General features: G+C 68.8%; 50 protein-coding genes (2 of these 50 running past the window's edge). 39 read left to right on the top strand and 11 right to left on the bottom strand.

The annotated features are described in order from the left end of the window. The 8 genes from mltG to nusB all read left to right on the top strand — a co-directional run. On the top strand, window positions 1-791 hold the 3' end of the coding sequence (gene mltG, locus ACTWQD_RS08305) for an endolytic transglycosylase MltG (RefSeq protein WP_443195679.1). The gene continues 931 nt to the left of window position 1, outside the view; the window shows 791 of its 1,722 coding nt (coding positions 932-1,722); its start codon lies off the left edge, out of view; the stop codon is at window positions 789-791. Next, on the top strand, window positions 788-1,705 hold the full coding sequence (locus ACTWQD_RS08300) for a shikimate dehydrogenase (RefSeq protein WP_443195878.1): 918 nt from the start codon (window positions 788-790) through the stop codon (window positions 1,703-1,705). Before mltG ends, ACTWQD_RS08300 begins: the two co-directional genes overlap by 4 nt. A 26-nt stretch (window positions 1,706-1,731) precedes the next feature. Then, a complete protein-coding gene (gene aroC / locus ACTWQD_RS08295; RefSeq protein ID WP_443195678.1) occupies window positions 1,732-2,931 on the top strand; it encodes a chorismate synthase in 1,200 nt (399 codons plus the stop codon). Between the two features lie 11 nt (window positions 2,932-2,942). Then, entirely contained in the window at window positions 2,943-3,536 is a 594-nt protein-coding gene (locus ACTWQD_RS08290) for a shikimate kinase (protein ID WP_443195677.1), read from the top strand. Further along, the gene (gene aroB, locus ACTWQD_RS08285; RefSeq protein ID WP_443195676.1) at window positions 3,533-4,624 is read left to right on the top strand and encodes a 3-dehydroquinate synthase; all 1,092 of its coding nucleotides are present in this window, start codon (window positions 3,533-3,535) and stop codon (window positions 4,622-4,624) included. The genes ACTWQD_RS08290 and aroB overlap by 4 nt, the downstream gene beginning before the upstream one ends. Beyond that, window positions 4,624-5,139, top strand: coding sequence for a tetratricopeptide repeat protein (locus tag ACTWQD_RS08280; protein ID WP_443195675.1), 516 nt, complete (start codon window positions 4,624-4,626; stop codon window positions 5,137-5,139). The genes aroB and ACTWQD_RS08280 overlap by 1 nt, the downstream gene beginning before the upstream one ends. 178 nt (window positions 5,140-5,317) lie before the next feature. Then, window positions 5,318-5,881 carry an elongation factor P gene (gene efp / locus ACTWQD_RS08275; RefSeq protein ID WP_443195674.1) on the top strand — a complete coding sequence of 188 codons (564 nt, stop codon included), beginning with the start codon at window positions 5,318-5,320 and terminating at the stop codon, window positions 5,879-5,881. Continuing rightward, entirely contained in the window at window positions 5,881-6,291 is a 411-nt protein-coding gene (nusB, locus tag ACTWQD_RS08270; RefSeq protein ID WP_066437703.1) for a transcription antitermination factor NusB, read from the top strand. Before efp ends, nusB begins: the two co-directional genes overlap by 1 nt. A 107-nt stretch (window positions 6,292-6,398) precedes the next feature. Here the strand turns inward: nusB and ACTWQD_RS08265 are convergent, their stop codons facing one another. Further along, window positions 6,399-7,661 (bottom strand): PrsW family intramembrane metalloprotease, encoded by a 1,263-nt coding sequence (locus ACTWQD_RS08265; RefSeq protein WP_443195673.1) that lies wholly within the window; start codon window positions 7,659-7,661, stop codon window positions 6,399-6,401. Between the two features lie 136 nt (window positions 7,662-7,797). Between ACTWQD_RS08265 and pyrR the strand changes: the two genes are divergently transcribed. From pyrR to ACTWQD_RS08200, 13 genes are all read left to right on the top strand, one after another. Continuing rightward, complete coding sequence (gene pyrR, locus ACTWQD_RS08260) at window positions 7,798-8,412, top strand: bifunctional pyr operon transcriptional regulator/uracil phosphoribosyltransferase PyrR (RefSeq protein WP_443195672.1); 615 nt, start codon at window positions 7,798-7,800, stop codon at window positions 8,410-8,412. Next, a complete protein-coding gene (locus ACTWQD_RS08255) occupies window positions 8,409-9,446 on the top strand; it encodes an aspartate carbamoyltransferase catalytic subunit (protein WP_443195671.1) in 1,038 nt (345 codons plus the stop codon). The genes pyrR and ACTWQD_RS08255 overlap by 4 nt, the downstream gene beginning before the upstream one ends. Then, a complete protein-coding gene (locus ACTWQD_RS08250; protein WP_443195670.1) occupies window positions 9,446-10,837 on the top strand; it encodes a dihydroorotase in 1,392 nt (463 codons plus the stop codon). Before ACTWQD_RS08255 ends, ACTWQD_RS08250 begins: the two co-directional genes overlap by 1 nt. Continuing rightward, window positions 10,837-11,355 (top strand): PH-like domain-containing protein, encoded by a 519-nt coding sequence (locus ACTWQD_RS08245; RefSeq protein ID WP_443195669.1) that lies wholly within the window; start codon window positions 10,837-10,839, stop codon window positions 11,353-11,355. Before ACTWQD_RS08250 ends, ACTWQD_RS08245 begins: the two co-directional genes overlap by 1 nt. Next, the gene (carA, locus tag ACTWQD_RS08240) at window positions 11,336-12,616 is read left to right on the top strand and encodes a glutamine-hydrolyzing carbamoyl-phosphate synthase small subunit (RefSeq protein ID WP_443195668.1); all 1,281 of its coding nucleotides are present in this window, start codon (window positions 11,336-11,338) and stop codon (window positions 12,614-12,616) included. Before ACTWQD_RS08245 ends, carA begins: the two co-directional genes overlap by 20 nt. Beyond that, on the top strand, window positions 12,616-15,960 hold the full coding sequence (gene carB / locus ACTWQD_RS08235) for a carbamoyl-phosphate synthase large subunit (protein WP_443195667.1): 3,345 nt from the start codon (window positions 12,616-12,618) through the stop codon (window positions 15,958-15,960). Before carA ends, carB begins: the two co-directional genes overlap by 1 nt. After that, window positions 15,953-16,834, top strand: a complete 882-nt coding sequence (pyrF, locus tag ACTWQD_RS08230) for an orotidine-5'-phosphate decarboxylase (protein WP_443195666.1) — start codon at window positions 15,953-15,955, stop codon at window positions 16,832-16,834. The genes carB and pyrF overlap by 8 nt, the downstream gene beginning before the upstream one ends. Before the next feature lie 154 nt (window positions 16,835-16,988). Next, on the top strand, window positions 16,989-17,324 hold the full coding sequence (gene mihF, locus ACTWQD_RS08225; RefSeq protein ID WP_443195665.1) for an integration host factor, actinobacterial type: 336 nt from the start codon (window positions 16,989-16,991) through the stop codon (window positions 17,322-17,324). A 24-nt stretch (window positions 17,325-17,348) separates the two neighbouring features. Continuing rightward, window positions 17,349-17,921, top strand: coding sequence for a guanylate kinase (gene gmk, locus ACTWQD_RS08220; RefSeq protein WP_443195664.1), 573 nt, complete (start codon window positions 17,349-17,351; stop codon window positions 17,919-17,921). A gap of 39 nt (window positions 17,922-17,960) precedes the next feature. After that, a complete protein-coding gene (rpoZ, locus tag ACTWQD_RS08215; RefSeq protein WP_011692102.1) occupies window positions 17,961-18,221 on the top strand; it encodes a DNA-directed RNA polymerase subunit omega in 261 nt (86 codons plus the stop codon). Between the two features lie 25 nt (window positions 18,222-18,246). Further along, window positions 18,247-19,533: a bifunctional phosphopantothenoylcysteine decarboxylase/phosphopantothenate synthase gene (locus ACTWQD_RS08210; RefSeq protein ID WP_443195663.1), complete on the top strand. Its 1,287-nt coding sequence runs from the start codon at window positions 18,247-18,249 to the stop codon at window positions 19,531-19,533. Between the two features lie 78 nt (window positions 19,534-19,611). Beyond that, window positions 19,612-20,847 carry a methionine adenosyltransferase gene (gene metK, locus ACTWQD_RS08205; protein ID WP_443195662.1) on the top strand — a complete coding sequence of 412 codons (1,236 nt, stop codon included), beginning with the start codon at window positions 19,612-19,614 and terminating at the stop codon, window positions 20,845-20,847. A gap of 217 nt (window positions 20,848-21,064) precedes the next feature. Continuing rightward, window positions 21,065-23,224, top strand: coding sequence for a primosomal protein N' (locus ACTWQD_RS08200; RefSeq protein WP_443195661.1), 2,160 nt, complete (start codon window positions 21,065-21,067; stop codon window positions 23,222-23,224). Window positions 23,225-23,276: 52 nt separating this feature from the next. Here ACTWQD_RS08200 and ACTWQD_RS08195 read toward each other — a convergent pair whose 3' ends face one another. From ACTWQD_RS08195 to ACTWQD_RS08180, 4 genes are read right to left on the bottom strand one after another with little or no spacing between them, the layout of a single operon-like run. Beyond that, window positions 23,277-24,380 carry a glycosyltransferase family 4 protein gene (locus ACTWQD_RS08195; RefSeq protein WP_443195660.1) on the bottom strand — a complete coding sequence of 368 codons (1,104 nt, stop codon included), beginning with the start codon at window positions 24,378-24,380 and terminating at the stop codon, window positions 23,277-23,279. Further along, window positions 24,377-25,303, bottom strand: coding sequence for an alpha/beta fold hydrolase (locus tag ACTWQD_RS08190; RefSeq protein WP_443195659.1), 927 nt, complete (start codon window positions 25,301-25,303; stop codon window positions 24,377-24,379). Before ACTWQD_RS08190 ends, ACTWQD_RS08195 begins: the two co-directional genes overlap by 4 nt. A 46-nt stretch (window positions 25,304-25,349) precedes the next feature. Next, complete coding sequence (locus ACTWQD_RS08185) at window positions 25,350-26,228, bottom strand: aldo/keto reductase (protein ID WP_443195658.1); 879 nt, start codon at window positions 26,226-26,228, stop codon at window positions 25,350-25,352. 48 nt (window positions 26,229-26,276) lie between these two features. After that, complete coding sequence (locus tag ACTWQD_RS08180; protein ID WP_443195657.1) at window positions 26,277-27,239, bottom strand: sugar-binding transcriptional regulator; 963 nt, start codon at window positions 27,237-27,239, stop codon at window positions 26,277-26,279. Window positions 27,240-27,365: 126 nt separating this feature from the next. Here ACTWQD_RS08180 and ACTWQD_RS08175 point away from each other — a divergent pair, with 126 nt between their 5' ends. From ACTWQD_RS08175 to holA, 8 genes are all read left to right on the top strand, one after another. Next, the gene (locus tag ACTWQD_RS08175) at window positions 27,366-29,177 is read left to right on the top strand and encodes a glycerol-3-phosphate dehydrogenase/oxidase (RefSeq protein WP_443195656.1); all 1,812 of its coding nucleotides are present in this window, start codon (window positions 27,366-27,368) and stop codon (window positions 29,175-29,177) included. A gap of 159 nt (window positions 29,178-29,336) precedes the next feature. Continuing rightward, complete coding sequence (locus ACTWQD_RS08170) at window positions 29,337-30,086, top strand: MIP/aquaporin family protein (protein ID WP_443195655.1); 750 nt, start codon at window positions 29,337-29,339, stop codon at window positions 30,084-30,086. A 52-nt stretch (window positions 30,087-30,138) separates the two neighbouring features. Continuing rightward, on the top strand, window positions 30,139-31,653 hold the full coding sequence (gene glpK, locus ACTWQD_RS08165; protein WP_443195654.1) for a glycerol kinase GlpK: 1,515 nt from the start codon (window positions 30,139-30,141) through the stop codon (window positions 31,651-31,653). Between the two features lie 356 nt (window positions 31,654-32,009). Beyond that, window positions 32,010-34,547, top strand: a complete 2,538-nt coding sequence (leuS, locus tag ACTWQD_RS08160) for a leucine--tRNA ligase (RefSeq protein WP_443195653.1) — start codon at window positions 32,010-32,012, stop codon at window positions 34,545-34,547. An 86-nt stretch (window positions 34,548-34,633) separates the two neighbouring features. Beyond that, window positions 34,634-35,632 (top strand): DegV family protein, encoded by a 999-nt coding sequence (locus ACTWQD_RS08155; protein ID WP_443195652.1) that lies wholly within the window; start codon window positions 34,634-34,636, stop codon window positions 35,630-35,632. Window positions 35,633-35,792: 160 nt separating this feature from the next. Continuing rightward, window positions 35,793-36,671, top strand: coding sequence for a ComEA family DNA-binding protein (locus tag ACTWQD_RS08150; protein WP_443195651.1), 879 nt, complete (start codon window positions 35,793-35,795; stop codon window positions 36,669-36,671). Between the two features lie 550 nt (window positions 36,672-37,221). Further along, window positions 37,222-38,802, top strand: a complete 1,581-nt coding sequence (locus tag ACTWQD_RS08145) for a ComEC/Rec2 family competence protein (RefSeq protein ID WP_443195650.1) — start codon at window positions 37,222-37,224, stop codon at window positions 38,800-38,802. After that, window positions 38,730-39,749: a DNA polymerase III subunit delta gene (holA, locus tag ACTWQD_RS08140; protein WP_443195649.1), complete on the top strand. Its 1,020-nt coding sequence runs from the start codon at window positions 38,730-38,732 to the stop codon at window positions 39,747-39,749. Before ACTWQD_RS08145 ends, holA begins: the two co-directional genes overlap by 73 nt. 89 nt (window positions 39,750-39,838) lie before the next feature. Here the strand turns inward: holA and rpsT are convergent, their stop codons facing one another. Both rpsT and ACTWQD_RS08130 read right to left on the bottom strand, forming a co-directional pair. Then, window positions 39,839-40,099 carry a 30S ribosomal protein S20 gene (gene rpsT, locus ACTWQD_RS08135; RefSeq protein WP_066437767.1) on the bottom strand — a complete coding sequence of 87 codons (261 nt, stop codon included), beginning with the start codon at window positions 40,097-40,099 and terminating at the stop codon, window positions 39,839-39,841. Window positions 40,100-40,296: 197 nt separating this feature from the next. Continuing rightward, complete coding sequence (locus ACTWQD_RS08130) at window positions 40,297-40,878, bottom strand: type II toxin-antitoxin system PemK/MazF family toxin (protein ID WP_443195648.1); 582 nt, start codon at window positions 40,876-40,878, stop codon at window positions 40,297-40,299. Window positions 40,879-41,150: 272 nt separating this feature from the next. On the opposite strand from ACTWQD_RS08130, the gene lepA reads away from it, so the two are divergent. Both lepA and hemW read left to right on the top strand, forming a co-directional pair. After that, the gene (lepA, locus tag ACTWQD_RS08125; protein ID WP_443195647.1) at window positions 41,151-43,004 is read left to right on the top strand and encodes a translation elongation factor 4; all 1,854 of its coding nucleotides are present in this window, start codon (window positions 41,151-41,153) and stop codon (window positions 43,002-43,004) included. Between the two features lie 42 nt (window positions 43,005-43,046). Further along, window positions 43,047-44,285 (top strand): radical SAM family heme chaperone HemW, encoded by a 1,239-nt coding sequence (hemW, locus tag ACTWQD_RS08120; RefSeq protein ID WP_443195646.1) that lies wholly within the window; start codon window positions 43,047-43,049, stop codon window positions 44,283-44,285. 164 nt (window positions 44,286-44,449) lie between these two features. Here hemW and ACTWQD_RS08115 read toward each other — a convergent pair whose 3' ends face one another. Then, on the bottom strand, window positions 44,450-44,869 hold the full coding sequence (locus ACTWQD_RS08115; RefSeq protein ID WP_443195645.1) for a DUF4870 domain-containing protein: 420 nt from the start codon (window positions 44,867-44,869) through the stop codon (window positions 44,450-44,452). 157 nt (window positions 44,870-45,026) lie between these two features. After that, complete coding sequence (locus ACTWQD_RS08110) at window positions 45,027-45,872, bottom strand: DUF3097 domain-containing protein (RefSeq protein WP_443195644.1); 846 nt, start codon at window positions 45,870-45,872, stop codon at window positions 45,027-45,029. Between the two features lie 276 nt (window positions 45,873-46,148). Here ACTWQD_RS08110 and hrcA point away from each other — a divergent pair, with 276 nt between their 5' ends. The 3 genes from hrcA (at window position 46,149) to ACTWQD_RS08095 (ending at window position 49,174) form a co-directional block, all read left to right on the top strand. After that, window positions 46,149-47,162 carry a heat-inducible transcriptional repressor HrcA gene (gene hrcA / locus ACTWQD_RS08105; protein WP_443195643.1) on the top strand — a complete coding sequence of 338 codons (1,014 nt, stop codon included), beginning with the start codon at window positions 46,149-46,151 and terminating at the stop codon, window positions 47,160-47,162. Window positions 47,163-47,261: 99 nt separating this feature from the next. Continuing rightward, window positions 47,262-48,392 carry a molecular chaperone DnaJ gene (gene dnaJ, locus ACTWQD_RS08100; protein ID WP_443195642.1) on the top strand — a complete coding sequence of 377 codons (1,131 nt, stop codon included), beginning with the start codon at window positions 47,262-47,264 and terminating at the stop codon, window positions 48,390-48,392. Window positions 48,393-48,394: 2 nt separating this feature from the next. Further along, window positions 48,395-49,174 carry a 16S rRNA (uracil(1498)-N(3))-methyltransferase gene (locus ACTWQD_RS08095; protein ID WP_443195641.1) on the top strand — a complete coding sequence of 260 codons (780 nt, stop codon included), beginning with the start codon at window positions 48,395-48,397 and terminating at the stop codon, window positions 49,172-49,174. A 36-nt stretch (window positions 49,175-49,210) separates the two neighbouring features. On the opposite strand, the gene ACTWQD_RS08090 is transcribed toward ACTWQD_RS08095, so the two are convergent. Continuing rightward, window positions 49,211-50,092 carry a GerMN domain-containing protein gene (locus ACTWQD_RS08090; protein WP_443195877.1) on the bottom strand — a complete coding sequence of 294 codons (882 nt, stop codon included), beginning with the start codon at window positions 50,090-50,092 and terminating at the stop codon, window positions 49,211-49,213. Between the two features lie 517 nt (window positions 50,093-50,609). Here ACTWQD_RS08090 and ACTWQD_RS08085 point away from each other — a divergent pair. From ACTWQD_RS08085 to ACTWQD_RS08065, 5 genes are all read left to right on the top strand, one after another. Beyond that, complete coding sequence (locus ACTWQD_RS08085; protein ID WP_443195640.1) at window positions 50,610-51,698, top strand: PhoH family protein; 1,089 nt, start codon at window positions 50,610-50,612, stop codon at window positions 51,696-51,698. Continuing rightward, window positions 51,695-52,168: an rRNA maturation RNase YbeY gene (gene ybeY / locus ACTWQD_RS08080; protein ID WP_443195639.1), complete on the top strand. Its 474-nt coding sequence runs from the start codon at window positions 51,695-51,697 to the stop codon at window positions 52,166-52,168. The genes ACTWQD_RS08085 and ybeY overlap by 4 nt, the downstream gene beginning before the upstream one ends. Then, window positions 52,165-53,496, top strand: coding sequence for a hemolysin family protein (locus tag ACTWQD_RS08075; protein WP_443195638.1), 1,332 nt, complete (start codon window positions 52,165-52,167; stop codon window positions 53,494-53,496). Before ybeY ends, ACTWQD_RS08075 begins: the two co-directional genes overlap by 4 nt. Beyond that, window positions 53,480-54,457, top strand: a complete 978-nt coding sequence (gene era, locus ACTWQD_RS08070; protein WP_443195637.1) for a GTPase Era — start codon at window positions 53,480-53,482, stop codon at window positions 54,455-54,457. The genes ACTWQD_RS08075 and era overlap by 17 nt, the downstream gene beginning before the upstream one ends. A 115-nt stretch (window positions 54,458-54,572) precedes the next feature. Beyond that, window positions 54,573-56,147: an LCP family protein gene (locus ACTWQD_RS08065; protein WP_443195636.1), complete on the top strand. Its 1,575-nt coding sequence runs from the start codon at window positions 54,573-54,575 to the stop codon at window positions 56,145-56,147. Between the two features lie 82 nt (window positions 56,148-56,229). On the opposite strand, the gene ACTWQD_RS08060 is transcribed toward ACTWQD_RS08065, so the two are convergent. After that, on the bottom strand, window positions 56,230-57,671 hold the 3' portion of the coding sequence (locus ACTWQD_RS08060) for a M13 family metallopeptidase (protein WP_443195635.1). It continues 511 nt past the right edge of the window; the window shows 1,442 of its 1,953 coding nt (coding positions 512-1,953); its start codon lies beyond the right edge, outside the window; its stop codon occupies window positions 56,230-56,232.

Genomic DNA, 57,671 nt, shown 5'->3' with positions numbered 1-57,671 from the left:
TGGCTCCCGGTGACTTCACCATGCGCAATGAGATGAAGAACTCCGATGCAGTGGCCGCGCTGCTCAACAAGGACCAGGGCAAGGTCATGTACTTCGCCCTGAGCGCCGGGCTCCGGATCGGGGAATCCCTTGAGGCCATCTCCGAAGGCACCGGCGTCCCGGTCGCCCAGCTCAAGGAACTCAGTGACTCGCCCGCCCAGTTCGGCGTACCGTCCAGGGCCAGGAACCTTGAAGGGTTCCTCGCCCCCGGCGAGCACCGCTTCCCGCTCGGCACTCCGGCCAAGGAGGTGCTGCAGAAGCTCGTCTCCACCACGCTGGACGAGCTGGTGTCCCAGGGCGTCACGGATCCCGAGAAGCAGTACGACGTCGTCACGGTCGCCAGCATCGTTCAGGCCGAAGGCGGCCAGGCCGAGTACGGCGATGTGGCGGGTGCCATCTACAACCGCCTCAAGCCGGACAACACAGAAACGAACGGTCTGATCCAGTCCGACGCCACGGTGACCTACGGGCTGGGCATCAAGAGCTTCCACATCGACGAGGAACAGAAAGCGGACGCGTCCAACCCGTACAACACCTACGCGAACAAGGGGCTCCCGGTGGGGCCGATCGGCTCGCCAGGGAAGACGGCCATCGACGCGGCGGCCAAGCCGAAGACCAACGACTACATGTACTGGGTGACAATCAACCTGGACACCAAGGAGACGCTGTTCGCCAAGACCCTGGCGGAGCACAACACCTACGTCGCCCGTTACAACGCCTGGTGCAACGAGAACCCCGGACGCTGCGTATGACGCTGCGGGCCGCCGTGCTCGGGCACCCCATCAGCCACTCCAAGTCACCGGCGCTGCACCGTGCCGCCTACGCTCGCCTGGGTGTGACGATGGAATACACAGCCATTGACGTGACCGAGGATGCGCTGCCGGCCTTTATGGCCGGGGTCCGGGAGGACGTGCGGCAGGGCGGCAGCTGGCGGGGCCTGTCGGTCACCATGCCGCTGAAAACCGGCATGCTGAAAGAAGTGGATGAGGTCCGCGGCGTTGCCCGGGCCCTGGGCGTGGTGAACACCGTCGCCGTCGAGCCCGCGATGCCGGGGGACAGCACCGGCGCCAGCCGGCTGGTGGGCTACAACACCGACGTCGCCGGGATCGTCAATGCCCTGCGCCATGCCGGTGCCGCGTCCGCGCCCACGGCCGCCGTGCTGGGCGGCGGCGGCACCTCCGCAGCTGCCCTCGCGGCGCTGAAGGAACTGGACGCACCGGCGGCGGACATCTTCGTCCGCGATGTCAGCCGCGCCGCGGAGGCGCGGGCTGCCGCTGCCGCCGTCGGACTCCCGGTCCGGATTCTTCCCTTGGGCGGCGCGGCGGCCGCCGTCGCCGGGGCCGACGTCGTCATCTCCACCCTGCCGCCGCGGGCCGCGGACCCGCTGGCCGGGGACCTCGAGCAGCTGTTCAGGCAGCGCGGGTCCGGATCCTCCCTTGAAGCGGGCCGGCCCGGCGTGCTGCTGGACGTCGCCTACGATCCCTGGCCCAGCCGGATCGCCGCCGCGTGGCAGGAAGCCGGCGGCACGGTGGTCCCGGGACTGGAGATGCTCATCTACCAGGCCGTGGAGCAGGTCCGCCACTTCACCGGCCTGGGGGACGCCATGCCGGACGAAGTCATAGATGTGATGTGTGACGCAGTCGGGGCGCCCCGACGGGTGTTCTAACCGCCTTACATGGCAGGATGGATTTTATGTTGCGTTGGTTGACTGCCGGTGAATCCCATGGCCCGGCACTGGTCGGAATTATCGAAGGCGTGCCCGCCGGTGTTGAGCTCACCAGCGCGCAGATCGCCGATTCACTGGCCCGCCGCCGCCTCGGCTACGGCCGCGGCGCGCGGATGAAGTTCGAGCAGGACGTGGTGACCATCCTCGGCGGCGTCCGCCACGGCATCACCCAGGGCGGCCCGGTCGCCATCCAGGTCGGCAACACCGAATGGCCCAAGTGGGAGCAGATCATGTCCGCCGACCCGGTGGACCCCGAGGAACTGGCCAACCAGGCCCGCAACGCCCCGCTGACCCGCCCGCGTCCCGGCCACGCCGATTTCACCGGCATGCAGAAATACGGTTTCGACGAGGCCCGGCCCGTCCTGGAGCGCGCCAGCGCCCGCGAAACGGCGACCCGCGTGGCCCTCGGCACTGTAGCCTCCGCATTCCTCAAGCAGCTCGGCATCGAGCTGGTCTCCCACACGGTTTCGATCGCCAGCACCGCCGTTCCGGAAGGCCGGCCGCTGCCTGTCCCGGGCAACGTCCTGGCCCTCGACGCCGATCCGTTGCGCTGCTTCGACCGGGAAACCTCCGACGCCATGGTCGCCGAGGTCGACGTCGCCCACAAGGAAGGCGAAACCCTCGGCGGCGTGGTGGAGGTCCTCGCCTACGGACTCCCGCCGGGACTCGGCAGCTACGTCCACTGGGACCGCCGCCTCGACGCACGGCTGGCCGCCGCCCTGATGGGCATCCAGGCCATCAAGGGCGTCGAGGTCGGGGACGGGTTCCTCACCGCATCCCGCCGCGGCTCGGCCGCCCACGACGAGATCGTCAAGGACGCCGACGGGACCATCATCCGCACCTCCAACCGCGCCGGCGGCATCGAAGGGGGCATGAGCATCGGCGATGTGCTGCGCGTGCGCGCCGCCATGAAGCCGATCGCCACCGTGCCGCGCGCGCTCAAAACCGTTGACGTCAGCACCGGGGAGGCCGCCAAGGCCCACCACCAGCGCTCCGACGTCTGTGCCGTCCCCGCGGCCGGGGTGGTGGCCGAGGCCATGGTGGCGCTGGTCCTGGCCGAGGCCGTCATGGAAAAGTTCGGCGGCGACTCCGTGCAGGAAACCGCCCGCAACATCAAGGGTTATCTGGACAACATTCCGGCGTCCCTGGACTCGATCGGCCAGTAGTGGCGGGCGCCATGCCGGCAGTGCCGGCGCCGGACGCTGTCCGGCCCATCGTCCTGATCGGACCGATGGCCGTGGGCAAATCCGCCATCGGACACCAGCTTGCCCAGCACCTGGGGGCGGGCTATGTGGACACCGATGCTGTGGTGGTGGCCGGCCACGGGTCCATCGCGGAGATCTTCGCCAGCCGCGGCGAACATGCCTTCCGGGAACTCGAGGCCCGGGCCGTCGCGCGGGCCATCGAGGACGCGCAGGGCACCAGCACCGTCATCTCCCTGGGCGGCGGCGCCGTGCTGGACTCCGGCACGCAGCAGCTGCTCCAGCAGTGTACGGTGGTCTACCTCGAATGCGACGCGGACACCGTGGCGGAGCGGATCGCCAGGAATTCAGGCCGGCCGCTGCTGGCCGGAGACGCCATGGCACGATGGAAGACGCTGTTCGCCACCCGGCGGCCGGTCTACGAACGGCTGGCCGACCTGGTGCTGGACGTACGGACCGGATCGGTCCCGGACCTCACGCTCCGGCTCGAAGAAGCGCTGCGCGGACACGCGGCCGGCACAACCGCGGCCGTACCCACGGCAGCGCGGACTAAGGAAGTTGAAAAGTGATCACCGAATCAACCGTCATCAAGGTCACCGGTCAGACGCCCGGCGAGAACTACGACGTCGTGGTGGGCCGCGGCCTGCTGGCCGGCCTGCCGGCGCTCCTGGGCGAGCGCGTCCGGCGCGTCCTGGTCATCCACCCCCGGGCCCTGCGCCTCACCGGTGACACCGTCCGGGAAGAACTCACCGCCGCCGGCTTCACCGCACTGACCGCCGAAATTCCGGACGCCGAAGAAGGCAAGCACATCGAGGTGGCCTCGTTCTGCTGGCAGGTGCTGGGACAGAACGACTTCACCCGCTCGGACGCCATCGTCGCTGTCGGCGGCGGGGCCGTGACCGACCTGGCCGGCTTCGTCGCTGCGACCTGGCTGCGCGGGGTCAAGGTCATCCACATGCCCACGAGCCTGCTCGGCATGGTGGACGCCGCCGTCGGGGGCAAAACCGGGATCAACACCGCCGAAGGCAAGAACCTCGTCGGCGCGTTCCACCCGCCGGCCGGGGTCCTCGCCGACCTCGACACCCTGGACACCCTGCCCAAAAACGAGGTCATCTCCGGCATGGCCGAGGTCATCAAGTGCGGCTTCATCGCCGACCCGGCCATCCTGGACCTGATCGAACAGGACCCGGCGGCCGTCGCGGACCCGCGCTCGGACGCCGTCCGCGAACTCATCGAACGTGCCATCACCGTGAAGGCGAAGGTGGTCTCCGAGGACCTCAAGGAAACCGGGCAGCGCGAATTCCTCAACTACGGCCACACCCTGGGCCACGCGATCGAGCTCGCCGAGCGCTACTCCTGGCGGCACGGCGCCGCCGTCTCCGTCGGAATGATGTTCGCCGCGGAGCTGGCACGCAGCGTCGGGCGCCTCAGCGACGCCGACGCCGACCGGCACCGCAGCATCCTGGAGAGCCTGGGGCTTCCCACCACCTACCGGCGCGACCGCTGGCAGGCTCTGCTCGACGGCATGCGGCGGGACAAGAAGTCGCGCGGGGACCTGTTGCGCTTCGTGGTGCTCGACGGCGTCGGCCGGCCTGGCATCCTCGACGTCCCGGACACCTCCCTGCTGTTCGCCGCGTACCAGGAGATTGCCTCCTGATGGCATTTCCCAGCGGCACCAGTGACTGGCCGGACGCGGGCTTCCCGGGGATCAAGATCAACCCGGACAGCCTGGTCGCGGAGGTCGTCAACGAGGAGGTCTGCGCCGCGGCGCTGGCCGCCTCGACCGACCCCGGCGACGTGATCTTCGTCCGCCTGGTCGAGGGGCACGCCGCCGAGGCCGCCGAGCTGCTCGCCGAGGCCCGGTACTCCGATCCCGGCTCGCTGCGCCTGAGGATTTTCGAAGCGGACATCCTCCGCGTCTCCAACCGCCTGGACCGGGCCGTGGACCTGTTCCGCCAACTCCTCGCCGAGACCCATGGGACGCCGGACGAGGCCGCCATCCGCCAGCACCTGGGGCGCGCCTACTTCGCCAGCGGCAACATTTCCGCCGCCGTCGAATCCTTCACAAAAGCACTGGACCTCCGCGTCACCGGGTCCGCCGACGCGGCCCTGATCTACGCCTCCACGGTGGCGCTGCGGCGCGCCCGGGACGTGGCGGATCTCGCCTCCTGACCGCGCTGCCGCAGCCCCCTGCGCGGGCGCCGCACGGGCCCGTAAGGCAGGCCGTGGACAAAACCGGTAGAATGGTTCTTGGATTTTTGATAAATACGCGCTGGCAGCCATTCGGCCTGCTTGCCTGGCATAACCGGCTGGCAGCTGAAAGCGGCTAGACACGAACCCAAAGGATACTGTGGCAACCACTAACGACATCAAGAACGGAACCGTCCTTAAGCTTGAGGGCCAGCTCTGGAACGTCATCGAGTTCCAGCACGTCAAGCCAGGCAAGGGCGGCGCGTTTGTGCGCACCAAGATGCGCAACGTGATGTCCGGCAAGGTGGTCGACAAGACCTTCAACGCCGGGCTCAAGATCGAGACCGCCACGGTCGACCGCCGCGACTACCAGTACCTGTACCAGGACGGCGCGGACTTCGTGTTCATGGACACGAGCGACTTCGACCAGCTCACCGTTCCGGGTGCAACCGTCGGTGACGCCACCAACTTCATGCTCGAGAACCAGATGGTGAACATCGCCATCCACGAGGGCAACCCGCTCTACATCGAGCTGCCCCCGAGCGTTGTGCTCGAGATCACCTACACGGAGCCGGGCCTGCAGGGCGACCGCTCCTCGGCCGGCACCAAGCCCGCCACCCTCGAAACCGGCTACGAGATCCAGGTGCCCCTGTTCGTCGAGAACAACACCAAGGTCAAGGTCGACACCCGCGACGGCAGCTACCTCGGCCGGGTCAACGACTAGTGAGCGCACGCGGCAAGGCCCGTAACAGGGCACTGGATGTTCTCTTCGAGGCGGAGCAGCGCTCCGTATCGGCGTTTGATGTGCTGAAGGCCCGCCGGGAGCGGACGGACCAGATCGTCAATCCGTACACCCTCGAAATCGTCGAGGGCGTGATCTCCCACCAGAGCGCCATCGACGAGTTCCTGGAAACCTACTCGCAGGGCTGGACGCTGGAGCGGATGCCGTCCGTAGACCGCATCATCCTGCGGATCGGCACCTGGGAGCTGCTTTACAACGACGATGTGCCCGACGGCGTCGCCGTCAGCGAAGCCGTGGCGCTGGCCAAGACCCTCTCCACGGACGAGTCGCCGTCATTCATCAACGGCCTGCTGGGCCGCCTGCAGCAGCTGAAGCCTTCGCTGCTGGCGTGACGCCGGCGTAGGCGCTGTGCGACAAAGAACCCCGCCCGGGTCACCCGGGCGGGGTTTCTTTTGGCCTCCCAGTCTTTGTCCCTGTCTCTTTTGTCCCTGTCGGGGAATTAGCCCACGACGGCGACGCGGAGCGCGGCGATCTCGGCGAGCTGCTGCCGCTCATCGAGCTGGTGCGCCGGGACGTCCCTGCCGCTGAGGATCCGCTGCCGGGTGAAGGCGAGCTGGGTGGCGGCATGGACCAGCGCCTTCATCTGCGGGCCCCGGCCGATGGAACCGGCCCAGCGCACGGCGGAACGGCGGCCGGCGCCGGTGGCCAGCATCTCCACCTCCGCCGCGGTGAACCAGCCGGCCGCCGCATACTCCTTGAGGCGCTGGCGGGTCAGGCGGCGCTCGGCGACCTGCAACAGCACGATCACCAGTACCGCCAGGAGGAAGATCGGCACCTGTACCAGGATGTACGTCGCCAGGAAGTTCGCACCCATGCTGTTCCACGCACTGTGCAGCAGCATGGCCGGGACCAGGCCGACGCCGAACGCCAGCACGGACAGGCCGTTGTGCCAGCGCCGCGCGGCGAAGCCCATGATCAGGCCGGTAGTGCCGGTGAAGATGGCGTGGGCGAACGGCGACATGACCCCGCGGAGGAAGAACACCACGGCCAGCTCCGTGCCGGGATCGCTGGATTCGGCGATCGCCCGGCCGAAGTAGAGGATGTTCTCGGTGAACGCGAATCCGGCCGCGATGGTGAACGCAAACACCACGCCGTCCACCGGGCCGTCGAAGTGCTTCCGGGCGAAGAGCAGGAGCAGCAGCAGGCCCAGGGACTTGGCGAATTCCTCCACCACCGGGGCCTGCACGGTCACTGCGAACGTCGTGTAGTCCAGCCCCGAGGCCGGCCCGGCCACGGCCGAAAAGTAGGGCTGCAGGATCATGGTCACGGCAATCGAGACCACGGCTCCCCACACGAACGCGAACAAGAGCAACGGCCGGGGCTCGGGCTCCCAGCGGTCAATGAAGCGCACCGTCAGCAGCACGGTCCCCAGGGGAATGAGCGAGGCGATGAAGCCGATCACGAAGCCGGGGATCCCGGTGCTGCCCAGGAGGAACGGCAGGACCAGGAAGAGGCTGAAGAACCCCAGGAACACGCCCGCCACCAGGAGGCCGGACACGGAGCCCCGGCGGGCACGGGCGGCCGGCGGGGCGGGCGGGAGCGCCGGGCCGGGCCGGCCGGAGCTGTTGGCCGGCGCCGGCCGGTAATACTCCGGCTGCACATGCCCCAGCCAGGTCGGGTTCGCCTGCTGCGGCAGCGGCCGCTGGTGGCCGGGGGAGTAGCCGGGGTGCCCTGGCCCCGGACGCGGATCGTTCATCGTCATGGTCCCGAGCCTATGTCCGTGTGAGCTTAAACGCATGCCCGCGCCGCCGGGGCGCCATCCGCGCTGTGGTAATTTTGAAAGGCAAACAATCCTTTTTTAATTCCGTCCCGTGAGGCGGGGAAAGGGGAGACGAGCGTTGACTTCTGTTCCAGAAGCACCGGTTCCGGCCAAGGTTGTTCTTAACCGAGTGGTACTCAGCCAGGCGGACATCGACCGTGCACTCACTCGTATCGCCCATGAGATTCTCGAGTCCAACAAGGGCTCCCAGGACCTGGTCCTGCTGGGCATCCCGCGGAGGGGCTACCCCCTCGCCGTCCGGCTCGCCGCCAAGATTGCCGCCGCCGATCCCACCGTGGACCCCGCCGCGATCGTCGGCCAGCTGGATGTGACCATGTTCCGCGACGATCTCTCCCACCAGGGCACCCGCCCGGTGTACCCCACCCAGCTGCCGCGCACCGGCATCGACAACAAAGTCGTGGTCCTGATCGACGACGTCCTCTACTCCGGCCGCACCATCCGGGCCGCCCTGGACGCCCTGATCGACCTCGGCCGTCCGCGGATCGTCCGCCTCGCGGTCCTGATCGACCGCGGCCACCGCGAACTGCCCATCCGCGCGGACCACGTCGGCAAGAACCTCCCCACCTCCTCGGCCGAGAAAGTCCGGGTACGGCTCGAGGAAACCGATTCCGCCAGCGGCGGGGAAACAGGCGGCTCCCCCGTGAACGAAGTGGTCATCGAGGCCACCGCATGAGGCACCTGCTGTCCACTGAAGACCTGAGCCTGGCCAACGCCGTCCGCATCCTCGATACCGCCGAGGAAATGGCGGCCGTGGGGGAGCGCGAAGTCAAAAAGCTCCCCGCGCTCCGCGGCCGGACGGTGGTCAACCTGTTCTTCGAGGACTCCACCCGCACCCGGATCTCCTTCGAGGCCGCCGCCAAGCGGCTCTCCGCCGACGTCATCAACTTCGCCGCGAAAGGCTCCTCCGTCTCCAAGGGCGAATCCCTCAAGGACACGGCCCAGACGCTCTCCGCGATGGGCGCCGACGCCGTCGTGATCCGGCACTGGGCCTCCGGCGCCCCGCACCGGCTCGCCGCCACGGACTGGATCGACGCCGCAGTGATCAACGCCGGCGACGGCACCCATGAACACCCCACGCAGGCCCTCCTGGACGCCTTCACCATGCGCCGCCACTGGGCGCGGCTTGCCGGCACCCCGTCCGCGGGGGCCGACCTCACCGGCATGCGGGTCGCGATCGCCGGGGACGTGCTGCACTCCCGCGTGGCACGATCCAACGTCTGGCTCCTGCGCACACTCGGCGCCGACGTGACCCTGGTGGCCCCGCCGACGCTGCTCCCGATCGGCGTCGAAAAGTGGCCCTGCAAGGTCAGCTACGACCTGGACCAGACCCTGGCCGGCGGCGTCGACGCGATGATGATGCTGCGCGTGCAAGGCGAGCGGATGAACGCCTCCTTCTTCCCCACCACCCGCGAATACTCGCGCCGCTGGGGCTTCGACGACAACCGTCTCCGCGCCCTGGACCGCCTGGGCTGCAAGGACACCATCATCATGCACCCCGGGCCGATGAACCGCGGCCTGGAAATCTCCTCCGCCGCTGCCGATTCGCCCCGGTCCACGGTGCTGGCGCAGGTCCGCAACGGCGTGTCCATCCGCATGGCGGCCCTGTACCTGCTGCTGTCCGGGGACACCCGCGAACCGGCGCACCACCCCGCTTCCACTCTTTCCGCAGCGAACAACCCGGCCCACGCCACCAAGGAGAGCCACTAATGGCATCACAGCAGCACGACGCCGGCGCCGGCGCCTACCTGATCCGCGGCGCCGCCATTCTCGGCGGGGCCCCCGAAGACCTCCTGATCCGCGACGGGATCATCGCTGAACGCGGCCGGGACCTGTCCGCGGACGGCGCGGGGATGGGAAACGTAACAGTCATTGACGCCGCCGGGCTCGTCGCCCTGCCCGGCATGGTCGACATCCACACGCACCTGCGCGAACCGGGCCGCGAGGACGCCGAAACGGTGGAGACCGGCACCCGCGCCGCCGCCCTGGGCGGCTACACCGCCGTGCACGCCATGGCGAACAGCACCCCGGTGGCTGACACGGCCGGCGTCGTCGAGCAGGTCCTCACCCTGGGCCGCACCGCCGGCTGGGTGGACGTCCGCCCGGTGGGCGCCGTAACGGTGGGCCTCGCGGGGGAGCAGCTCGCCGAACTCGGCGCCATGGCCGATTCCCGCGCGCACGTCCGGGTCTTCTCCGACGACGGCATCTGCGTCCACGATCCCGTCCTGATGCGCCGCGCGCTGGAATACGTCAAGGCGTTCGACGGCGTTGTGGCCCAGCATGCGCAGGAGCCGCGCCTCACCGCCGGCGCGCAGATGAACGAGGGCGAGGTCTCCGCCGTCCTGGGCCTCACCGGCTGGCCGGCCGTCGCCGAGGAAAGCATCATCGCCCGCGACGTCCTGCTGGCCCAGCACGTCGGCTCCCGGCTGCACGTCTGCCACGTCTCCACCGCCGGCTCCGTCGAGATCATCCGGTGGGCCAAGTCCCGCGGCGTCAACGTCACCGCCGAGGTCACGCCGCACCACCTCTGGCTCACCGACGAACTCGCCCGCAGCTACGACCCCGTCTACAAGGTCAACCCGCCGCTGCGCACCGACGCCGACGTCCAGGCCCTGCGCGCCGCGCTGGCCGACGGCACCATCGACGTCGTCGGCACCGACCACGCCCCGCACCCAAGCGAGCACAAGGAATGCGAGTGGGCCCAGGCGGCCATGGGCATGACCGGGCTGGAAACCGCGCTGTCCGTGGTGCAGCACACCATGATCGAAACTGGCCTGATGGGCTGGGCCGACTTCGCCCGCGTCACATCCACCGCCCCCGCCGCGATCGGCCGGCTGGCCGACCAGGGCCGCCCGCTCGACGTCGGCGAACCCGCCAACGTCACACTCGTGGACCCGGCTGCGCGCTGGACCGTGGACCCTTCTAAGATGGCAACCATGGGCCGCAACTCTCCGTTTGCCGGCCGGGAACTCCCCGGCAAGGTGGTGGCAACGTTCTTCAAGGGCCATCCCACCGTCCTCGACGGCAAACTCAACACCCCGTATAGGTGGCTTGCCGAAACACCGGAGCTGCCCGGCACCGCAGCGGCAGGCAGCTTCTGATGGTCAAAGAACTCTCCCTCCTCCTCACCCTGGTACTCATCGCCGTCGCGCTGGCCCTCATCTGGCTCGGCTGGCGGAACCGGCTGCGCCGCCAGTCCGACGTCGAGCCCCTGCCGGAGATGCCCGCGGCGCTCGGTGCCGCCCTGGCCGTGGCGGACGGCCAGTACGTGGCCACCACCACCGCCGGCGACTGGCTGGACCGCATTGCCGTGCACAACCTCGGAATCCGGACCAACGCCGAACTCAGCGTCCACCCGGAGGGTGTGCTGTTCGACCGGTCCGGCGCAGGGCCGGTGTTCATCCCGGCCGCCAGCCTGACCGGGGTGCGGCAGGAAAGCGGCATGGCCGGAAAGTTCGTCGAAAAGGACGGGCTCCTGGTGCTCAGCTGGATGCTGGGCAGCCGTGAACTGGACTCCGGGTTCCGCACCCGGCACGCCGGCGACAAAGCCACCCTCCTCAACGCCCTGCAAGATTTGATCCCCGCGGCCCCCCAGGCCAATGCCGATAGTGGAAAGTAACGACGTGACGGACCCGAACCACATGACATCAACAGCAGCAACAGCCTCCGCAGCACCGGAAGCAGCCGTCCTCGTCCTCGAGGACGGCCGGATCTTCCGCGGGACCAGCTACGGCGCCACCGGCACCGCCCTCGGCGAGGCCGTATTCGCGACCGGCATGACCGGCTACCAGGAGACCATCACGGACCCCTCCTACGCCCGGCAGCTTGTGGTGCAGACCGCGCCGCACATCGGCAACACCGGTGTGAACAAGGACGACGCCGAGTCCCGGCGGATCTGGGTGGCCGGCTACATCGTCCGCGAGGCCGCCCGGCGCCCCTCCAACTGGCGCTCCGAACGTTCCTTGGACGAGGAGCTGGCGGAGCAGGGCGTCGTCGGCATCCAGGGCGTGGACACCCGCGCCATCACCCGCCACCTGCGCGAACACAAGACCATGCGCGCCGGGATCTTCTCCGGCGACGCCGTCGGCACTGACAAGGAGCTCCTGGACGCGGTCCTGGCCAGCGCCCCCATGGAGGGCTCCCGGCTGGCCGAGGAAGTCAGCGTGGACGAGGCCTACATCGTGGAGCCCAAGGACTGGGGCTGGGACGGCGAACCGCGGTTCACCATCGCGGCGATCGATCTCGGCATCAAGCGCATGACCCCCATCCGGTTCGCCGAGCGCGGCGTCCGGGTACATGTCCTCCCGGCCACCGCCACCCTGGCCGACGTCCAGGCGGTCAACCCGGACGGATTCTTTATGTCCAACGGCCCCGGCGACCCCGCGACCGCCGATAACCAGGTCAAGCTGCTCCGCTCGGTGCTGGACGAGAAGATCCCGTACTTCGGCATCTGCTTCGGCAACCAGATCCTGGGCCGCGCCCTGGGCTTCGGCACCTACAAGCTGCGCTACGGCCACCGCGGCATCAACCAGCCCGTGATGGACCGCCGCACCGGCAAGGTGGAGATCACCTCGCAGAACCACGGCTTCGCCGTCGACGCCCCGCTCGACGGCGCCACGCAGGCCCCCGAGGAACGGTTCGGCCGCGTCGAGGTCAGCCACGTGAGCCTCAACGACGACGTCGTCGAGGGCCTGTCCTGCCTCGACATCCCGGCCTTCTCGGTCCAGTACCACCCCGAGGCAGCCTCCGGCCCGCATGACGCGGCCTACCTCTTCGACCGCTTCATCGAACTGATGGCGGACGCTTCTGCACAGTCGGAGACAAAGACAGCAGCAGCTGCAACGACTTCCACCGAATCCAAGACTGAGGACAAGAAGTAATGCCCAAGAGAACTGACCTTAAGAGCGTCCTGGTCATCGGTTCCGGCCCGATCGTGATCGGCCAGGCGGCCGAATTCGACTACTCCGGCACCCAGGCACTGCGCGTCCTCAAGGAGGAAGGCCTCCGGGTCATCCTTGTGAACTCCAACCCGGCCACCATCATGACCGACCCGGAGTTCGCCGACGCCACGTACATCGAACCGATCACCCCCGAGGTGGTCGAGAAGATCATCGCGAAGGAACGCCCGGACGCCGTCCTGCCCACCCTGGGCGGGCAGACAGCGCTGAACACCGCCATCGCCCTGGACAAGAACGGCGTGCTGGAGAAATACAACGTGGAGTTGATCGGGGCCAACATCGCCGCGATCGAGCTCGGCGAGGACCGCGAGAAGTTCAAGGGCGTCGTGGAGCGCTGCGGCGCGGAATCGGCCCGCAGCCACATCATCCACACCATCGATGAGGCCCTCGCCGCCGCCGAGGACCTCGGCTACCCGATGGTGGTCCGGCCCTCCTTCACCATGGGTGGCCTCGGCTCCGGCCTGGCCTACGACGAGTCCGACCTCCGCCGGATCGTGGGCCAGGGCCTGCAGTACAGCCCCACGTCCGAGGTGCTGCTCGAAGAGAGCATCCTGGGCTGGAAGGAGTACGAGCTGGAGATGATGCGGGACAAGAACGACAACGTCGTGGTGGTCTGCTCCATCGAGAACTTCGACCCCGTGGGCGTGCACACCGGCGACTCGATCACCGTCGCCCCGGCGCTGACCCTCACGGACCGCGAATACCAGCGGCTGCGCGACATCTCCATCGCCGTCATCCGCGAAGTCGGCGTCGACACCGGCGGCTGCAACATCCAGTTCGCCGTCGAGCCCAGCACGGGACGGGTCGTCGTCATTGAGATGAACCCGCGCGTCTCCCGCTCCTCCGCGCTGGCCTCCAAGGCCACCGGCTTCGCGATCGCCAAGATCGCCACCAAGCTCTCCCTGGGCTACACCCTGGACGAGATCCCGAACGACATCACCCAGAAGACGCCGGCCTCCTTCGAGCCGACCCTGGACTACGTCGTCGTCAAGGTCCCGCGGTTCGCCTTTGAGAAGTTCCCGGCGGCGGACCCCACCTTGACCACCACCATGAAGTCGGTGGGCGAGGCCATGGCCATGGGCCGCAACTTCACCGAGGCACTGCAGAAAGCCCTGCGCTCCCTCGAGCAGAAGGGCTCCCAGCTGGACTTCAGCCACGTTCCGGAATGGGAAGTGGCCGAGCTGGTCGAGAAGGCCAAGCGGCCCACCACGGAGCGCCTGCACCAGGTCCAGCGGGCCCTGCTGGGCGGCGCCACCGTGGAGCAGCTCTTCGAGGCGACCAAGATCGACCCCTGGTACCTGGACCAGCTCCAGCTGCTGAACGAGATCTCGGCGGAAATCCGCCAGGCCGCAGCCCTGACCCCGGAGATGCTGACCCGCGCCAAGCGCCACGGCTTCTCCGATGAGCAGATCGGCGCCCTCACGCACAACTCAGAGGACGTCGTCCGCGGCGTCCGGCAGGCCCTCGGCATCCGCCCGGTCTACAAGACCGTGGACACCTGCGCCGCCGAATTCGCCGCGTACACCCCGTACCACTACTCCTCCTACGACGAGGAGGACGAGGTGGCGCTGCACGCCAAACCGTCCATCATCATCCTCGGGTCCGGCCCGAACCGGATCGGGCAGGGCATCGAGTTCGACTACTCCTGCGTGCACGCTTCGATGGCGCTGCGCAAGGCCGGGTACGAGACCGTGATGGTCAACTGCAACCCCGAGACCGTTTCCACCGACTACGACATCTCCACCCGGCTGTACTTCGAGCCGCTCACGCTCGAAGACGTGCTGGAGGTCATCGCGGCCGAGGAACGCACCGGCGGCGTGATGGGCGTGTTCGTCCAGCTCGGCGGCCAGACCCCGCTCAAGCTGGCCCAGCAGCTCGCCGACGCCGGCGTGCCGATCCTCGGCACCTCCCCGGAAGCGATCGACCTCGCCGAGCACCGCGGCGCCTTCTCCCGGGTCCTCGAGCTGGGCGGCCTCATCTCGCCGAAGAACGGCACCGCCGTGTCCTTCGACGACGCCAAGAAGATCGCCGACGAAATCGGCTACCCCGTGCTGGTCCGGCCCTCGTACGTTCTCGGCGGCCGCGGCATGGAGATCGTCTACGACGAGCCGAACCTCTCGCGCTACATCGCCAACGCCACCGAAATCACGCCGGACCACCCGGTGCTGATTGACCGCTTCCTGGAGGACGCCGTCGAAATCGACGTCGACGCCCTCTACGACGGCACCGAGATGTACCTCGGCGGCATCATGGAGCACATCGAGGAGGCCGGCATCCACTCCGGCGACTCCGCCTGCGTGCTGCCGCCCATCACCCTGGGCAACAACGTGCTGGAGCGGGTCCGTGCCGCGACCCTGGCCATCGCCGAGGGTGTGGGGGTCCGCGGCCTGATCAACATCCAGTTCGCCCTCGCCTCGGATGTGCTCTACGTCCTGGAAGCCAACCCGCGCGCCTCCCGCACGGTGCCGTTCGTCTCCAAGGCGACCGGGGTGCAGATGGCGAAGGCGGCCGCCCTGATCGGCACCGGCGTCACCATCAACCAGCTCCGCAGCGCCTACAAGATGCTCCCGGAAACCGGCGATGGCTCCACGCTGCCGCTGGACGCCCCGGTCTCCGTCAAGGAAGCGGTGCTGCCGTTCAGCCGCTTCCGCACTCCGGAGGGCAAGGTGGTGGATTCGCTGCTCGGGCCGGAAATGCGCTCCACCGGCGAGGTCATGGGCATCGACAAGCACTTCGACACCGCCTTCGCCAAGAGCCAGGCCGCTGCGAACAACGCGCTGCCCACCGAGGGCAAGATCTTTGTCTCCGTGGCCAACCGGGACAAGCGCTCGGTCATCATGGGTGTGAAGCGTCTCTCGGACCTCGGCTTCGAGATCGTCTCCACCGGCGGCACGGCGGACGTCCTGCGCCGCAACGGCATCCAGGCCACTCCGGTCCGAAAGGTCGCGGAAGGCTCCAGCGCCGAAGGCGAGGGCACCATTGCGGACCTCATTGTCGCGGGTGAGATCGACATGGTCTTCAACACCCCCTCGGGCGGAGAAGCCCGCAGCGACGGGTACGAACTGCGCGCTGCCGCGACGTCGATCGGCGTCCCGTGCATCACCACGGTGGCCGAGTTCAACGCCGCGGTCCAGGCCATTGAGGCGCTGCGCACCTACGAGTGGTCCGTGACCAGCCTGCAGGAGCACGCCGCCGCACTGGCGGAGTCGCAGAACGCAGCCCAGGCCGCAGCGCAGAACACGGCCACGGTCCCGCAGAATGCCTGAGGCGGACAGTGCAGCAACGGCCGGCCGGGAGTCCTTCGGCTCCCGGCTGGGCCGGGCCATGGCGGAGCGCGGCCCGCTCTGCGTCGGCATTGACCCGCACCCGGCCCTGCTGGCCCGCTGGGGGCTGAACGACGACGTCGCCGGGCTGGAGCGTTTCTCGCTCACCGTCCTGGACGCCGTGGCACCGCTCGCTGCCGCGGTGAAGCCGCAGGTGGCACTGTACGAGCGGCACGGCTCGGCGGGCATGGCGGTCCTGGAGCGCACGCTCGCCGCGGCAGCGGAGGCTGCGGTGCTGACCATCGCCGACGCCAAGCGCGGCGACATCGGCTCCACGATGGCCGCCTACGCCGATGCCTGGCTGCGGGACGGTTCCGCGCTGGCCGCGGACTCGGTCACGCTGAGCCCGTACCTCGGCTTCGAATCGCTCCGGCCGGCACTGGACCTCGCGGCGCAGAGCGGCCGCGGCGTGTTTGTCCTGGCGCTGACGTCGAACCCGGAGGGCGCCTCGGTCCAGCACGTGGGCGGCGCGGACTCCGTTGCCCGCCGGATCGTCCAGGCCGCCGCGGCGGAAAACCGGCGGTACGGCGTGGAACAGGGCAGCGGGGAGCTCGGTTCAACCGGCCTCGTCGTCGGCGCGACGGTCGGGCCGGCACTGACTGACCTCGGCCTGGACCTGGCTGCGGTGTGCGGCCCCATCCTGGCTCCCGGTCTCGGCGCGCAGGGCGCCACGGCCGCGGATCTGCGCCGGACCTTCGGCAGCGCCTACGGCCAGGTGCTCGGCACCTCCAGCCGCGACATCCTCGCCGCCGGCCCGCAGGTGCAGGCGCTGCGCGACGCCGCGCAGCGGACCCTCGAGGAGCTGCGCGCCGCCTGACCTTTGGACAAGCTGGGGCCGCGGCAAACGTCCATTGATTTCTTCCGTCTTGAGACGGTAGGTTCAGGACAAGTCCGCGGCGCCGGCTGGGGAGGTTCAGCCCGCAGGGCCGGACCGTTTGCGCGGTCCGTCCGACAATGCAGGGAGGCATTCAGTGAGTCTGCGACCCCTCACCCCGCAGGAGCGTGCCGACGCCCTGGGCAAGGCCGCCGCCGCCAGGACCACCCGGGCCGCAGCGAAGGACAGGCTCAAGACCGGGGAGCTGTCCATTGACGAACTCCTCAGTTCCGGGGACACTGACGACGCGATCGCCCGGATGCGGATCGTGGAACTGCTTGAGGCGCTGCCCGGCATCGGGCGGGTGCGCGCCGCGGCCATCATGGAACAGCTCGGCATCGCGGCGTCGAGGCGGGTCCGCGGCCTGGGAATCCACCAGCGCCGCGCGCTGGTAGATTTTATAAACGACAAACAGCCCGGCCCGCCGCGCTGACTTCAATCCCGCCCAAAGGAATACGTGAGCAAGAAACCCGGACTGACAGTCCTCGCCGGCCCGACGGCTGTTGGCAAAGGCACCGTGTCCACTTACATCAGGGACAACTACCCCGAGGTGTGGCTGTCCGTTTCGGCCACCACGCGGGCTCCCCGTCCCGGAGAAATCGACGGAGTGCACTACTACTTCAAGTCGAAGGAGGAGTTCGAATCCCTGATTGCCGCAGGCGAACTCCTCGAGTGGGCCGTGGTGCACGGACAGAACACGTACGGCACCCTGAAGAGCACGGTGAACCAGGCCATCGCTGAGGGCCGGCCCGTGCTGCTGGAGATCGATCTGCAGGGAGCACGCCAGGTCCGCGAGGCAGTTCCGGACGCGCAGTTCGTGTTCCTCGCCCCGCCCAGCTGGGACGAATTGGTGCGCCGGCTGGTGGGCCGCGGCACGGAAAGCGCCGAGGAACAGCAGCGGCGGCTGGAAACCGGTAAAGTAGAGCTAGCTGCTGAACCGGAGTTCGACCACACCGTCATCAATGACGACGTTCGCCGGGCAGCAGACGAGCTTGTTTCACTCATGGGGCTGACCCCCCACCCGCGCTAGGCGCGGAACGCCATCAGCCCGCTAAAATTTGGAGAATTCGTGTCCACGAACCTTGAAGGCATCATCAACCCGCCGATCGACGAGCTGCTGAAGGCTGCCGACTCGAAGTACGGACTGGTGATTTTCGGCGCCAAGCGCGCCCGTCAGATCAACGCCTACTACGCGCAGCTGCACGAGGGCCTGTTCGAGTACGTCGGCCCGCTGGTCGACACCAAGCTCAACGAGAAGTCGCTCTCCATCGCCCTGCGCGAGATCAACGAAGGCAAGCTCGTATCCACCCCGATCGAACCTGCCGAGTAATTCCGCAGACGCAGGCGGAGCTCACGTGCGCATAGTCCTCGGAGTCGGGGGAGGGATAGCCGCCTACAAGGTGGCGTCGCTCCTCCGGCTTTTTACTGAAGCCGGCCATGACGTCACCGTCATCCCCACGGAGGCCGCGACCCGCTTCGTTGGCGTCGCCACGTGGGAAGCACTGTCCGGGCATCCGGTCAGCAACAGCGTCTTCGACGACGTGCACACCGTCAACCACGTCCGGCTGGGCCATGAGGCCGACCTGATTGTGGTGGCGCCCGCCACGGCCGACTTGCTGGCGCGGGCCGCCACGGGCCAGGCGAACGACCTGCTGACCAACACCCTGCTCATGGCCGGCGGCTGCCCGGTGCTGATGGCTCCGGCCATGCACACCGAAATGTGGCAGCACGAGGCGACGCAGGCCAACGTCGAAACGCTCCGCAGCCGGGGTGTCACCGTGCTGGAGCCCGCCTCCGGCCGGCTGACCGGCTCCGACTCCGGACCCGGCCGGCTGCCCGACCCCGAAGCCATCTTCGCAGCCGCCGTGGCCCTCGCCGGTGCTCCGACCGCCCCGCCCACGGCGCCGCAGCCCGGCTCTGACGACGTCCCGGCTGCGCCGCCGTCGAGCCGCCCGCTGGCCGGGCTCACCGTCACCATCAGCGCCGGAGGAACCCGCGAACCGCTGGATCCCGTACGGTTCCTCGGCAACCGTTCCTCCGGAAAGCAGGGCGTGGCGCTGGCCGCCGCTGCCCGCGACGCCGGGGCCCGGGTCCGGCTTCTGGCCGCCCATATGGACGTCCCGCCGCCGGCCGGGGTCGAGACCACAAAGGTGGAGACCGCTCTCGAGCTCCGTGCAGCGGCCCTACATGCCGCCGCCGATTCCGACGTCATCATCATGGCCGCCGCCGTCGCCGACTTCCGCCCCGCCGATGTTGCCGGCACCAAGATCAAGAAGCGCGACGACGTCGCCGATCCCGTCATCACGCTGGTCCGGAACCCGGACATCCTGCGGGAACTCGTCGAGGTCCGCGATGCCGCTTCCCGCGACCAGCTGATTGTCGGTTTCGCGGCAGAGACCGGCGACGCCGACGGCGACGTGCTCGACTACGCCACGGCCAAGCTGCGCCGCAAGGCATGCGACCTGCTGGTGGTGAACCACGTGGGCCAGGACAAGGTCTTCGGCGAGGACACCAACTCCGTAGTCATCCTTTCGCGCGCCGGCTCCGAACCCCAAGAGGCGTCGGGTTCCAAATCCGACGTCGCGGCTGCCGTGATTGACCGCATCAGCGCCGAGCTGAGCCGCGTTGTCCCGCCGGCCTGAATCCGGTGTCAGCAACGTCTCCTTAGCACGGGGACACACGCCGCCGGACGTCCGTTTTCCAACCAGTAAGGTAGTTGAGTGACTTTACCGCTGCACATCCCTGACTTCCACGGGTCCACGCCCGCCTCGCTCCGGCTCTTCACGTCCGAGTCGGTAACCGAAGGACACCCCGACAAGATCTGCGACCAGATCAGCGATGCGATCCTCGACGCCCTGCTGGCCAAGGACCCCGAGTCCCGCGTCGCCGTGGAGACGCTGGCCACCACCGGGCTGGTCCACGTCGCCGGCGAGGTCACCACCGACGCCTACGTGGAAATCCCGCAGATCGTCCGGGAAACCATCCTCGGCATCGGCTACGACTCCTCGGCCAACGGTTTCGACGGCGCCCGCTGCGGCGTGTCGGTCTCCATCGGCCAGCAGTCCAACGACATCGCAGGCGGCGTCTTCAACTCCCTTGAGGCCCGTGAAGGCCGCCAGGAGGACGACTACGACCTCCAGGGCGCCGGCGACCAGGGCCTGATGTTCGGTTACGCCAGCGACGAGACGCCCTCCTACATGCCGGTGCCGATCTGGCTCGCGCACCGGCTCTCCGAGCGTCTCACCGAAGTCCGCAAGAATGGCGAGCTCGCCTACCTGCGCCCCGACGGCAAAACCCAGGTCACCGTCGGCTACGACGGCAACCGGCCCGTCTCGGTCGAGACCGTGGTCATCTCCAGCCAGCACGCCGAAGGCGCCAGCCTGGACCAGCTCCGCGCCGACCTCGCCACCCATGTGGTTGACCCGGTGCTGGCACTGTCCAACCTGGATACCTCCCGGACCCGGAACATCCTGAACCCCGCCGGCGCCTTCGTCATCGGCGGCCCGGTCGGAGATGCCGGCCTTACCGGCCGCAAGATCATCGTGGACACCTACGGCGGCATGGCCCGGCACGGCGGCGGCGCCTTCTCCGGCAAGGATCCGTCCAAGGTGGACCGCTCGGCCGCGTACGCGATGCGCTGGGTGGCCAAGAACGTCGTGGCGGCAGGCCTCGCGAAGCGCGCCGAAATCCAGATCGCCTACGCGATCGGCCAGGCCCGCCCGGTGGGAACCTACGTTGAGACCTTCGGCACCGAGACCGTGGACCCGGCCCGGATCAGCGCCGCGATCGCCGAGATCTTCGACCTGCGCCCCCGCGCCATCATCGATGCCCTGGACCTGAAGCGCCCGATCTACGCCAAGACCGCAGCACACGGCCACTTCGGCCGCGAGGAGCCCGACTTCACCTGGGAGCGGCTGGACCGGGTGGACCAGCTGAAGGCCTTCTTCAACGCCTGATCCCTTGCCGGCAACCGGCACGTGACGTTGCCGGCACCTGCCAGCCGGCACCCCACAGTCGCGGCATTGTCAGTGCCCTGTGATCTGCTGTAGCCAGGCCGCCATGACGGGGCCTGGCTACTGGGTTTATTGGGTGCGGGGCTCGTTAGCTTCGTGGCTGTGAGCCACTGAGACGTTGTCGGACCGATTTGGTGTTGTGAAGGGGGTGGTGCCAACCGTGGATCCTCAGCCTGCCCCCGGCGTGCCCGGCGGACCCCAGCAGCTGTCCCTGCTCCACGGCCTTCCGGCCCCCGCTGCCCAGGCGTCCGGACCGGCCCTGGCCCCGCACCTGCCCGTGGCCCGGGTGCTCATTGAATCCTCCCTCCCGCACCTCGACCGGCCCTTCGACTACAGCGTGCCTGCGGGGCTCGATACGGCTGCGCAGCCGGGCGTCCGGGTCAAGGTGAAGTTCAACGGGCAGGACCTTTCCGGCTACCTGCTGGACCGCGTAGCGGAATCCGACGCCGGGCATCTGCTGGTCCCGCTGCACAAAGTCGTCTCTGCCGTCCCGGTGCTGGCGCCGCCGGTCGCCGAACTCGCCGCACGCGTTGCCGCACGGTACGCCGGCACCGTCAGCGACGTGCTCCGCGTCGCCGTACCGCCCCGCATGGCGAAGCTTGAAAAGGACCTGGCCCCGGACGGCGTCCTGGATCCGACGCTTCTCGCCGACGACGGGGGCGGCGGCGGGGCCGGAACTGCTCCTGCCGGCCTCGGAGCCTCGGCCTGGTCCCCCTACCGCAACGGCCCGGCGTTCCTGCGCCACCTCACCGCGGGGGAGTCTCCCCGGGCTGTGCTCAGCGCGCTCCAGGGGTTTGGCCCCGGGAGCTGGCCCCGGCTGATCGCCGAGGCCGTGGCCGCCGTGCGCCTGTCCGGCCGGGGCGCCGTCGTCGTTGTCCCGGACTACCGCGATCTCGACCGGGTGGAGGAGGCCCTGCTGCACCTCCTGCCGGCCGGAGACGTCGCCCGGCTTACCGCCGACGACGGGCAGACCCCCCGCTACCGCAGCTTCCTCCGCGTCCTCAGCGGTGCCGCCGGGGTGGCCGTCGGCACCCGGTCCGCCGCCTACGCGCCGGTCCACGACCTGGGGCTGGTGGTCTGCTGGGACGACGGCGACGACCTCCACATCGAGCAGCGGGCACCCTATGCCCATTCCCGCGAGGTGCTGCTGCTGCGCGCCGAGCAGGAGGGGGCCGCCTGCCTGCTGGCCGCCCACACCCGGAGCACCGAAACCCAGCGTCTCGTCGAAGCGGGATGGGCGCTCCCGGTCGAGGCTGACCGCCCGGCCGTCCGCCGGTCCGTTCCGCGGGTGCTCAACACCGCCGACAGCTACGAACTGGAGCATGACCCGCTGGCCAGGATCGCCCGGCTGCCGGGCGCCGCCTGGCGCGCCGCCAAGGACGGACTGGAGCGCGGACCGGTCCTGGTGCAGGTGGCGCGGGCCGGCTATGCGCCGTCGCTCGCCTGCGAGAACTGCCGTGAACCGGCGCGGTGCACCGCCTGCAGCGGCCCGCTGGCCGTCGCCGGGGCCAGCGGAAGTTCCGCCGTGCCGCAATGCCGCTGGTGTTCGACGCCGGCCCCCGCCTGGCGTTGCGGCACCTGCAACGGTGTCCGGCTCCGGCGCGGCGCCACGGGTGCGCTGCGCACCGCCGAGGAGCTGGGCCGGGCCTTCCCGGGCAAACCGGTGGTCACCTCGTCCGGGGACCGGGTGCTGGCCACGGTTCCGGAGACCCCGGCCCTGGTGGTGGCCACGGTCGGCGCGGAACCGGTGGCGGCCGGCGGGTACGCCGCGGCGCTCCTGCTCGACGGTGACTCACTGCTCCGGCGGGAGAACCTGCGGGCGGGGGAGGACGCCGTCCGCCGCTGGTTCAACGCCGCGGCTCTGGTCCGGCCCGCCGGTGACGGCGGCCTGGTGGTCATCACCGCGGACGACGCCGCCGGGGTCGGCGCCCTGCTCCGCTGGGACCCCGCTGGCTACGCCCAGCGGGAACTGGCCCTCCGCCGGGAGCTGCAGCTGCCCCCGGCCGTCCGGGTCGCCTCCATCACCGGCGGCCGGACCGCCGTCGGGCACTTCAGCAAAGCGGTGGAACAGCAGCTGGAACCCCGCGGAATTGTGCTCCGGACTGCAGGGCCGGCGCCGCTCGTCCTGGCCGGCGGCCCCGGCGGGCCTCAGCTGAAACCAGGGGCGGCCGCCACCGAGGATGTCCGCACGCTCCTGTTCATCCCGTACGCCCAGGCCGCGGACGTCACCAGGGTGCTGCGGGCGGTCAAAGCCGCTGCCGCCGCCAAACGCGCCGACCAGCCGGTACAGCTGCGGCTCGACGGCGTGGACGTCCTCTAGAAGCGCTCCAGGCTGTCGTGCTCTAGGTGGACGTGCCCGGGATGGACGTGCCCTAGGTGGAGGTGTCCCGGCGCCTGCGCCGGCGGGCACGGAGCGCCACGGCCTCCCCGGCGGCCTCGAGCAGCCTGCGCGCCGAGTCGTCCCAGCTGAAGTCGGCGGCGCGTTCCACCGAGCGGCGGGAACGGGCCTTCCACAGGTCAGGGTCCTCAAGTTTCCGGACGGCTGCGGCGAATTCCGCGGGCGAGTCCGGATGGACGTAGCTGACGGCGTCGCCGCCCACTTCGCGGAAGATCGGGATGTCGCTGGCGATCACGGGGGTGCCGTGCGACATCGCCTCGACGAGCGGCAGCCCGTAGCCCTCCGCCCGGGACAGGCTAATCAGGGCTGTGGTGCGCCCCAGCAGGGCCTCGTACTCCGCGTCCGTCACGCCGTTGTGGAAGACGATGTCCGCGCCCGCCGGGGCCAGGGCCTCGAGTTCGGCCCGGCGCTCCGGGGTGATCCGGCTGAGCAGGTGCAGGCTCATGTCCGGCAGCTCCGCCATGCCCCGGATCATGGTCTCCACGTTTTTGTACGGCATAAAGGAACCCATGTAGAGCAGCGTCTTCTCCGCCCCCGCGCCGGGGTCCCGCGGTGTGTGGCCGTGCTGCGGGGCGTTGCCCACGATCCTGACGGGACGCCGGGTGAGCCGGTACTTCGCCATGAGTGCCGCGGTGGTGGAGCTGATGGTGGCGACGACGTCGGCCCGGTTCAGCAGGAGGCGCTGCGGCCAGAACGCCTTGTGGTACAGCCGCCACAGGACCCGGACCGGGGCCGGCAGGAAGCCGGGGGGCGCCGGGTGCTCGTAGTAGATCAGGTCGTGCAGGGTCAGCACCAGGGCGTACTTCCGGCCCCAGCTGCCCATGGTCTGCATAGGGCACACCACCACGTCGGCGCCGAGCTTGTTGATCCTGCCGGCCACGAACAGCTCGGCCGGGGACAGCGGGCTGTTCACCAGGGTGTAGGGCACATCCGGGAGCAGGGCCAGCTGGCGGGCGTCGCTGATCAGCATGGAGACGTCGGCTATTTTGGCCGTCGCCGCGATCAGGCTGGCGCCGTAGCGGCTGATGCCGTCGTGGTGGTCCAGCCGGGTGAAGCGGGCGTCGATGAGGATTTTCACGCGGAGTGGTCCTTCAGGAAGCGTCGGATGAAGCCCGCGGCGGGCTCCGGGGTTTCGTAGTGGATCAGATGGCCGACGCCGGGAATGACGTCAAGGTGCGCGTCCGGCAGCAGGGCCAGCAGGGTGTGCTGGTCCGGCAGCGTCGCGATCTCATCCTTTTCCCCGGCGATCAGCAGCACGGGGAGGGTGAGGCCGGGGGCGACTTCCGCCACGTTGCCGCCCACCGAGGCCTTGAACGCCTGCAGCAGGCTCTCCCGGTCCGCGAAGGCGGAGAAGTAGGCGCTGTGCTGGGCGTGGACAAAGCGGCGCAGCTCCTTGTCCCGAGTTTTTGCCATCGTCTCGCTCATGATCCGGACGATCAGCTGGCTGCGCAGCAGGCCCTGCCCCAGCCGGAGGGGCAGGCGCGCCGCGGCCTCGTAGTACAGCACGGCAAGTTTGGTCATCATCCCCTTCGGCCCCTCGAGGGCCGGCGCGGCGATGGGGTTGACCAGGATCAGCTCCGCAACGGCGCCGGGGTGGGCTGCCACGTAATGGCTTGCGACAATCGAGCCGAAGGAATGCCCCAGCAGGACGGTATCCGGGCCGAGGCCCAGGGCCGCCATGAAGTCCGAGATGAACCGGCCGTAGTTCTCCACGCTGTGGTCGGCGGCCGCAAAAGCGGAGGAGCTGCCGAACCCGGGAAGGTCCGGCATGATGAGCCGCATCTCGGGCAACTGGTCGGCCACCCGGAGCAGGCCGTGGTGGTCGCCGCGGAAGCCATGGACCACCAGGATGGTCCGGGTCTCGGGCGTCACCCGGACCGGCTCGTACCGCCAGTACGCCACCCTGGTGCCGTCGAGGACCACTTCGGCGGCATGGGTGCGGCCTTCCAGGTCGTCGCTGAACAGGGCGGTGGGGGAGGACTCGGTGTCCACGGATTCCATTCGTTGTGTCCTGGTCTTCTCGATATGTCCGGGTCTTCGGGAGGCGCTAGTTGACGGAGTCCGGGTGGGACCCGGTGCGGACGCCGCGTTCCAGGCCGGCCAGGGCCGCCATGGCCGCGTCGTCGAGGCTGAAGCCGAAGACGTCCAGGTTCTCGCGGATCCGGTCGTGGGAGCTCGCCTTGGGGATGGCGACGTGCCCGAGCTGGACGTGCCAGCGCAGGATGATCTGCGCCGCGGTGACGCCGTGCGCGGCGGCCAGGTCCAGCACCACCGGGTCCTGCAGGACCTGGCCACGGCCCAGCGGGCTCCACGCCTCGGTGGTGATGCCGAGCGTGCGGTGCAGGGCGCGCAGCTCCTCCTGCTGCAGCCAGGGGTGCAGTTCGATCTGGTTGACGGCCGGGACCACTTCGGCGGTCTGCAGCAGGCGGTCCAGGTGGGCCGGCTGGAAGTTGGAGACGCCGATTGCCCGGGCCCTGCCCTCGCGGTAGAGCGTTTCCATTGCGCGGTAGCTTTCGGCGTAGAGGCCGCGTTGCGGACAGGGCCAGTGGATCAGGTACAGGTCCACGTACTCGAGGCCCAGGTTGGCCATGGAGATGTCGAAAGCGCGCAGGGTGGCGTCATAGCCCTGGCTGTCGTTCCACAGTTTGGTGGTGACGAACAGGTCCTCGCGCGACAGCGGAGGGAAGGACTCGCCGGACCCGCCACGGACGCCGTCGCGGCTGGAAGCACCCGAGAGGGTCCCGACGCCCCGGCCGACGCCCGTCTCGTTCCCGTACATGGCCGCGGTGTCGAAGTGCCGGTAACCGGCCTCGAGGGCCGTGGCCACCAGGCCGGCGGCATCCTCGGGTGGCACTTTGTACAGTCCGAACCCCAGCTGGTCGATCAGGACACCGTTGTTGAGGCTGAGCCGGGGTGAGGGTTTCATACCTCGACTTTACCGACTCCGGCACCGCTGCCCTCCACGGCAGGCCGTTCAGCCCAGGCCGTCAAAGCTGACAAGCCGGCGGGCGCTTGCCTCGTCCAGGATGAGGTCCGTGGCCAGCCCCGCGGCGAGGGCACCGCGGAGGCCGTTGATCTTGGAGGCACCGGACACGACGCAGATCCTTCGGCGCACCTGGCGCAGCTGGGCGAGGTCGGGGCCGGTGGAACGTTCGTTCAGGGTGATGCCGTCCGAGGAGCCGTCGGCGCGGAAGAACACGGTGGCCACGTCGCCCACCACGTCGGAGGTGGCGAGTACGGCCAGGTCGTCCTCGTCGAGGTAGCCGCCGGCGTAGACATGGCTGGGGTAGTCGGCGTCGACCGATCCAACGCCGAAAATCGCGATGCTCATGCGCGCCTGCAGCTCGAGGATCCGTTGCACACTGCGCTCATTCCACATCGCCTTTTTCGTCGCCGCATGATCGAAGAAGGCCGGCACCGGGAACTGTTCCACCCGCGCGCCGTAGGCGCTGCCGAAGCGCCGCATGATGTCGGAGGCGTACGTGATGCCGGTGGTCTGCATGTTGCCGGCGCCATTGAGCTGGACGATCACGCTGTCGTGGGTGATCTTCCGGGTCAGGTGCCGGCTCACCGCGCTCAGGGTGGACCCCCATGCCACGCCGATGATCGCGTTGGAGTCAACCAGCGGCCCGATGGTGCGTGCAGCCTGCATGGCCACGCGGTCCAGGGTCTCTGCCTCATTCAGCGTGTCAACGACCGGAACGACATGCACATCCACCTTGTATTCAGCGCGGATCATGCTCGCGAGCTCGGGGCCGGTGTCCAGCGGGCTCCGGATCTGGATCTGGACGAGCCCCGATTCCCGGGCCGAGGAGAGCAGCCGCGAGACGGTGGACCGGGAGGTCCGGAGCTCGCGCGCGATCGCGTCCATGGTCAGGTCCTGCAGGTAATACAACTGGGCCGCGCGGAGGGCGTCGGAGTGGCGTGAGGGTGTCATCCCATTTCCGTTCTGCACGTTTGTGCATAGTGCTTGACTCCATTTTCCATTACTCCAAACAATAGTGATGAACGGCGCCGCGCCACGGGGCGCGCCGCACAGAAACAAGACCCAAAGGAGCAGTTCTTGGGACAGAAGGATTCAGCCCGCAACCAGGCATCGGCCGGCGAGCGCGCATCGGTGCAGAAGCTGCGGCAGCGGCCGCACGCGCAGGTGCTGATTATCGGCGGCGGCATCAACGGGGTGGGCACGTTCCGGGACCTCGCGCTGCAGGGCGTTGACGTTGCCCTTGTCGAGCGCGGCGACTACTGCCAGGGCGCCAGCGGCGCTTCATCGCACATGATCCACGGCGGCATCCGCTACCTCGAAAACGGCGAGTTCCGCCTGGTCCAGGAATCAGTGGTCGAGCGCAACCGGCTCCTGCGCATCGCTCCGCACTACGTCAAGCCGCTGCAGACCACCATCCCCATCTTCAGCACCTTCTCCGGCGTCCTGGCCGCGCCGCTGCGGTTCCTGACCCACAAGCAGCAGGGCAAGCCCAAGGAACGCGGAGCCTTCCTGATCAAGCTCGGGCTCAGCATGTACGACTTCTTCTCCCGCGACGGCGGCACGGTGCCCCGCCACCAGTTCCGCGGCCGCAAGGCTGCCCTGGCCGAGCTGCCCCGCCTGCACCCGGGCATCAAATACACCGCCACGTACTTCGACGCCTCCGTGCACAACCCGGAACGGCTCACCCTCGACGTCCTGCAGGACGGCGAGAAGGCCGGCGCCGCCGGACCCAGCGACGCCCGCGCCAGCAACTACCTCTCGCTGGTCTCCGTCCGGGACAGTGCCGGCCCGGGCCACGCCGGAAGCGCCGTGCAGCTCCGCGACGAGCTCACCGGGGAACTGTTCGACTTCACTGCTGACGTCATCGTCAACACCACCGGCGCCTGGGTGGACCTGACCAACCAGGCCATGGGCGCGGCATCGTCCTTTATGGGCGGCACCAAGGGCTCCCACATCGTGCTGGACCACCCCGAACTGCTCGCCGCCTGCAACGGCCGCGAGATTTTCTTCGAGCACACTGACGGCCGGATCGTCCTGATCTACCCGATGGGGGACCGGGTCCTCGTGGGCACCACCGACGTCGACGCCGACATGGCTGAAGACGCCGTCTGCACGGAATCCGAGATCGACTACTTCTTCGATCTGATCGGCCACGTCTTCCCGGACATCAGCGTGGACCGCGGGCAGATTGTCTACAGCTTCTCCGGTGTCCGCCCGCTGCCCAAGCACGACGCCACCCAGCCGGGCTTCGTCAGCCGCGACTACCGGATCGAACGCCGTGCAGGCAACGCCACGGGTGCCGCAGCCGGCAGCTCAGCCGGCGCCGTCGTGCTGAGCCTGGTGGGCGGCAAGTGGACCACGTTCCGCGCCCTCGCCGAACACCTCAGCAACGACGTCCTGGCCGAACTCGGCATGGAGCGGAAAGTCTCCACGGGCAAACTCGCCATCGGCGGCGGGGCCGGCTTCCCGGACAGCGAGGACGGCGTGCAGCGCTGGATCAAGGCGCACATGGCCAACGGACGCGACGCGGACCGCACGGCCGGGCTCCTGACCCGCTACGGGACCCGCGCCGAGGAGGTCATCAGCTTCCTCGACGCCGCCCCCGGCTCCGAGCCGGACCGGCTTCTGCACTCCACCCGCGAACTCAGCGTGCGCGAGCTGGAGTTCATGGCCCGGAACGAGCAGATTGGGCACCTGATCGACGTCCTGGTCCGCCGCACGTCCCTGGCTTTCCGGGGACTTGTGACCGGGGAACTGCTGAACGAAGTTGCCGGAATCCTCGCCGGCCCGCTGGGCTGGGACGCGGCAACACGGACCTCCGAGATCAGCCACGCTCAGGAGGTGCTCAAGCGATTCCACGGCGTCCAGGTCCACAGCCTGGTCGCCTAGAACCCAGCGGCCGGACGTGGTACGTCCGGCCGCAAGGACTGCGTGGTACCCTCTGGGGCACTGGCGCAGTTGCCGGCCGGCGGCGCCAACGCGGCGCCGCCGGCCCAACAGCCCCTCAAACTCGCGAGGGGCTGACAACAGAAAATAGAGGAGTCAAAGATGTCTCTTGGAATAGTTTTCCTGTCCGAAGTATTCGGTACCGCAATGCTGACCCTGCTGGGTTGCGGCGTTGTGGCAAACGTTGCACTCAAAGGCACCAAGGGCAACAACGGCGGGTTCCTGATGGTCACCTGGGGATGGGGCATCGCCGTCTTCTCCGGCGTCTACGTTGCCGCGATGTCCGGGGCGCACCTGAACCCCGCCGTGACCTTCGGCCTGCTGCTCAACGGCAAGACGGAGTACGCGCCCGGCGTCCCCGTCGACTTCGCCTCCACCCTGACCTACTTCGGCGGTGAACTGCTCGGTGCCTTCCTCGGCGCCGTCGTCATGTGGCTGGCCTACAAGCAGCACTTCGACGCCGAGCCGGAGCCCGCCAGCCAGCTGGGTGTCTTCTCCACCGGACCGGCAATCCGTTCCACCCCGTGGAACCTCATCACTGAGATCATCGGCACCTTTGTCCTCGTGTTCGTCATCCTGACCTTCGGCGGGACACCCTCGGGACTCGGCCCGCTCGCAGTGGCACTGCTGGTTGTCGGCATCGGCGTCTCCCTCGGTGGACCCACCGGCTACGCCATCAACCCGGCCCGTGACCTCGGCCCCCGCATTGCCCACGCCCTGCTGCCCATGAAGGGCAAGGGCTCCTCTGACTGGAGCTACTCCTGGATTCCGGTGGTCGGACCGCTGGTGGGCGGTGGCCTCGCCGGCCTCGTCGCCGCCGTCGTGCCGATTATCGCCACCGCAGCCGCCTGATCCGTTCCACCCCGTACTTTCAACCGCCAGCCCCAACGACAAGGACGTCAACATGAACCAGTACGTAATCGCCATTGACCAGGGCACCACCAGCACCCGCGCCATCGTGTTCGACCACAGCGGCAGCATCGTGTCCTCGGGCCAGATGGAACACGAACAGATTTTCCCGCAGGCCGGCTGGGTGGAGCACGATCCCGCCGAGATCTGGAACAACACCCGTGAGGTCATCGCCTCCGCCCTGTCCAAGGCGAACCTGACCCGCCACGACATCGCCGCCGTCGGCATCACCAACCAGCGCGAGACCGCCGTCGTCTGGGACAAGACCACCGGTAAGGCCGTCTACAACGCAATCGTCTGGCAGGACACCCGCACCCAGGCGATCGTGGACGAGCTGGCCAAAGACGGCGGGCCGGAGCGGTTCAAGCAGAAGGTCGGCCTGCCGCTGGCCACCTACTTCTCCGGCACCAAGATCAAATGGATCCTGGACAACGTCGAGGGCGCCCGCGCCAAGGCCGAGGCCGGAGACCTGGTGTTCGGCAACACCGACTGCTGGGTGCTCTGGAACCTGACCGGCGGCACCGACGGCGGCGTCCACGTCACGGATGTCACCAACGCGTCGCGCACCATGTTCATGGACCTCGAGACGCTCTCGTGGGACCAGGAAATCCTGGACGCATTCGGCGTTCCGGCGTCGATGATGCCGGCCATCAAGTCCTCGTCCGAGGTCTACGGCACGGTGCACACGTCCCAGCTGCTGCGTGAAGTGCCCGTCGCGGGCATCCTCGGCGACCAGCAGGCGGCGACGTTCGGCCAGGCGGCCTTCGACACCGGCGAAGCCAAGAACACCTACGGCACGGGCTGCTTCCTCATCTTCAACACCGGCGAGGAAATCGTCCACTCCAAGAACGGGCTGCTGACCACCGTCGGCTACAAGCTCGGCGACGCCGCACCGCACTACGCCCTGGAAGGCTCCATCGCCGTCACCGGGTCGCTGGTGCAGTGGCTGCGCGACAACCTCGGCATGATCAGCAGCGCCCCCGAGGTGGAGACGCTGGCGGCCTCCGTCGAGGACAACGGCGGCGTCTACATCGTTCCGGCGTTCTCCGGCCTGTTCGCTCCGTACTGGCGTTCCGACGCCCGCGGCGCGATCGTCGGCCTGACCCGCTACGTGAACAAGAACCACATTGCGCGCGCGGCCCTGGAGGCCACCGCCTTCCAGACCCGTGAGGTGCTCGACGCCGTCAACGCGGACTCGGGTGTGCCGCTGACGGAGCTGAAGGTCGACGGCGGCATGGTCGCCAACGACGCGCTGATGCAGTTCCAGGCGGACATCCTGGGCGTTCCGGTGATCCGGCCCAAGGTCGTGGAAACCACGTCCCTGGGTGCCGCCTACGCCGCAGGGCTGGCGGTTGGCTTCTGGAAGGACCTCGGCGAGTGCTCCGCCAACTGGTCCGAAGACAAGCGCTGGGAGCCCACCATGGATCAGGCCGAGCGGGAGCGCCAGATGCGCCTCTGGAAGAAGGCCGTTACCAAGTCCATGGACTGGGTCGACGAGGACGTTAAGTAGGTCCCACCCTCTGTCGAGGGAGGCCGCACCCGCCCCGCCCGCTTCGCGGTGCCCACCACACCCTGGCGGGGTGCGGCCTCCCTCTCCAGTGCCACCGTACTCAAGCCGCTAGTGGCGACTTACGGTGGGGAGTAGGGCGGTGCGCTAGAGTAGTCCTATGCGTGCGATCCTTGTGCTTAGCTAGCCGCCCGGTATCCCGACTACGGATTGCCGAGCGGCCGCCCCTCCATGTCGAGGGGCTTTTGTGTGTCTGGGGTACCTCCCGGTAGCAAACACCAGCAAGCAGGGGATCAGGCCGTCGTGACGGAATATGACTTTTCGGAACACAAGGCTAGACAGAACAGAAGAGGGCAGCAGTGAGCGTTCAGCCGGAGACAGAGACCGGAACACCAGCAGTCGCAGCGGAGAGCCCCGAGGAGGGCGCCTACAGCTTCGCGGCCATGGAAGCGAAGTGGCCGCAGGTCTGGGAGGACCTGAAGGTCTTCACGCCGCTCGATGACGGCTCGAAGGAGCGCCGTTACGTGCTGGACATGTTCCCGTACCCCTCCGGCGACCTGCACATGGGCCACGCCGAAGCATTCGCCATGGGCGACGTCGTCGCGCGGTACCTGCGCCAGAAGGGCTACGACGTCCTGCACCCGATCGGCTGGGACTCCTTCGGCCTGCCCGCCGAGAACGCTGCCATCAAGCGCAACGCCCACCCCAGCGAGTGGACGTACGCCAACATCGACACCCAGGCGGCGTCGTTCAAGCGCTACGCGATCTCCGCCGACTGGTCCCGCCGGCTGCACACCTCCGATCCGGAGTACTACCGCTGGACGCAGTGGCTCTTCAAGCGCTTCTATGAGCGCGGGCTGGCGTACCGCAAGAATTCCCCGGTCAACTGGTGCCCCAAGGACCAGACCGTGCTGGCCAACGAACAGGTGGTCAACGGCGCCTGCGAACGCTGCGGCACCGCCGTCACCAAGAAGTCCCTGAACCAGTGGTACTTCAAGATCACCGACTACGCCGACCGGCTGCTCGATGACATGGACGAGCTGCGGGGCCACTGGCCCGAACGCGTCCTGGCCATGCAGAAGAACTGGATCGGACGCTCCGAAGGCGCGCACGTCAACTTCGTCATCGAGGCCGACGGCGACAAACCCGCCAAGGATGTCACGGTCTTCACCACCCGGCCCGACACCCTCTACGGCGCAACGTTCTTTGTGGTCGCCGCCGATGCGCCGCTCGCCGTCGAACTGGTGACCGGCGAGCACGCCGCCGCCCTGGACGCGTACCGCGAGCAGGTCAAGGCGCTGTCCGAAATCGAACGCCAGTCCACCGAGCGGGAGAAGACCGGCGTCTTCACCGGCCGCTACGCCATCAACCCGCTCAACGGCGAGAAGCTGCCCGTCTGGGCCGCCGACTACGTGCTGGCGGACTACGGCACCGGAGCCATCATGGCGGTCCCGGCGCACGACCAGCGCGACCTGGACTTCGCACGCACCTTCGACCTGCCGGTTCGGGCTGTGCTGGACACGGGCGAGGAGGATCCCGCGGTCAGCGGCACGGCCACGTCCGGCGAGGGCACCCTGATCAACTCCGGCGCCCTGGACGGGCTGCCCAAGGCCGAAGCCATCCCGGCAGCCATCGGCATCCTGCAGGAGCAGGGCACAGGCGAGAAGTTCGTGAACTTCCGCCTGCGCGACTGGCTGCTCAGCCGGCAGCGGTTCTGGGGCACCCCGATCCCCATCATCCACTGCCCCGCCTGCGGCGAAGTGCCGGTCCCGGACGAGCAGCTGCCCGTCACCCTGCCGGCCGACCTGCGCGGCGAGGACCTGTCCCCGAAGGGCACCTCACCGCTGGCCGCGGCAGAGGCGTGGGTCAACGTCGAGTGCCCCTCCTGCCAGGGCCCGGCCAAGCGCGACACGGACACCATGGACACCTTCGTGGATTCCTCCTGGTACTTCCTGCGCTTCGTCTCCCCGCAGTACACCGACGGGCCGTTCGACCCGGCCAAGATCAACGACTGGATGCCGGTCGGCCAGTACGTCGGCGGCGTGGAGCACGCCATCCTGCACCTGCTGTACGCCCGGTTCTTCACCAAGGTCATCCACGACCTGGGCCTGATCGACGCCGACGAGCCCTTCAAGGCGCTGCTGAACCAGGGCCAGGTCCTCAACGGCGGCAAGGCCATGAGCAAGTCCCTGGGCAACGGTGTGGACCTGGGCGAACAGCTCGACAAGTTCGGCGTGGACGCCGTGCGCCTGACCATGATCTTCGCCTCGCCGCCGGAGGACGACGTCGACTGGGCGGACGTATCCCCGTCGGGCTCCGCGAAGTTCCTGGCCCGCGCCTGGCGCCTGGGACAGGACGTCACAAGCGCACCCGGCGTCGACTTCGCCACCGGCGACCGGGCGCTGCGTGCCGTCACGCACCGCACGATCGCCGACGCGGAAGCCCTGCTGGACGCCAACAAGTTCAATGTGGTCGTCGCGAAGCTCATGGAGCTGGTCAACGCCACCCGCAAGACGATCGACAGAGACGCAGCCACCGGTGCCGGCGGCGCCGACCCGGCCGTCCGCGAGGCCGTCGAAACCGTCGCGGTGATCCTGAGCCTCTTCGCGCCGTACACGGCCGAGGACCTCTGGAACGTGCTGGGACATCCGGCGTCGGTGGCCAACGCCGGCTGGCCGGCGCACGACCCTGCCCTGCTGGTGCAGGACTCGGTGACCGCAGTGGTCCAGGTCCAGGGCAAGGTCCGGGACCGCCTGGAGGTCCCGCCCGGGATCGGCGAGGCCGAACTGCGGGAACTGGCCCTGGCCTCGGAGAATGTCCAGCGCGCCCTCGACGGGCGGGGGATCCGCACGGTGATCGTGCGGGCGCCTAAACTGGTCAACATCGTCCCGGCCTAGCAGGGCACGCCGGCCGCCGGTGGACCACCGGCGGCCGGCGTCCCCAGTGCGGTCCGGGAGCCAGCGCAGACAGCAGGAGGTGCACCGTGCCGCACCGCGATCCGTCGGGCTGGCCATGGCTGAAGGAGCGCCTGGGCGGGTTCCGTCCGGCGAAACGGCCGGGCGCTGCACCCGGTGATCCCGCCGTGGTCCGCACGGCCGTGGTGACGGACTCCGCCGCTGCACTGCCGGCCGGCTGGGCCCGGGAACTCGCCGCTGACGGGCGGCTCACGGTTGTCCCGATGCCCGTGATGGTGGGGACCGAGATTTACGGCGAGGGCGAGGACGACATCGCCGACACGATCGCCATCGCTCTGGCGAGCGGCAAACCCGTCAAGACGTCACGCCCTTCGCCCGGCCAATTCGAACGGGCCTACGAAGCTGCCCGCAGCCGCGGCTTCGAGTCGGTGTTGTCGGTCCACATCTCCGGGGAGCTGTCCGGCACGGCGGACGCTGCCCGCCTCGCCGCCGCCCGCGTGGATATTCCGGTGGAGGTCCTGGACTCCCGGACGGTCGGCATGGCGCAGGGGATGGGGGTCCAGGCCGCCGTCGCCGCTGCTGCCGGTGGCGGGACTGCGGCCGAGGTGCGGCAGGCCGCCGCGCAGTGCCTGGCCGGCACCAGGGTGTATTTCTATGTACCCAGCCTTGAGCAGCTGCGCCGGGGCGGACGGATCGGCGCTGCGGCCTCGCTGTGGGGAACCATGCTCTCGATCAAGCCCATCCTCGCCGTTGAAGGCGGCAAGGTGGTCCCGCTGGAGAAGGTCCGGTCCGCAGCAAAAGCCGTCGCGCGGCTCAAGGAGATCACAGTTGCCGACGCCGGCTCCCGGCCTGCGGGGCACGCGCGGCTTGCCGTCCACCACTTTGGCAATCCGGCTGAGGCCGGCGAGCTGGCGGAGCAGCTGGCAGCCGCGGTTCCCGGCGGTCCGTCCATCCAGATCAGCGCCCTGCCCGCGGTGCTGGCTGCCCATGCCGGCCTTGGTGTGCTGGCCGTGATCGTGGGAGAGGACAGCACCCCGGCGGTGCCGCCGGAGACCGCCGGCGCGTAGCCAAAAACGGAGCACCACTTCGCGCCATGTTTCCTCATCAGGAAGCTCGAGTACCAGTCAGTGACCCAGCCGGCGGGCTGACGCCCCGACTGGTACGCCGCTATCCACATAGGACGGACCGGCCCTGAACTGTGTGCCGTCGCCTTCGTACGATGGGCGCATGCCGCGCCACATTTCGGGGGATCTGCACAACGCCGAACCGGGCCACGCCGGCCACAGGCTGGCGGCCGCCGTGCATCCGGGGGCCCAGACGGGCCTGCTCGACGGGCCACCCATGGTCACTCCATCCGCGGGACACGGCAATCCCGGTCCGGACCAACGGCCGCTCCGCGGCCCCCGGCTCAGGTGGCGCACGGGCAACCGGGCTGCGGCGCTGGTGTGCCTGCTGGCCGTGGCAGTTCTGGGCTGGTTCTGGTGGCAGGCAGCGCACGCCACCGCGGAAGTGAGCCCGCTGAGTTCCATCAGCCCGTCGGAGGCGGACGATTTGCAGGATCCGGAACCCGGTGCCGGACCGTCCGCTGCCACATCCCCGGACGTTTCTCCTACCGGGACCGACGGCGGAGCAGGCACCAGCGCAACCATCATCGTGCACGTGGCTGGCGCGGTGCTGCGGGCCGGCATCGTGGAGTTGCCCCGGGGCAGCCGCCTGCACGAGGCCATTGCCGCGGCCGGTGGCGGTGCCCCGGACGCAGACCCGGACCAGCTCAATCTCGCGTCCGTTCTTGAGGACGGCCAGAAGGTCATGGTCCCGAAAGTGGGCGAGGCCGTTCCTGCCGGGCCGGCTGCTGCCGGTGACGCGGGAGCCCGGGGCAGCCTGCCCGGCGCCCACGGCTCCGCTCCCGCGGGCGGCAAGGTCAACCTCAACACGGCCGCCGCCGACGAACTCGCAACCCTTCCGCGCGTGGGCCCGGTTCTGGCGCAACGGATCGTGGACTGGCGGACACAGCATGGCAACTTCCAGCGGGTTGAGGAGCTGGACGCCGTGGACGGGTTCGGACCCAAGCTGCTGGAGGCGCTGCTGCCGCTGCTCCAGGTTTAGTGGCAGCGGCATGGGCAGCGAACAATACAGCGAGCAGCCGAGGGAACCGTACCGCACACAGCCCGGGGAGAGGCAGGGACGCTGGCAACGGTACCTGGCGTCCGCCGTCGGTCAGGCGCCGGATGCCGGTCAGCCCCCGGACGGGGACCGATCGCCGGAGGGAGCCCGGCCGACGGACGCCGGGCAGGCACCGGAACTTCGGCCGTCGGACACCGGGCGGGCCGGGACAGAACTGCCGCCTGCCGCCCGCCCGCCGCGCGGCGGGCATGGGGTCCGGGGGCTGCTGCTCCCGTTTCGAGGGCCGGAACGCTCCCGTCCGGGCCGCGGGGATGACATCCGTAGGACCGACCTGCGCCTGGTCCCGGCTGCGGTGCTCGTGTGGACTGCGGCGGCCGTGGGACACCACTTGCATCCCACGGCACTGGCTGCCATCTGTTCGGCACTCGTGGTTGCCGCCGGTCTGCTGCTCTGGCCGGGGGCCACTGCCGCGGCACCGCGGCGGCGGGCAGGAAGGCCAGGTGGGCCCCCTCGGAGGAGTTTCCGCGCGACGATGGCCGTGGCCCTGCTCCTCGCCGCCGCAGCGGGCGGGCACAGTGCCGCAGATTCCTCCCCTCGGCACGAGGGAGCGCTGGCCCACGCCGCCGGCGCCCGCGCGGCCGTTGCCGTGGAAGTCGAGATCACGGGTGCGCCGCGGCGGCTGAAAGCGCCTGCGCGGTCGGGACTCGTGGACCGATGGGCAGTGCCGGTGTCCCTGGTGGAGATGACCTACGACTCGCGGCGCGTGCGGGCATCGGCCCGGCTGCTGGTCCTGGGCGGCCCCGACTGGGAGCATGCAGCCCCCGGGCAGCGGATCCGGACCACCGGCAAACTTGCGCCGCCCGGCCCGGGCCAGCCTGAGGCTGCCGTCCTGTCGACGAGCTCCACCCCGCTGCCGCTTGGTGAACCAGGCCCATGGCAGCAGGGCCCTGGCGAACTCCGCAACCGCTTCACCGCTGCCGCCGGACGATTCGATGGCGACGCCCGGGGGCTCCTGCCAGGCATGGTCACCGGAGACACCAGCTTCCTCGACGCCGGACTGGACCAGGCCATGAAGTCTGTGGGCATGACCCACCTGACCGCCGTCAGCGGGGCCAATTGCAGCCTGGTCCTCGGCGCGTTCCTCCTGGCCGCACGCAGCCTGCGGCTCAACCGGATGTTCGCGGCGGCCCTTGGCCTCGCCGGGCTGGGTCTGTTTGTCCTGATGGTCGGCCCGGACGCAAGCGTTCTGCGGGCTGCCGTCATGGGTGCCATAGGGCTCGTGGCCGTGGCCGGCGGCCGTCCCGGCCGGGGCTTGAGCTTCCTGTGCGTTGCCGTGATCGGGCTGGTGCTGGCTCAGCCGACCCTGTCCACGAGCTTCGGATTCCTGCTCTCCGTGCTGGCCACCCTCGGCATCGTCCTGGCCGGCCGGCCTGTCATGGAGTGGTTTCCGGCGGCCGTGCCGCGCTGGGCCGCTGCGGGCATTGCCGTCCCCCTGGCCGCACAGACGTTCTGCGGACCGGTGATTGTGCTGCTGCAGCCGCAGTTCTCCACCTACGCACTGCCGGCCAACATGGCCGCCGCAGTGCTCGTCGCCCCGGTCACGCTGCTGGGGACCGCGGCCGTGCCGCTGGTGCCACTGGCGCCGGCCCTCGCGGCCGTGCCAATGGGCATCGCCGCGGCCTTCGCGGGCGGGGTGGGAACGATCGCCCGGTTCTTCGCGGGCCTGCCCGGCGCCGTGCTGCCGTGGCCTGAAGGCGCCTTCGGCGCCGCCACCATGACCCTCTTCTCCGCCTGGGCCCTTGCCGCGTGCTGGCTGGCTTTCCACCCGGCCCGCACCCACAGGCTGGCCCTGGCCGCCCATGCACGGACGGTGGCTCTGCTCAACCGGGCGGCGTTCCACGCCGGCGGCACCCGGGCGCGTTCCGGGTCCGGGGCTGGGTCCGGGTTTGGGTCCCCGCCGCGGCCCGTGCCCGGCTTGGTGCACCGCCCGGCCCGTGGCACGCTTAGACTCTGCAAACAATCTTCCGGGAGGAAACCTCAGTGGCTGCTGCCCAGACCCCGCGTGCCCGGTCCGCCGCGTCGAAGACCGCCACCGCCAGCTGGCGGGATGTGACCCCGGCCGCCGTCGTGCTGGTCGCCGGGCCGGAAGACTATCTGGGGTCCCGCGCCATGGACCGCGTCCGTGCGCAGGTCCGCGCCACTGCCCCCGACGTCGAGGTTACCCGGCTCAACGCCGGCAGCTATGAGCCGGGCTCGCTTGCGATGAACATCAGCCCGTCGCTCTTCGGCGAGCAGAAGCTGATCGAAGTGGACGGGCTCGAGGGCATGAATGACGCCTTCCTGGCCGACGGGCTCAAGTACCTGCAGCAGCCCGAGCCGGACGCCGTGCTGGTCCTCCGCCACAGCGGGGGAGTTCGCGGCAAGAAACTCCTCGACGCGGTCAAGGCCGGCGGCTGGCCGGTGGTGGACTGCCAGCCCCTGAAGAAGGACGCCGACAAGATTGCGTTCGTGACGTCCGAGTTCCGGGCGGCATCGCGGCGCATCGATCCCGACGCCGTCCACGCCCTCGTCAACGCGGTCGGCGCCAACCTGGCCGAACTGGCCGCCGCCTGCAGCCAGCTGATCGCCGATGCCTCCACCGGAGTGGATTCGGCGATGGTGGACCGTTACTACGGGGGCCGGGTGGAAGCCACCGCCTTCAAGGTGGCAGACGCCGCGATGGCCGGCAATGCACCGCTGGCCCTGTCCACGCTGCGCCACGCCCTGGACACCGGGGCGGACCCGGTGCCGCTCGTTGCCGCACTGGCCTCGAAGCTCCGTACCCTCGCCAAGGTCGCCGGCGCCCAGGGGTCCTCGGCCCAGATTGCCAAACAGCTTGGCATGCAGCCCTGGCTCGTCGAGCAGGCCCAGCGGGAAGTGCGGCGGTGGACTCCGGAGGGCCTGGTCCGGTCCATCCAGGTGACCGCCGAGGCCGACGCCCAGGTCAAGGGCCTCTCCCGGGACCCGGTCTACGCGGTGGAACTCGCCGTCACGGTGATTGCGACATCCGTGCGCCGCTGACCTGTTCCATAAACCCTGCGCGTTAACAGGAAGTGGCCGGCACCCTGAGGTGCCGGCCACAATCATCAGTTCAAGTGAACTGGAAGCCTTTAGAGCGCGTTGACCTTCTTGGAGATGGCCGACTTGCGGTTAGCAGCGTTGTTCTTGTGGAGAACGCCCTTGCTGACAGCCTTGTCCAGCTTGCGGCTGGCGGTGAGCAGTGCAGCGGCCGCAGCATCCTTGTCGGTGGACTCAACGGCGGTGTTGACGGCGCGGATGGCCGTCTTCAGCTCGGACTTGACTGCGTTGTTGCGCAGGCGGGCCTTCTCGTTGGTGAGGATGCGCTTCTTCTGGGACTTGATATTAGCCACGTGTGAACTCTCTTTTTCAATGCGGAAAATGGTCTAGAGGGCTTTCAGATTGGCCATCGACTGAGCGGCGTGGGGATACCTATGGCGACCAACCATCTGTGGCCGTCGACCTGCACGGACACACAGCTGTCAATAATAGCAGAGATGGCGCCGCAGGCACGAACAGGGTGGCGATCCAGGGGCCATCCTCCGGCGCGTCAGCGCCAGCCGTGGCGGGTCCGCAGCGCGGCGGCGACCATGTTGAAGCGTCCCGCGTCGAGGATGGCCCCCTCGCGCCGGACGTCCTGGGGGCTGACCTGCAGGATCCGGTCCAGCTTGGCCTCGCTGGGGCGCCACTGCCGGTCCCAGGGGCCCGTGCCAATGTCCACGTAGTCATCCGCCCGACGGGCGTCCCCGTCATGGTCCTTGCTGGTCAGCATCAAGCCGAGCAGGTAGCGTCCGCTGGAACCCACCAGCAGCACCGGGCGGTCCTTACCCTGCGAATGGTCCTCTTCATAAGGGACCCACGTCCAGACGACCTCGCCCGGTTCCGGGCGGCCGTTGGGGGAGGGCGCGTAGCTGACCTTGGCAGTTCCCCGGAAGTCACCGGGATACGGGCCCGACAATCCGGCGGGGCGCGCGCCGGGAGTGGTGCGGCCGGTTCCGGGGCGCGCGCCGGCCTTGGTGGGCCTGGCCTTTGTGCCGGCGCCGGTGCCGGCGGGCGCGGAGCCGGACCGCCCCTCCAGGAAGCGCAGGGTGCTGCGGACTACATTGCCGAGTGAACGAAGATTCCAAGCCATGGGGAAACCATACCGGCAGCCGCGGGGACCGCCAGGATGCCGCCCGCCGGCACCCTCCGGGCATCTCCGGCGCAGACCCTTCATCAACGCGGCACCGGCCCGGCGTCCAGCCGCCAGGATGCCGGCCCCGCCGGTAAGTGGGGGATGTAATGCCGCAGGTCCGGACGTGGGAGACTATAGGGAGAGTAAAAGCGGTGCGCTGCAGGACGGGAAACCGGCCCGGCGCCAAACCGTGGAATAGCCAACAGTTAAGCCAACAGTAAGGACCCTGCGTGTCTCCCATGGCCCGCACCGCCCCGGTGCCCGCCGCAACAGATCCGGCCATCATCCGGAACTTTTGCATCATTGCGCACATTGACCACGGCAAATCAACGCTGGCCGACCGGATGCTTCAGTACACCGGCGTGGTCCAGTCCCGTGACATGAAGGCCCAGTACCTGGACCGCATGGACATTGAGCGCGAACGCGGCATCACCATCAAGTCCCAGGCCGTCCGCATGCCGTGGGAACTCGACGGCACCAGCTACGCGCTGAACATGATCGATACGCCCGGTCACGTTGACTTTACCTACGAGGTCTCCCGCTCGCTCGCGGCCTGCGAAGGCGCCGTGCTGCTGGTGGACGCGGCCCAGGGCATTGAGGCCCAGACACTCGCCAACCTTTACCTGGCGATGGAGAACAACCTCACCATCATCCCGGTCCTGAACAAGATCGACCTCCCGGCTGCCCAGCCCGAAAAGTACGCGGCCGAGCTCGCCAGCCTGATCGGCGGCGACCCGGACGACGTCCTGCGCGTCTCCGGCAAGACCGGCGCCGGCGTCGAGGCCCTGCTGGACAAGATCGTCCGCGACCTTCCCGCCCCGGTGGGCGACCCCGACGCTCCCGCCCGGGCCATGATTTTCGACTCGGTGTATGACACCTACCGCGGCGTGGTCACCTACGTCCGCGTCGTCGACGGAATGCTGCACCCGCGCGAACGCATCCAGATGATGTCCACCCGCGCCAGCCACGAACTCCTCGAGATCGGCGTCAGCTCCCCGGAGCCTACCCCGTCCAAGGGGCTCGGCGTGGGCGAAGTGGGCTACCTCATCACCGGTGTGAAGGACGTCCGCCAGTCCAAGGTCGGCGACACCGTCACCAACCTGGCCAAGCCCGCCGCCGAGTCGCTTCCCGGCTATGCCGACGCCAAGCCGATGGTCTTCTCCGGCCTGTATCCGCTGGACGGCACGGACTACCCGGTGCTCCGCGACGCGCTGGAGAAGCTGATGCTCAACGACGCCGCGCTCGTCTACGAGCCGGAGACCTCCGCGGCCCTGGGCTTCGGCTTCCGTGTGGGCTTCCTGGGCCTGCTGCACCTGGAAATCACCCGTGAGCGGCTCGAGCGCGAATACAACCTGGACCTGATTTCCACCGCGCCGAACGTGGAATACGAGGTCACGCTGGAGGACAAGCGGGTTGTCCACGTCACCAACCCCAGCGAGTACCCCACCGGCAAGGTGGCCGAGGTCCGCGAGCCGATGGTGTCCGCGACCATCCTGGCGCCCAACGACTTCGTCGGCGCCATCATGGAGCTTTGCCAGAGCCGCCGCGGCGTCATGGGCGGCATGGACTACCTCTCCGAGGACCGGGTGGAGATCCGGTACCGGCTTCCGCTGGCCGAGATCGTCTTCGACTTCTTCGACATCCTGAAGTCCAAGACCCGCGGCTACGGTTCGCTGGACTGGAAGGCCGACGGCGACCAGGTGGCCGACCTCGTCAAGGTGGACATCATGCTCCAGGGCGAGCAGGTGGATGCGTTCTCCGCCATTACCCACCGGGACAAGGCCTACGCCTACGGTGTGATGATGACCAGCAAGCTGCGTGAACTGATCCCGCGGCAGCAGTTCGAGGTGCCCATCCAGGCCGCCATCGGGTCGAGGATCATCGCCCGCGAAAGCATCCGCGCCATCCGCAAGGACGTGCTCGCCAAGTGCTACGGCGGCGACATCACCCGAAAGCGCAAACTGCTGGAAAAGCAGAAGGAAGGCAAGAAGCGCATGAAGATGGTGGGCCGGGTCGAGGTGCCGCAGGAAGCCTTCATCGCCGCCCTCACCACGGATGAGTCCAAGGACAAGGCCAAGAAGTAGCGGTGCCCGCCATGACTGTCCTCCCGCAGGCGGGTCCGGCCCGTGCCTAGCGCCCTGCCGCTGGGCGACCCCGCGCCACCGGACGGGCTCCTGCCTGCCCAGGCGCTGGAAGACGCCGCCTCCCGGGCCTTCGGGCTCTACGTGCACATCCCGTTCTGCGCCGTGCGCTGCGGCTACTGCGACTTCAACACCTACACCGCCACGGAACTCGGCGGGGGCGCGTCCCAGGACGCCTACGCCGCCACCGCGGTGGCGGAGGTGCAGTTCGCCGCTGAAGTCCTGGCGGCGTCCGGGCTCCCGGCACGCCCGCTCAGCACGGTCTTCTTCGGGGGCGGCACCCCCACACTGCTCCCGGCCGAGGACCTGGCGAGTGTCCTGACGGCAGCGATCGGGGCGTGGGGCCTTGCGCCGGGCGCCGAGGTCACCACGGAGGCAAACCCGGACTCCGTCACGCCTGCTTCCCTGCAGCTGCTCGCCGACGCCGGTTTCACCCGCGTCTCCTTTGGCATGCAGTCGGCAGTGCCGCACGTCCTGAAGGTGCTGGACCGCACCCACACCCCCAGCCGGGTGCCGCAGGCGGTGCAGTGGGCGCGGGAAGCCGGCCTCGCTGTCAGCCTTGACCTGATCTACGGCACCCCGGGGGAGTCGCTGGCCGACTGGCGCTACTCGCTGGAGACGGCACTGTCCTACGCGCCCGACCACATCAGCGCCTACGCGCTGATCGTGGAGGACGGCACTAAACTCGCGGCCCAGATCCGCCGCGGCGAGGTCCCGGAAATCGACGACGACGACCACGCCGCCAAATACGAACTCGCCGACCAGCTCATCTCGGCCGCCGGGCTGTCCTGGTACGAGGTCAGCAACTGGTCCCGCACACCGGAGCAGGCCTGCCGCCACAACCTCGCGTACTGGCGCGGGGACGACTGGTGGGGGATCGGCCCGGGGGCGCACTCCCACGTCGGGGGCGTGCGCTGGTGGAACGTCAAGCACCCCACCGCCTACGCCGGCCGGATGGCCGCCGGGCTGTCACCGGCCGCCGGCCGGGAAACCCTCGATTCCGGAACCCGCAACGTGGAGCGGGTCATGCTGGAAGCCCGTCTCAGCTCCGGACTGGAGATTCCCAGCCTGGGCGGACTGGGCGACACTGGCAGGCACGCCATCGCCGGGCTGATCGCCGACGGGCTGATCGAGCCGGCGGCGGCCTTCCACGGTACCCTCGTGCTGACCTTGAAGGGCCGGCTGCTCGCCGATGCCGTGGTCCGGAGGATCCTGCCAGATTAGGTGTCCGGAGGATCTTGCCCGATTAGGTGCCCGGAGGATTTTGCCCGACCAGGGTCCGGAGGATCCTGCCCGACCGGCCCGCAAACCAAAAAGCCGGCCGCCGCCCCGTGGGGCTGCGGCCGGCTTTCCTGGTTCGATCTGGTGCTGGTGTTGGTGCCGTTGCGCTACTTGATCCAGCGGAGATTGAACTCGTAGCGGTGCGGCTGGCCGCGGTTGACGTGGATGCCGGCCGCGACGGAGAAGCAGGTGACGGCAATCCAGATCACCGTGGCGAGGACGGCGAAGATGTTGCCCACCACCGGGACGAAGACCAGCAGGTTGCAGACCACCGCGGCGATCGTGGGCGGCAGCGTGAAGTTGAGGGCTTCCTTGGACTCCTGTGCGGTGAACGGGCCGCGGTCCTTGAAAATCAGGTAGATCAGCAGCGCAGGGACGCAGCCGAGGATGCCGCCGAAGTGCGCGAGCGTGGCCCACTGGCGGTCCTCGTTTGCCGTCAGCGGCAGCGCATTGGCGGGAACGCCGTGGTAAGGCGGCTGGCCATGGCCGGCCTGGTCGCCGGGGTATTCGCGTGCATCATCTGCCACGGTGTCGTCCTTCGGATTGCGGTGTTGCATTGGTGCCTGGAAATGCGGTGCCTGGAAATGCCAGGGCTGCGCCGGGAGCGAAGCCGCCTTACCAAGAATACTTGCTTGGGGGCGGAATCGCGGATTGGCCCGCTGGTGCGGGCGGCCGGACGGGAACTCAGGGCACCGTGAGGAAGTCGATCACTTCCTCCACCCTTCCCAGCAGGGACGGTTCCAAATCGGCGTAGCTGCGCACCGCGCCGAGGAGTTTCTGCCAGCCCAGGCCGATGTCCTCCTTGGTGCTGTGCGGCCAGCCGAACGCCATGAGGATGCCGGTTTTCCAGTCAACGCCGCGCGGGATCACGGGCCACTTCTCGATCCCCAGCACAGCGGGCCGGATCGCCTGCCAGACGTCCACGTACGGGTGGCCCACAATCAGCACGTTCCCGGCCGCGCCGGGGGATGCCATGACGGCGTCGGCGATCCGGGATTCCTTGGAATCAGGAACCAGGTGGTCCACCAGGACACCAAGCCGGCGGCCGGGTCCGGGCCGGAAGGCGGCCACCGCGCCGGCGAGGTCGTCAATGCCGTGCAGCGGCTCGACCACAATGCCCTCCACCCGCAAGTCGTCGCCCCAGACTTTTTCGACGAGTTCGGCGTCGTGCTTGCCTTCCACCCAGATCCGGCTCGCTTTCGCCACCTGGGCGCGCTGCCCGGCGACCCGGACAGAGCCGGAGGCCGTGCGGGTGCCGGCCGGGGCCGCGGCCCGCGGCGCCGGCGGCATCAGCCGGATCGGCTGTCCTTCCAGCAGGAAGCCGAAGCCGAGCCGGAACGACCGCGACTTGCCGCGGCGGTCCTCCAGGGCAACGACGTGCATTCCGCCGGACTTCTCGACCCGGGTCACGGCCCCCACCCAGCCGGACTGCACTTCCTCCAGCACCATGCCGCGCTCCACCGGCACCTCCGGCAGCTGGGTCTTGGCGGGGGCGGACAGGTCCTGGGGGCCCCAGTTCTGGTACGACATTGGTTCCACACTGCTTTGCGCTTGGTCTTTGACGGCGGGCTGTGCCCGAAAACACCAGCCCCGGGAAGAACGCCCGGAGCGAATCCAATGCTAACAACGCGGCGACTCATATTAGACTGGTTAGCACTTAGGCATGTCGAGTGCTAACCACAGCGCTTGTTGGACGTTGTGGTTATTGAACACAGCTCCTGTTGAACATGCCTTGTGCCAGCGCAGTGTGCGGTGCGGCCGGTGAACGGCGGCGCCGGACGCCGGACCGTCGATTGGAGGTGGAACGTGAGCGAACCACGCAAACTCGAAGTGCTGCGCGCCATCGTGGAGGACTATGTCCATTCACGGGAACCCGTCGGCTCCAAAGCCCTCGTCGAGCGGCACCACTTGGGCGTGTCCAGTGCCACGATCCGCAATGACATGGCCGCCCTGGAGGACGAGGGGCTGATCACGGCGCCGCACACCAGTGCCGGGCGCATCCCCACGGACAAGGGTTACCGGCTCTTCGTCGACCAGATTTCGGCGGTCAAGCCCCTTTCGCCGGCGGAACGCCGCGCCATCCAGGCGCTGCTGGAGGGCTCCGATGACCTCGATGACGTCCTGGACCGGACCGTCCGGCTGCTCGCGCAGCTGACCAACCAGGTCGCCGTCGTGCAGTACCCGCACCTCAGCAGGGCCAAGGTACGGCACATCGAATTCGTCCTGCTGGCACCCCGCAAGGTGCTCGCGGTGCTGATCGCGGACACCGGCAAGGTGGAACAGCGGGTCATCGACGTCGGCCAGGACCTCCCCGACGACGCCCTCGCCGAACTCCGCACACGGTTCCTCGGCTCCCTCTCCGGCACCCCGCTGAACATCCTGCCGCAGTCGCTGCAGGCAGTGGTTGCCAGCTGCCCGCCCGCACGGCGCAGCGTCGCCCAGGCGCTGGCCCGCGGCCTGGAGGCCCTGGCCACGAGCAGCCGCGAGGAGCGCATGGTCATGGCCGGCACAGCCAACCTGGCCCGCTCCAATGTGGACTTCCCGCTGAGCATCGGCCCGGTGTTGGAGGCCCTCGAGGAGCAGGTGGTCATGCTGCGCCTGCTGAGCGACATGGCCGCGGACCCGCGCGGCGTCACGGTCAGCATCGGCCGGGAGAACCCGTACGACGGACTCGCGGAGGCCTCGGTGGTGGCCACCGGCTACGGGCCGGACGCGACCGCCAAGGTCGGCGTGCTCGGCCCCACCCGGATGGACTATCCCACCACCATGGCCGCCGTCCGGGCGGTGGCCCGCTACCTGTCACGGATCCTCGGACCCTGACGGACAACGCCCACACCCGGACCGCCGGGCACCAACCAGGCTTCTTGCCCCTTACCGCTTGCCCCTAACCGGCAGTACAACCAGGAAGAGATACACACTTTGAGCAGCCACTACGACGTTCTTGGAGTCTCCCGCGAAGCTACGGGTGAAGAAATCAAGAAGGCCTACCGCAAGCTGGCGCGGACCCTCCACCCCGACGTGAACCCCGGGGATGACGCATCGGAGCGGTTCAAGGCCGTGACGCACGCCTACGAGGTGCTGTCCGATCCGCAGAAGCGCCGGATCTATGACACCACCGGCAACGAGAACGGCACCGAGAACGGGTTTGGCGGCGGAAGCTACTCCGGCCAGGGCTTCGCGTTCCAGGACATCTTCGAGACCTTCTTCGGCGCCGGCGGCGGCCAGGCCGGTCCGGCCTCCCGGGTCCGCCGCGGCCAGGACGCCCTGATCAGCGTCCGGATCGACCTCCGCGACGCCGTGTTCGGCGTCAACAAGAAAATCGAAGTCGACACGGCCGTCACCTGCCCCACCTGCGAGGGCTCATGCTGCCGGGAAGGCAGCCACCCGGAGCGCTGCGACATCTGCGGCGGCAGCGGTCAGGTGCAGCGCGCCGTCCGCTCCATCCTCGGCCAGGTCATGACCACGGCGCCCTGCGGCTCTTGCGAGGGCTTTGGCACCGTTATCAAGGACCCCTGCAACGAATGCGCCGGCCAGGGCCGGATCCGCAGCCGGCGCTCCCTGACGGTCAAGGTTCCCGCCGGCGTCGCCACCGGCACCCGCATCCAGCTCTCCGGCCAGGGCGAGGCCGGTCCTGCCGGCGGACCCGCCGGCGATCTGTACGTGGAGATCCGCGTCAACAACGACGCCACCTACGTGCGCGACGGCGACGACCTGCACGCCAGCCTCAACATCCCCATGACGGCCGCCGCCCTGGGCACCGAGCTCACGCTGGACACCTTTGACGGCCAGCAGGAGATCGACGTCAAGGCCGGCACGCAGTCCGGTGAGGTCATCACCCTCCGCGGGCTCGGCGTCACCCACCTGCGCGGCTACGGCCGGGGGGACCTCAAGGTCCACCTGCAGGTTGATACCCCCGGCAAGCTCGACGCCGCCCAGGAGGACCTGCTGCGCCAGCTCGCGAAGCTGCGCGGCGAGCAGTTCACCGAGGGAAAGCTCGCGGCGAGCGGCGGTGTCTTCGCGAAGCTCCGGGACCGCCTCGGTAACCTGTAGCGGTGAGCAACCCCGTTTTCTTCACGGCCCCCGGCACCCTGGACGGGCTGGCGCCCGGTTCCGAGTTCATCCTGGACGGGGCCGAGGCGCGGCACGCCGTCACGGTGAAACGGCTCACCGTGGGTGAGTCCGTGGACATCGCCGACGGCGCCGGAAAACGCCTGACCGGCGCCGTCGCGGCCGTCGGCCCGAACCAGCTGACGGTGACGTGCGCTGAACTTTCCGACGAGCCCCGGCCGCCGGTCCGGCTGGTCCTGGTGCAGGCCCTCGCGAAGGGTGACCGGGACGAGCTCGCGGCGGAGACCGCCACCGAACTGGGAATCGACGCCGTAGTACCGTGGCAGGCGGAACGCTCCATCGTCCGCTGGAAGGCGGAGCGGGCGGCGAAAGCCCACGCCAAGTGGCAGTCAATCGTCACGGCGGCGGCCAAACAGGCGCGCCGTGCGTGGATCCCTGAGGTACGTTCCGCCGTCGACACCGCCGGGCTGCAGGCCGCAGTGGCCGCCGCTGACCTGGCCGTCATCCTCCACGAGGACGCGGTGCGTCCGCTGCGCCACGTGCTGGAGGCTTGGCAGGCGGCGGATTCCGCTGCCGGAGGGGCCGCTGACGCATGCGAAATCCTGCTGATTGTGGGACCGGAGGGCGGCATCAGCCCCCGGGAAGTCACCCGGCTCTGCGACGCCGGCGCTGTCACGGCCCTGCTGGGACACCACGTACTGCGGTCGTCCACCGCAGGGCCCGCTGCCACCGTCCTCGCCAGCGACATCCTGGGCCGCTGGTAGCCCGGAGCCGGCCGGTGCCACCTCCGGCGGGGGCGCCTACTTGACCGTGAATCCGCGCGTGTCGACGTTCAAGTCCTTGTCCGGGTTTCCTTCTTCAACCTGCGACACCCGGACCTCGTAGTTCCCGGGCCCGAGGTTGACCGAGAGGCTGAAGGCACCCGGTTCGCCGGTCCCGGACGACGCCGTGACCGTCCCGTTCAGGTAGGTGGTGGTGATGCTGCCGTCGATCCGCAGGATCTCCCAGCGGAGCTCTCCGCCGGGGTCGATGCTGCGGCCCGAGATCTTGACGGCGCCGTCGTCCACCGAGGTCCCCTCCTGGGGATCGATGATCCAGACCGGGGCCACCATTCCGGCGGTCCGCGCGGTCGGAGCGCCGAGCCGGACATGGTTGAAAGCAACGTAGTCGGTGTGGCCGTCCACAAGGACCACCACCTGGATCTGCTGCCCGGAATCGATCAGTCCGGCGCTGGCGGCGGCCGCCGTCGCGGTGTACACCAACTGCTGGACGGCCCGCTCCGCCATGGCGGGATCGACGTTGCTGTTGAAGGCATCGGCGGACATGTCCACCGTAATAACGTTCTTGCCGGAGATGGACGTCGCGAGTTTCTTCGGGTTCTGCCACGGCGTGAAGAAGTCCGGGTCCAGCGGCTTCTGCGACATCATGACCCGCAGCGCCCGTGTTACCGGATTCTCCTCCTCGGGGACGTCGCGGAACTCGCGGTAAAGGAACGTGTCCTCATTGCTCCGGCCGATCCAGTAGACCGGGGCCTTGTTGGATGCCTGGGTGGTTTCCAGCGGCGCGCTGGTGGTGGCCGCCGACGCCTGCGCGGACATCACCTGCGAGGGGGTGCTGGCGTTGGTGGCGCCGGGCTGGGGGGTTGCCACGCACCCGGACAGGGCCAGCGCCGCGGGCAGCATCAGAAGAAGCAAGCGCGGACCTACGCGCCTGCCTGCTGCTGTCTGCCCGTTTCCGCGTTTCCTGATCGCCGCTGCCCTTGTCTGCTCGGTGTTGCTGCCGGTGGTCGTGCGCCCGGTATCGCGCCCGGTGCCTGGGATCTTTGGTGCCGCCCGCCGGAACTGCCGGGGGTGGCCGATTTCCAGCATGGCACACGCCTTTGGCGCAGAACCGGGGTTTAGGCCGCACGGCCGGAAATGCAACGGTAACGATATGAGGCCGATACGAAGTTGATACCTAAAACCGGGAACGGTGCGTGCCCGCGGGCCGGCGGACCCCGCGGCCGGCGGCATGGGGAGCCGCTGCTGGCGTAAGATAGGAGGACCCGCTGACACCCGGAACCGGAGTCAGGCACCGCAGTTAATTCAGACAGCAGTTAATTGAGGCGGCAGTTAGTTGAGACTTCAGCTGACCGCCGGGCCGGATCAGGGGGCAGACCATTTCCGACTGGAGGGGACCAGAGGCCCGCGGGCCATCACCATGACTGAAGCAGCGAACGGCAAGGCCCGGATCAGCGCCGGAGAGCGCTCCGCAGGGGAATTTCCCCACTCCCTCCCAGGGCTGCGGACGGAGGTAGTCCTGTTCGACAGTTCCGATCAGATGGTCCAGTCCCTCGGCAGCCATGACGAGGCCCTGCGCTTCATTGAGTCCCAGTACCCGGCCGTCGACTTCCATGTCCGCGGCAATGAGCTCGCGATCAGCGGGCCCGCCGCGGACGTTCCGCGCATTATGCGCCTGCTCACCGAGGTCCGCGGCCTCGTGGCCCGGGGCACGGTCATCACGCCCGCCGTCCTGCAGCAGCTCGTCTCGATGCTCCGCACCCAGTCGCTGCAGAACCCGGTGGAGGTGCTCACGCACAACATCCTGTCGAGCCGGGGCAAGACCATCCGGCCGAAGACGCTGAACCAGAAGAATTACGTGGACGCGATCGACGCCAACACGGTGATCTTCGGCATCGGCCCGGCCGGTACCGGCAAGACGTACCTGGCGATGGCCAAGGCCGTGCAGGCGCTGCAGCAGAAGGAAGTCACCCGCATCATCCTGACGCGTCCCGCCGTCGAGGCGGGGGAGCGGCTCGGGTTCCTGCCGGGCACCCTCAGCGACAAGATCGACCCGTACCTGCGGCCGCTCTACGACGCCCTGCACGAAATGATGGACCCGGAATCCATCCCGCGGCTGATCGCGGCCGGCACCATTGAGGTGGCGCCGCTGGCCTACATGCGCGGACGCACGCTCAACGACGCGTTCATCATCCTGGACGAGGCGCAGAACACCACGCCGGAACAGATGAAGATGTTCCTCACCCGCCTGGGCTTCGGCTCCAAGATGGTGGTCACCGGGGACGTCACGCAGGTGGACCTGCCCTTCGGAACCCGGTCCGGGCTGCGGATCGTCGAGGAGATCCTGCAGGACATCGAGGACGTCAACTTCACCGTCCTGGACGCGTCCGACGTCGTCCGCCACCGCCTGGTGGGCGACATCGTCAACGCCTACAGCGTCTGGGACGAGATCCAGCGGAACAGGGTCAAGCATTCGGTGGCCCGCGACAAGCGGGGGGAACAGGCATGAGCATCGAGGTCAACAACGAATCCGGCGTGACCGTTGACGAGGCCCAGCTGGTGCAGCTGTCCCGGTTCATATTCGAGCGCCTCTTCATCCACCCGCAGGCTGAGCTCTCCATCCTGCTCGTGGACGAACCGGCCATGGAGAAACTGCACATCGAACTGATGGACGAGCCGGGCTCCACTGACGTGCTGTCCGTGCCCATGGATGAGCTGACCCCCGGTACGCCGGACAAGCCCACACCCCAGGGGATGCTCGGCGACATCGCCATCTGCCCCCAGGTGGCGGAGGTCCAGGCGTTGAACGCGGGCCACTCCACCCAGGACGAGATGCTGCTGCTGACCACCCACGGCATCCTGCACCTCCTCGGATTCGACCACGCCGAACCGGAGGAGAAGGAGGAGATGTTCGGACTCCAGCGTGAACTGCTCTCCGCCTTCACCGGCAAAGACGCCCCGTCAGAGACGATTCAGTGACGCCACTGATCCTCGCCGGCATGGCGCTGGTGTTCCTGGGGTTCGCCGCGTTCCTCACCGCAGCTGAATCGGCTTTCAACTATCTTTCCCGGCACGACGCCGAGGCTGCGATCCTGCAGAGCCGCGGCACGGCACTGAAGCGCATCATGGCGCAGCCCGTGGCGCACATGCGCGCCCTCCGGTTCTGGCGCATCTGGTTCGATATGGCCTCGGCGGTGGCGGTGACCGTGCTGCTGACCAGCCTGCTGGACAACGTCTGGCTCTCGGGGCTGATCGCCACGGGTGTGATGGCGCTGCTGGGCTTCGTGATTGTCGGTGTCTCCCCGCGGCAGTTCGGCCGGGTGCACTCGGCCGGCCTGGTCCGCTTCAGCGCGCCGCTGATCCGCTGGCTGTGCTGGGTGCTGGGGCCGATTCCGGGCTGGCTGGTCACCCTGGGCAGCGCCGTAGCCCCCGGTGCCCCCGCGGACAACGAAGCCTTCTTCAGCGAGGAGGAGTTCCGGGAACTGGTGGACCGCGCCACGGAATCCGATGTGATCGAGGACAACGAGGCTGAGCTGATCCAGTCCGTGTTCGACTTCGGCGACACCCTGGTGCGCTCCGTGATGGTGCCGCGGACCGACATCCTCAGCATCGACTCCGGTTCCAGCCTGCACCGGGCAATGTCGCTGTTCCTGCGCTCCGGGTATTCCCGGATTCCGGTGATCGGCGAGAACACGGACCAGGTCCTGGGCATCGTCTACCTCAAGGATGTGGCCGCGGTCATCCACAACCTCGCCCCCGGCGAGGAGCCCCCGCTGGTGGACGAACTGGCCCGCGAGGTCCGGTACGTCCCGGACTCGAAGCCGGTCAGCGACCTGCTGCGCGAGCTGCAGAAGGAATCCACGCACGTCGCCATTGTGATCGACGAGTATGGCGGCACGGCCGGGCTGGTCACCCTCGAGGACCTCATCGAGGAACTCGTCGGCGAGATCGTCGACGAATATGACACCGAAAGCGCCGAGGCCGTGGCGCTGGGCGACGGCAGCTACCGGGTCAGCGCACGGATGAGCATTGACGACCTGGGCGAGCTCTTCAACCTGGAGCTCGACGACGACGAAGTGGACACCGTGGGCGGCCTGCTCGCCAAGGCGCTGGGACGGGTGCCGATCGTCGGCAGCACCGTCGAGGTCCACGGGCTGACGCTCCGGGCCGACCGGCTTGAGGGCCGGCGGAACCGTGTCAGCCACGTCATTGCGGCCGCCGCACCAAAAGAAGAAACTGACCTTGAAGACCTTCTCGACGAGGCCGCACCAATCCAGCAGGGAGTCTCACGTGAGCAAGCAGAATAAGTCCGACGGCCAGAACAAGTCCGGCGGCGGCGCAGCGCAGGACGGCTACCGCGCCGGGTTCGCGGTGCTGGTGGGCCGGCCCAACGCAGGCAAGTCCACCCTCACCAACGCCCTCGTGGGACAAAAGGTCGCCATCACCTCGGCGAAGCCGCAGACCACCCGGCACACCATCCGCGGCATCGTCCACCGGGAGGACGCGCAGCTGATCCTCGTGGACACGCCGGGCCTGCACCGCCCGCGCACCCTGCTGGGGAAGCGCCTCAACGAACTGGTCGCGGACACCCTGGCCGAGGTCGACGCGATCGGATTCTGCCTGCCGGCCAACGAGAAGATCGGCCCGGGGGACAAGTTCATCGCCGCCCAGCTCGCCGCCCTCGGCAACAAGCCGGTCATCGCGATCGTCACCAAAGCCGACACCGTGGACCGCCAGGCGCTCACCGAGCAGCTGCTGGCCGTCGCGGCCCTGGGCCGTGAGGTCCTCGGCGAGGACGGCTGGAAGGACATCGTTCCCGTCTCCGCCACGGACGGGTTCCAGGTCGGAACGGTGGCCGACGTGCTGATCAGCCACATGCCGGCGTCGCCGCCGCTTTACCCGGACGGCCACCTGACCGACGAGCCGGAAGCCGTGATGATCGCCGAACTCATCCGCGAGGCGGCCCTCGAAGGCGTCCGCGACGAACTGCCGCACTCCCTGGCCGTCGTCGTCGAGGAGATCGTTCCGCGGGAGGACCGTCCCGAGGACCGCCCGTTCCTGGATGTCCGGGTCAACCTGTACGTCGAGCGCCCGTCGCAGAAGGCCATCATCATCGGCAAGGGCGGCGCCAGGCTCCGCGAGGTCGGCACCACCGCACGCAAGGCGATCGAGGCGCTGCTGGGTGCCCGCATCTACCTGGACCTGCACGTGAAGGTCGCCAAGGACTGGCAGCGCGACCCGAAGCAGCTCGTCAAACTCGGTTTCTGACCGGAAAACCGGACGGGGCTGCGGCGCGCGCCGCCCCCGCGGAGCCCGCCATCGGGGAATTCCCAGATTTCGGCCCTAAAATAGACGAACCCCGTTTGTGAAAGAAGGCTCACCTGTGTCCCGACCCCGTGAAGACCGTGGAGGCGGAACCGGATCCCCGGTTCGGCCAGGTTCTGCTGCCCGGCACACGGACGATCCCGACGTCGGCCCCGCGCGGCATCTCGGCCTCACCCGCGGCATGCCCGGCTGGCTCAAAATCGGGACCGCCGCCGTCGCCATCCTGCTGGTCGGCGTCCTGGCGTTCGGCGCCTACTGGGTGTTCCGGCTGCAGGGCAACATCAGCAAGGCCGCCCTCAGCGCCGGGAGCGACAAGACAGAGGGTGCCCTGGACAATTCGCGGGACCGGATGCAGATCCTGATCCTCGGGTCCGACACGCGGGACGGCAAGAACGCAAAGTACGGAACCTCCGACGACGCCACGGGCTACGGCCACTCCGACGTCATGATGCTGATGGACATCTCTGCGGACAACAAGCGGGTCAACGTGGTGAGCTTCCCCCGCGACCTCCTGGTGGACACGCCCAAGTGCGTCGACCAGGAAACCAAGAACGAATTCCCGGCACAGTCCAACGTGATGATCAACGCTGCCATGTCCGAGGCGGGCATCGGATGCGCCGTGGACACGGTCAACAAACTCACCGGCCTGGAGATCGACCATTTTATGATGGCCGACTTCAACGCCGTCAAGGAACTTTCCAACACCGTGGGCGGCGTGGAAGTTTGCATCAGCGACGCCGTCTACGACCCGGATTCGAGGCTGCGCCTGCCCAAGGGAACCTCCTCGGTCCAGGGTGAGCAGGCGCTGGCGTTCCTGCGTACCCGGCACGCCTTCGCCGACGGCGGCGACCTCGGCCGGATCAAGGCCCAGCAGGGGTTCCTGTCCGCCCTGGCCCGAAAGATCAAGGCCGACGGAACGCTGTCCAACCCCGGCAAGATGCTGGAGATCGCCGACGTCGTCACCAAGAACCTGACCATCGACGAGGGGCTCGCGTCCATCCCCACCCTGGTGACGGTCGGCAACCGGCTGAAGGACATCGACGTCGGCAAAATCGCCTTCGTGGCGGTGCCGACGGTCCCGGCGGACATTGACCCCAACCGCCTGCAGGTCGCCGAGCCTGCCGCCTCCCAGCTGTTTGAGGCGATGCGCAAGGATATCGACCTCACCGACCCCACGGCACCGCCCAGCCCGTCGGAGTCCCCGGATGCCAGCCCCACCGCCGAGCCGACACCCAGCGAAACCGCCCCGGCCTACGACAAGGCGCTCCAGCCTGTCACGGTGGCGAACGGCTCGGGCGTTCCCGCCCGGACGCAGGAAATCATGGCCCTCCTCACCACCGGCGGCTTCACCCAGCTCGGCCAGCTGGCCGCCCAGCCCGTCGCCGCCACCGCGGTGTACTACGGCGCGGGCTACGAGGCCGTGGCCGCTGATGTCGCCGCGCTGCTGGGCATTCCGGCAACACAGGTGCTCCCGGCCGCCGGCGTCGCGGGAGTCCAGGTCTACCTGGGCAGCGACCTGGTGGGCGGCACGCCCGGCGCTGAAGCCCCGGTGCAGCTGCCATCCGACATCGTCAACCAGACCGCCGGGGACGTGGTGTGCCAGCAGGCCAACCCGGCGCTGGTCACCCGGTAGCTGCAGTACGGGCAACAACGAAGGGCCGGCCCCGGGGGAGTTCCCCGGGGCCGGCCCTTCTGTTCTAGCTGCCTGGGGCCAGCTACCAGATGCTGACCCGCTCGGCCGGCGGCATCCACATGCCGTCCTGCTCCGCCGTGCCGAAGGCGTCGTGGAACGCGTCAAGGTTCATGGCGATCTGGTTGGTCCGGAACTCGTTCGGCGAGTGCGGGTCCGTGGCGAGCCGGCGGATGGCCTCCTCGCTGCGGATGACCTGCCGCCAGCCGGCCGCCCAGGAGGCGAAGAACCGCTGCACGCCGGTCAGGCCATCCAGGACCGGCGGCTCCTGCCCGTCAAGGCTGATCAGGTAGGCCTTGTACGCGATGGTGAGGCCGCCGAGGTCGCCGATGTTCTCGCCCAGCGTCAGTTTTCCGTTGACATTGTGCCCCGGCGCCGCGGCGGGGGAGAGCGCGTCGAACTGGGCCACCAGCTTTGACGTCAGCACTTCGAACGCGGCGCGGTCGTCCTCGGTCCACCAGTTGCGGAGCAGGCCACTGCCGTCGTACTGGGAGCCCTGGTCGTCGAAGCCGTGGCCGATCTCGTGGCCGATCACGGCGCCGATGCCGCCGTAGTTGACGGCGGCGTCGGCGTCGGCGGTGAAGAAGGGCGGCTGCAGGATGGCGGCCGGGAAAACAATCTCGTTGAGCAGCGGGTGGTAGTAGGCATTGACCGTCTGCGGCGTCATCAGCCACTTGTCCCGGTCCACCGGTTTGCCCACCTCATCAAGGTGCCGGTCGACGTCGGCGCTGTGGGCGCGCTCCACGTTGCCCAGCAGGTCGGACGGGTCGATCTCCACGGCGGAGTAGTCGATCCACTTGTCCGGGTAGCCGATCTTGGCGCGGAACGAATCGAGCTTCTTGAGCGCCTCATGCCGGGTGTCCTCGCCCATCCAGGCGAGGCCGGTGATGGATTCGCGGTAGGCCTCGATCAGGTTCGCGACCAGCGACTCCATGCGCGCCTTGTGGGTCTCGGGGAAGTGCCGGGCCACGTAGATCTGGCCCACGGCCTCGCCCAGTGCGGCCTCAACGACGGCGACGCCGCGCTTCCAGCGGTCCTTGTTGCGCGGGGTGCCGCTGAGTGTGGTGCCGTAGAACGCGAAGTTCGCGTCGACGAACGCCGCGGACAGGTACGGCGCGGCCGCGCTGATGACCCGCATGGCCAGCCATTCCTGCCAGGCGGACAGCGGCTGGGACTCCAGGAGTGATGCTGCTCCGGCGAAGAAGTCCGGGGTGCTGACCACCAGCTCGGCGCGTTTCTCCGGCTCGATCCCGGCGGCGTCGAACCAGGTCGCAAGGAGCGGGAAGAGCTGCGCCGCCTCGTCCGCGGACTTCAGGTTGTAGGTCTTCTGCGGGTCGCGCAGGGTGACCTTGTCCCAGTGGTGTGAGGCCAGCGCGGTCTCCAGTTCCACAACCCGGGCGGCCGCCTCCCGGGGAGCGGCGACACCGGCGAGGGCGAACATCGCCTGGACGTGGTCCCGGTAGGCCT

It is taken from the genome of Pseudarthrobacter sp. 1C304 (assembly GCF_052245515.1).
Classification (GTDB): domain Bacteria; phylum Actinomycetota; class Actinomycetes; order Actinomycetales; family Micrococcaceae; genus Arthrobacter.
This window is presented reverse-complemented; position numbering and strand designations above follow the sequence as displayed.

Excerpts from the sequence above, each read along its gene's own strand:
- ACTWQD_RS08300 (WP_443195878.1), top strand. The coding sequence starts at position 788 with ATGACGCTGCGGGCCGCCGTGCTCGGGCACCCCATCAGCCACTCCAAG.
- aroC (WP_443195678.1), top strand. The coding sequence starts at position 1,732 with ATGTTGCGTTGGTTGACTGCCGGTGAATCCCATGGCCCGGCACTGGTC.
- ACTWQD_RS08290 (WP_443195677.1), top strand. The coding sequence starts at position 2,943 with ATGCCGGCAGTGCCGGCGCCGGACGCTGTCCGGCCCATCGTCCTGATC.
- ACTWQD_RS08280 (WP_443195675.1), top strand. The coding sequence starts at position 4,624 with ATGGCATTTCCCAGCGGCACCAGTGACTGGCCGGACGCGGGCTTCCCG.
- ACTWQD_RS08265 (WP_443195673.1), bottom strand. The coding sequence starts at position 7,661 with ATGACGATGAACGATCCGCGTCCGGGGCCAGGGCACCCCGGCTACTCC.
- ACTWQD_RS08255 (WP_443195671.1), top strand. The coding sequence starts at position 8,409 with ATGAGGCACCTGCTGTCCACTGAAGACCTGAGCCTGGCCAACGCCGTC.
- ACTWQD_RS08250 (WP_443195670.1), top strand. The coding sequence starts at position 9,446 with ATGGCATCACAGCAGCACGACGCCGGCGCCGGCGCCTACCTGATCCGC.
- ACTWQD_RS08245 (WP_443195669.1), top strand. The coding sequence starts at position 10,837 with ATGGTCAAAGAACTCTCCCTCCTCCTCACCCTGGTACTCATCGCCGTC.
- carA (WP_443195668.1), top strand. The coding sequence starts at position 11,336 with ATGCCGATAGTGGAAAGTAACGACGTGACGGACCCGAACCACATGACA.
- carB (WP_443195667.1), top strand. The coding sequence starts at position 12,616 with ATGCCCAAGAGAACTGACCTTAAGAGCGTCCTGGTCATCGGTTCCGGC.
- pyrF (WP_443195666.1), top strand. The coding sequence starts at position 15,953 with ATGCCTGAGGCGGACAGTGCAGCAACGGCCGGCCGGGAGTCCTTCGGC.
- ACTWQD_RS08190 (WP_443195659.1), bottom strand. The coding sequence starts at position 25,303 with ATGGAATCCGTGGACACCGAGTCCTCCCCCACCGCCCTGTTCAGCGAC.
- ACTWQD_RS08185 (WP_443195658.1), bottom strand. The coding sequence starts at position 26,228 with ATGAAACCCTCACCCCGGCTCAGCCTCAACAACGGTGTCCTGATCGAC.
- ACTWQD_RS08180 (WP_443195657.1), bottom strand. The coding sequence starts at position 27,239 with ATGACACCCTCACGCCACTCCGACGCCCTCCGCGCGGCCCAGTTGTAT.
- ACTWQD_RS08170 (WP_443195655.1), top strand. The coding sequence starts at position 29,337 with ATGTCTCTTGGAATAGTTTTCCTGTCCGAAGTATTCGGTACCGCAATG.
- glpK (WP_443195654.1), top strand. The coding sequence starts at position 30,139 with ATGAACCAGTACGTAATCGCCATTGACCAGGGCACCACCAGCACCCGC.
- ACTWQD_RS08150 (WP_443195651.1), top strand. The coding sequence starts at position 35,793 with ATGCCGCGCCACATTTCGGGGGATCTGCACAACGCCGAACCGGGCCAC.
- ACTWQD_RS08145 (WP_443195650.1), top strand. The coding sequence starts at position 37,222 with ATGGCCGTGGCCCTGCTCCTCGCCGCCGCAGCGGGCGGGCACAGTGCC.
- ACTWQD_RS08130 (WP_443195648.1), bottom strand. The coding sequence starts at position 40,878 with ATGGCTTGGAATCTTCGTTCACTCGGCAATGTAGTCCGCAGCACCCTG.
- ACTWQD_RS08110 (WP_443195644.1), bottom strand. The coding sequence starts at position 45,872 with ATGTCGTACCAGAACTGGGGCCCCCAGGACCTGTCCGCCCCCGCCAAG.
- ACTWQD_RS08090 (WP_443195877.1), bottom strand. The coding sequence starts at position 50,092 with ATGCTGCCCGCGGCGCTGGCCCTGTCCGGGTGCGTGGCAACCCCCCAG.
- ACTWQD_RS08085 (WP_443195640.1), top strand. The coding sequence starts at position 50,610 with ATGACTGAAGCAGCGAACGGCAAGGCCCGGATCAGCGCCGGAGAGCGC.
- ybeY (WP_443195639.1), top strand. The coding sequence starts at position 51,695 with ATGAGCATCGAGGTCAACAACGAATCCGGCGTGACCGTTGACGAGGCC.